Source organism: Streptomyces sp. bgisy100, assembly GCF_057709105.1.
The window spans coordinates 57,672-99,435 of record NZ_JBYITE010000025.1; the positions used below are offsets into that span (position 1 = coordinate 57,672).

Sequence of the window (41,764 nt, forward strand, 5' to 3'; positions counted from 1 at the left end):
GGGTCCTGGCCCGGCTGCAGTGGGTCCAGTCCGTGGCGGACGCCTGCCGGGCGCTCACGGCGGGCGGGCCGCACTGCGTCCTGCTGGATCTCCATCTGCCCGACGCCCAGGGGCTCGGCGGTCTCGCCCGGGTCCTCCAGGCGGCTCCCCGGACCCCCGTGGTGGTGCTGACCGGGCTGGCCGAGGAGGGCGCGGGACTGGCGGCGGTGACCGCCGGGGCCCAGGACTACCTGGTCAAGGGGCGGGTGGAACCCGATCTGTTCGGGCGGACGCTCCGCTACTCGATCCAGCGCAAGCAGGCCGAGCAGGCGGCGGCCGCCCTCCAGGCCGAACGGCTCCGGGCACAGGAGAACGCCCGGCTGGAACGCGGCCTGCTGCCCTCGCCGCTGCTGGACACCTCCGATGTGGAGGTGGTCACCCGCTACCGGCCCGGCCGGGCGCAGGCCTTGCTCGGCGGTGACTTCTACGACGTGGTGGAGTCGGGGGACGGCGTCGTCCACACCGTCATAGGCGACGTCTCCGGCCACGGGCCGGACGAGGCCGCGCTCGGGGTCTGCCTGCGCATCGCCTGGCGCACCCTGGTACTCACCGGCGTCACCGGCCCCGACCTGCTGCGCCAGCTGGAACGCATCCTGACCGCCGAGCGGTCCGGCCCGGAGCTGTTCGCCACGGTGAGCACGCTCGCCCTGGAGCCGGACCGGCGCCGGGTCCGGGTGCTGCGCGCGGGCCACCCCGGACTGCTGCTCCGCAGCATGTCGGGGCCGCGCGGCTCCGAGCCGGTGATCGACCTCGTGGAGCCCGAGTGCGGGCCGGCGCTGGGGCTGATCCCTGGGCAGGCCGACTGGCAGGAGGAGGAACTCCGGCTGCCGGGGCAGGGCGCGCTGATGCTGTTCACCGACGGGCTGTTCGAGGGCCGTACCTCCGCGACCGGCTCGGCCCGGCTCGGTGAGGACGGGCTGACCGCTCTGGCCCGCACCCATGCCCATCTGCCCGGACCCCGTTTCGTCGACGCCGTGATCTCCGGCGTCGAGACGATCGCCGCCCCCGGCGGCGGCCTCGCGGACGATGTCGCCGTCGTGCACCTCGAATGGAACGAGACCTGATGACCGAGCAGGAACCGGCTCCCGCGGGCCCCGCCGCCCGCGCCCCGAGGGTCCGCTTCCACCAGCGGCTCACAGTGCAGTCCTGGATCCACGTCCTGATAGCGGCGATGGCCGTGCTGGTGCTGACCTGCGCGGGCGTCGGCGCGGCGCTGCTGAACCGGACCGGCGAGGCCACCGACCGGCTGGTCGACCGGATCTCCCCGGCCCGGGCGTCCACCCTCCGTCTGCAGACCGCGCTGGTGGACCAGGAGACCGGCGTCCGCGGCTATCTGCTCAGCCGGGACCCGCAATTCCTGCTGCCGTACGAGCGCGGCCGGGCGACGGAACGGACCGCGGTCCGCCGGATCGAGTCGCTGGTGGGCGACGACCCCCGGCTGGCCCGGGACCTCCACGGGGTCCTCGCGGCGGCCCGCGACTGGCGCCGTGACCAGGCCGAGCCGCTGATCGCGGCGGTCCGCGGGGACGAGAAGCCGGACCGTGACCGGATCGAGCGGAGCAAGCGGTCCTTCGACCGCGTCCGCGTCCGGTTCAGCGAGCAGAACCGCCATCTGGACGAGCTGCGCGCGGAGACCCGCGCCCAGGTCGAGCGGTCCGAAGCGGTGCGCGACGGCGCGCTGGCCGCCATGCTCGCCGTGTTCCTGCTCTCCGGGGTGGCGCTGGCCGTGCTGATGAACATCGCCGTCGCCGGGCCGCTGGGCGCGCTGCGCACCGCCTCCCGCCGGGTGTCCGCCGGCGACTTCGAGCACCGCATCCCCGCGCACGGGCCCCGGGACATCCACGAGGTGGGCCAGGTCGTCGAGGAGATGCGCCAGCGGATCGTCGCGGAGCTCGCCACCTCCCGCACCCAGCAGGACCTGCTGGAGCAGCAGGCCGCGGACCTGGACGCGCAGACGATGGAGCTGCGCCGGTCCAACGCCGAGCTGGAGCAGTTCGCCTACGTCGCCTCGCACGATCTCCAGGAGCCGCTCCGCAAGGTCGCCTCGTTCTGCCAGCTGATCGACAAGCGCTACGGCGACCAGCTGGACGAGCGGGGCACGCAGTACATCGCCTTCGCCGTGGACGGCGCCAAGCGGATGCAGGTGCTCATCAACGACCTGCTCACCTTCTCCCGGGTGGGCCGGCTGAACGACGCCGACGAGGAGGTCGACCTCGGCAGGACCCTGGACAAGGCGCTGGCCAACCTGGGCGCCTCGGTCGAGGAGTCGGGCGCCGAGGTCGAGCGGCCGGCGGAGCTCCCGCGGATCACCGGCGACCCGATGCTGCTGGCCATGCTGTGGCAGAACCTCGTGGGCAACGCCCTCAAGTTCCGCGACCCGGACCGCCCGCCGGTGGTGCGGATCAGCTGCGGGAGCGGGGCGGAGTCCGACTGGCGGTTCACCGTCGAGGACAACGGGATCGGCATCCCTGAGGAGTTCGCGGACAAGGTGTTCGTGATCTTCCAGCGGCTGCACGGCCGGGACACCTACGGTGGCACCGGCATCGGCCTGGCGCTCTGCAAGAAGATCGTCGAGCACCACGGGGGACGCATCTGGGTCGACACCGGCCGGGACGTGGGGACGCGGATCTGCTTCACCCTGCCCGGCCTCGCCTCCGCGCCGTCCGGGGACACTGGAGGGGACTCCACCGCCGTCGCCGTCCCGGCCGGCCCGAACGCCCTGGAAGGAACCGCATGACCGCTGCCCACCCCATCGAGGTCCTCCTCGTCGAGGACGACCCCGGCGACGAGCTGATGACCCGCGAGGCCTTCGAGGACAACAAGATCGGCAACACGCTGCACGTGGTGCGCGACGGTCTGGAGGCCCTGGACTTCCTCTACCGGCGCGGCGAGTACGCCGACGCCCCGAGCCCCGATCTGATCCTGCTCGACCTCAACCTGCCGAAGTACGACGGCCGGCAGGTGCTGGAGCGCATCAAGTCCGACGACGACCTCAGCCACATCCCGGTGGTCGTGCTCACCACCTCGTCGGCCGAGGAGGACATCCTGCGCAGCTACAAGCTCCACGCCAACGCGTATGTCACCAAGCCGGTCGACCTCGACCAGTTCATCGCCGCCATCCGGCAGATCGACGCGTTCTTCGTCACCGTCGTGAAGCTGCCCAACCGCTGAGCGTGGCCCCGGACGCCGGGGCATGGCAGAGGGCTGCGGTGATCTCACCCGGAGCGGCTGAGCGATGCAGGGATCCGGCCCGGACCGGCACAGCGGTCCGGGCTCACAGCGGCGGAGAGATGCGGGTCGGCAGGAGCGCACAGCAGTGGGGCCACCGGCTGTTCCGGTGGCCCCACTGCCCTTCCCGTCCGGCGCGTCGTCAGGGGGTACGGCCCGCCGGACCCCACCTCACCAGCGGTACCACCGGCCCCTGCGGCCGCCCGCGCCGGCGGCGGGCCGGATGACGAATCCCAGCAGCCAGACCGCCAGCACGATGACGGCGATCCACCACAGGGCCTTGAGCGCGAATCCGGCGCCGAAGAGGACCAGGGCGAGGAGCAGTACGAGGAGCAGGGGGACCATCTTCATCAACCTCCGAGCAGCCGGTGCATCGTTCTCCGAGCAGCCGTGTGCCCTCGATGGTTGCCGCCATGCAAAAGTTTCCCCGGGTTGGTTCCGGCGGTGCCCGCGGGGCGGGAGGGGCTGGTTCCCGCTTGCGGGGCCTGACGTTCGCGCAGGTGGCGGAGAGCGTGGATGGCGGGGAGTGGCCGGCGGCGGCAAATTCCTCCGGATCGTGGAGTGTGGCCCTCCGGGGGGCGGGCAGGGGCAATGGTGTCGTACGACAACAGTTGCTATGCGGGAGAGACTGATGAACACCATGGCCTTGAACGCGCCCACCGGCACCGCCCCCGACGCACGCGACGCATTCGACATGGACGGGGCCGGCGCGGCCGGACCGCCGACGGCGGCCCCCGACGTCGGACTGCCCCTGGTCACCGACCCCACCAAGGTGGCACCGCAGGACGCCCGCGCGATGTCGAAGCTGTTCTTCGACCGGCTCACGGTGCTGGAGGAGGGGACGCACGAGTACCAGTACGCCCGCAACACCCTGATCGAGCTCAATCTGTCGCTGGTCCGCTTCGCCGCTTCCCGGTTCCGCAACCGGGCGGAGCCGATGGAGGACATCGTGCAGGTCGGCACGATCGGGCTGATCAAGGCCATCGACCGGTTCGATCTGAGCCGCGAGGTCGAGTTCACCTCCTTCGCCGTGCCGTACATCGTGGGGGAGATCAAGCGGTTCTTCCGGGACACCTCCTGGGCCGTGCACGTCCCCCGCCGCCTCCAGGAATTCCGTCTGGACCTGGCCAAGGCCGTCGACGACCTGTCGAGCCGGATGGGCCGCTCCCCGACGACCGAGGAGCTGGCCGAGCACATGGGGCTCACCGCCGAGGAGGTCGTCGAGGGGCAGATCGCCAGCAACGGCTACGTCGCCGGATCCCTGGACATCCCCGGCGGCGCCGAGGAGGGCAGCGGCAACGACACCCCGCTGGCCGACCGTATCGGCGACACCGACCCCGCCCTGGAGAACGTGGAGAACTTCCACGCCCTCCAGCCGCTGCTCGAACAGCTGGACGGCCGGGAGCGGAAGATCCTGGAGCTGCGCTTCGGCCGGGAGATGACCCAGTCCGACATCGGGGCCGAGCTCGGCATCTCCCAGATGCACGTCTCCCGCCTGCTGAGCCGGACCCTGGACTCGCTGCGCTCCCGGATGCTCGTCGAGGAGTAGGACGCCGGCCCGGCGGTGGCGGCGTTCCGTGGCCGGGTCCCCGCGCCGGGCCGGGCCGGGCCGGACGCCGCGGCCCGGCGCACGGCGGTGAAGGGGCCTGTTCCGGATCCTCCTCCTACGATGGCAAGCGCACGGGCGGACGACGACGTGCCGGCGGCTCGCACGCCGACGCCCGGATGGTTTCCATCCCTGGAGAAGCAGGACGATGTGGACAGAATCGCCGCAGCCGAGCGTGCGCTGCGCACCGCCGCCCCCCACACGCTGATCGACGTGACGGCCGCGGCGCTCCAGGAGAGGTACGGCGCCACCGGCGTGGCCCTCCGGCTCGCCGACTACGGCCTCACCACCCTGCAGGCCGTGGAGCGCAAGCCGTTCCACGCCGAACCGGTCTCCGTCCACGACAGCCCGCAGGGCCGCGCCTTCGGGGCCCAGGAGCCGTTCGTCACCGCGGAGGAGACGGCCGGGACGCGGACAGTGCATCTCCCGGTCACCATCCGCGGCGACCGGCTGGGAGTGCTCTCGGTGTCCCTGCCCGGGGAGACCGATGTCCACCCGCTGCTGCCGGAGCTGCGGCACCTCTGCGAGGCCCTCGGCCACGAGATCCTCGTCGCCGACCGCGACACCGACCTCTACCTGCTCGCGCGCCGCGCCACCCGGCTCACCCTCGCCGAGATGCAGTGGCAAATGCTGCCCGGCCACTCCTGCGCCCGCCCCGAGTTCTCCCTCGGCGCCCACCTGGAACCCGCGTACGCGATCTTCGGTGACAACTTCGACTGGTCCGCCTCCGCCGATGTGCTGACCCTCACCGTCACCAACGGCATGGGCGAGGGCAGCGAGGCCGCCCTGCTGACCAACGTCGCCGTCAACGCGCTGCGCAACGCCCGCCGGGCGGGTCTCGGCATCGCCGACCAGGCCGCACTGGCCGACCAGGCGCTGTACGGGCACTACCGGGGTGCCGTCCACGTGTCGGTGCTGCTGCTGGCCTTCGACCTCGCCACCGGCGAGGTGCAGGTGGTGGACGCCGGGTCGCCGCGGCTGTGGCGGCTGCGGGACGGCGTGGTCACCGGTCTGACCTTCGAGCCCCAGCTCCCGCTCGGCATGTTCGGGGACAGTCACTACACCGTGGAGCGCTTCCGGGTGACCACCGGCGACCGCCTCCTGTTCGGCAGCGACGGCGTCTATGACACCCTGTCCGCCACCGGGGAACACTACGGCGACCGGGCCCTGGCACGGTCCCTCATCTCCAGCCGGCTGCTGCCCCCGCCGCAGGTGCCCCGGGCGGTGCTGCGCGACCTCGCCACCTACCGCTCGGAGACCCCGCTGGAGGACGACGCCCTCGTCGTCTGCCTCGACTGGTACGGACGCGACGGCGAATGACGGCCTGCCGGGCCTCGGATGGCGTGGGCCCGCGCGGCGGACAGGGCACCTACGGCAGGCAGGGCGCCCATGAGGCGGACGAACGTGAGGACACGAGCATGGACATCATCGGCAACCGCCGAACGGGACGCACCGTGCCCAGTGACCCGACCGCCGGCGCCACGCCGTCCCCCGTCGGCCTGCCCCGCTACGAGGACTGCCTGACCGCGCTGCGCCGCACCCCGGCGGCGGTGTGGAACGAGGACGCGACCGACTGGGCCGCCGCGCTCACCTACTACGCGGTGCTCGCGGTCTTCCCCACGCTGCTCGTCACCGTCTCGGTGATCGGCGCGACGGACAGCGCGGCGACCGAGAACCTGATCCGGAGCGTCGCCGGCCTCGTCCCGGCCGAGTCCCGGTCCGTCATCCGCGGCACCCTGGAGGGCATGGCGGCGCAGAGCTCCGCCGCCTGGCTGCTGATCGTCGTCGGCACGATCGGCGCGCTGTGGTCCGCCTCCAGCTATCTGGCGGTGTTCCGGCGGGCGCTGCACGCGATGCACGGTGTGGAGGACCAGCGCCCGGTGTGGCGGCGGGCGCCGCGCATCGTGCTCACCGCCCTGCTCCTGCTGGCCCTGCTGGTCTCCAGCGTGCTGGTGCTGGTCCTGACCGGGGAGGCCGCCCGCCCGCTCGGCGCCTTCCTGGGCCTGGACAGCGTGGCGGTCGCGGCGGCGTGGAACGCCCTGCAGTGGCCGATGCTGCTGTGCCTGGTGGCGGTACTCGTCCTGGTGCTGTTCCGTACCGGCCCGGCCGAGACCCGCGGCGTACGGCGCCGCGCCCTGGGCGGCGCACTCGCCGTGGTGCTGTGGCTGATCGCCTCCGCGGGCTTCACCCTCTACACCTCGAACGTCGGCACCTACAGCCGGCTGTACGGCTCCCTCGCCGGGATCGTGATCTTCCTGGTGTGGCTGTGGGTCTCCCACCTGGCCCTGCTCACCGGTGCCCAGTTCAACGCGGAACTGGCCAAACTCCACCGGCGGTGAGGGGCGGCGCGCCGGCCTCCCGCTCCCTGCTCGGCGAGCTCCGAGCGCACCGCGTTCGGCGTCCGCAGTGAACCGCCCGCCCGCAGTGAACCGCCCCGTACGCCACCGCGTCTGACCTCCCGAACGGCCCGCGGGGGCACGGGGAGACCCACTGACACGGGGAGATCCGCGGGGGCACGGGGAGACTCACTGGGGCTCAGGGGGACCCACTGGGACACGGGAGAGAGGAGACGCCGGTGCGCCGGAGCCCGACCAGAAGACGCCCGGTGGCGATCGGGATCGCGGGGGCGGCCGCCACGGTCCTCGCGCTCGTCACGTGGTACGTCGTCGACACGGTGCGAGAGGTGGACCAGGACCTCGACCACCGCATCGCCCGGAAGGTCCCGTGCACCGAAGGCATGCGCTTCGCCGGCCTCGAAGGCCTCCCTCCGGGCGCCCGCGACAGCCGGTGCCGGATGATGAGCGGCATCGACACGTTCTACGACGTCCGCTTCCGCATCCCCCGCGCCGATCTCACGGCGTGGCTGGAGCGGACCTACCCGGACGCGAAGCCGACCGCTGACGCCTGTCTCCAGCACAAGGCAGACGCCTGTGCCCAGTTCTCCCCGACGCCCGGGTCCGGCGCGGAGGCCCACGTCATCGACCTGAACGTCACCTACGAGAGCGGCAACAGCGCCTCGGTGCGCTTCGCACCCTTCACGACGTGAGACGCGGCGGGGCGTCAACGATGCGCGGGCCTTTCCGACCGGCACGGAGTCCGGGACGGGTGGTCAGATCTTGGCGACCCGGGCGCCGTGCCCGCACTTCACAGTCGAGGAGCCGCTCAACTCGCTTGCTATTCCGCAGGGCCTCGGGAAGTGGCCGGGCCCCGACCTCCGCCCGATTCATCGAAACAGCAGGTCAGAGCTCTGACGGCCGGCGGTGCGGCCGCTCCTCGTCACAGCGTTCGAAGGTCGGCCATGCCAAAGGCTCGTCCCAGACGCGGTGCGCCATGGCGGCCAGGTGAATACCCTCGCGGATGATCTCTGCCTCGGGAATTCCGCGGCGCCGCGCTGCCTCCTTGATGAGGGCGAGGTCCTCAGGGTCGGCGTACACATTGGTGCGCTTCATGGACATGTACCAACCCTGGCGCACGTACTGCCCCGGCGCTACGGAGACGCCTACTACTCCCTCGGCATGCTCTTCGGCGCGGGCGCGTTCCGGGCCCGCCGTGGCCGCAAGACGGGCGGGCCCGCCGTACCGCTCCGGATCAGCAGACCCGGAGCGGGCTCGCTGGAGGCCAAGCTCGCTCAGGCCGTTCCGGGCGACCACCTTGTCGACCTGCGCGCCGCGCGGACCGCCACCGCCGAGGTACGGGACTGGCTGGGCGAGCAGCACCTGCATCGCAGCTTCGGCGCCAACGTGCCACGCTTCACCTACCGACTGCACCACCCCCCGACAGTGCCCGCCGAGGACTACGACGGCCTCGCCTACGTCGATACCTCCACCTGTTCCCGCCCCCTGCCGTGAGCGGACGCCGCGCCGGACGGCAATGGCGCCCGCCTGTCGGTCAGTATGCTTCGCGCCCCGCACCTTTACGACGACGCTTCGCACCAAACGAGCGGAACGGAGATGGCTGCGGGATCAGCGGAGGCGTCCGAGGTGGATCACGCTGATCCGGACCTGCTGGTCGCTGATCTCGTACATCACGCGGTAGGCGCCGACGTGGATGCGCAGCAGGTCGGCGCTGCCGAACGCGCCCCGGGGCCGGGGGTCGTGGGCGAGGCGGTCGACGGCGGTGAACACGTGCCGCACTCCGTCGGGATCGTCCTTGGCTAACCGCTCCGCCTGGGCAAGAGCCTCGGGCTCCCAGATGACCTCGTAGCTCACGCCTCGTCCCCGCCGAAGACCCGGCGGTACGCCTCGGCGTGTCCGATGCCGGCGTTCTCGCCGCCGGCCTGGCGGGCGCGGTAGGCGGCCAGGGCGCGCAGTTCCTGGAGCTCCAGGGCGTCGGCGGGGCTGACCAGTATGGCGACGGTCTGTCCGTGGTCGGTGATGGCGACCGGTTCACGGGTGGCGCTGACCTCGCGCGCGATGGCACCGAGCTGGGCCCGGGCCTGCACGATCGAGTACGTGGTCTCCGTCATGCACACCACCTTACGGAAGTGTGCACCCTTTGCCTCTCAGTTTGCGGCGATTTCCTGCCGCACAGTGCACCCTGCGGATATCCTGACGGGCGCAGACCTTGGATGGCGGCCCTCGTATCCCGGGGGCACGCCGCAGAGCCGGGGTTCAGACCTCGACCGAAGGCCGCCCGGGATCCCGGGCGGCCTTCGTGTCTGCCGACCCTCCGACGAACCTTCCGGCGGAATCGGCGGAACGTCGTGTTGAGAACGCGCTGGTCAGGGCCTCTTCCCTCAGCACTCGATGACGTTCACCGCGAGCCCGCCCCGCGCCGTCTCCTTGTACTTGACCTTCATGTCCGCGCCCGTGTCCTTCATGGTCTTGATGACCTTGTCGAGGGAGACGTGGTGCCGGCCGTCGCCGCGCAGCGCCATCCGGGCCGCCGTGACGGCCTTGACCGCCGCCATGCCGTTCCGCTCGATGCACGGGATCTGCACCAGACCGCCCACCGGGTCGCAGGTCAGGCCGAGGTTGTGCTCCATGCCGATCTCGGCGGCGTTCTCCACCTGCTCGGTGCTGCCGCCCATGACCTCCGCCAGGCCGCCGGCCGCCATCGAGCAGGCCGAGCCGACCTCGCCCTGGCAGCCGACCTCGGCGCCGGAGATGGAGGCGTTCTCCTTGAAGAGCATGCCGATGGCGCCCGCGGCGAGGAGGAAGCGGATGATGCCCTCCTCGTCGGCGCCCGGCACGAAGTTCGCGTAGTAGTGCAGCACCGCGGGGATGATGCCGGCCGCGCCGTTGGTGGGGGCGGTGACGACCCGGCCGCCGGCCGCGTTCTCCTCGTTCACGGCCATCGCGTAGAGGGTGATCCACTCCATGGCACGGGCCGTGGCGTCGCCCTCGGCGCGCAGCTGGCGGGCGGAGTTCGCCGCCCGGCGGCGGACCTTCAGGCCGCCCGGCAGGATGCCCTCCCGCGTCATGCCGCGGGTCACGCACGCCTGCATGACCTGCCAGATCTCCAGCAGGCCCGCCCGGATCTCCTCCTCGGTGCGCCAGGCCTTCTCGTTCTCCAGCATCACCGCCGAGATCGACAGACCGGTCTCCTGGGAGATCCGCAGCAGCTCGTCACCGGTGCGGAACGGGTACTTCAGCACCGTGTCGTCGAGCTTGATCCGGTCCTCGCCGACGGCGTCCTCGTCGACGACGAAGCCGCCGCCCACCGAGTAGTACGTCTTCTCCAGCAGCGGTGCGCCGGACTCGTCGTAGGCGGAGAGGGTCATGCCGTTGGCGTGGTACGGCAGGGAGCGGCGGCGGTGCAGGACGAGCTGCGAGGACTCGTCGAAGTCGATCTCGTGCGCCTCGCCGATCTCGGCGCCGAGCAGGCGCAGCCGCTTGGTGCCGCGTATGCGCTCGACCTCGTCGTCGGCGCTCTCGACGTCGACGGTGCGGGGGGAGTGGCCCTCCAGGCCGAGCAGCACGGCCTTGGGGGTGCCGTGGCCGTGGCCGGTGGCGCCGAGCGAGCCGAACAGCTCGGCCCGGACGGAGGCGGTCTGCGCGAGGAGGCCGTCCCTCTTCAGACGCCCGACGAAGATGCGGGCCGCGCGCATGGGGCCGACCGTGTGGGAACTGGACGGGCCGATGCCGATGGAGAAAAGGTCGAAGACGGAGATGGCCACGGTGGCGGACTCCCTTGTCTGTGCTCGTGGTACTGGCGGTGCGGGGCGGGGCACCCGCGTGCAGGACGCGGGTGCCCCGCCTCCGGCCGATTACTTCTTCAGGCCGGGGTAGAGCGGGTGCTTCTCGGCCAGGGCCGTGACCCGGGCCTTCAGTGCGTCCGCGTCGTAGGACGGCTTCAGCGCCTCGGCGATGACGTCCGCGACCTCGGCGAAGTCCTCCGCCGTGAAGCCGCGGGTGGCCAGCGCGGGGGTGCCGATCCGCAGGCCCGAGGTGACCATCGGGGGCCGGGGGTCGTTCGGGATGGCGTTGCGGTTGACGGTGATGCCCACCTCGTGGAGGCGGTCCTCCGCCTGCTGCCCGTCCAGCTCGGAGTTGCGCAGATCCACCAGGACGAGGTGGACGTCGGTGCCGCCGGACAGCACCGAGACACCGGCCTCGGTGACGTCGTCCTTGGTCAGGCGCTCGGCGAGGATCCGGGAGCCCTCCAGCGTGCGCTGCTGGCGCTCCTTGAAGTCCTCGGAGGCCGCGACCTTGAAGGACACCGCCTTCGCCGCGATGACGTGCTCCAGCGGGCCGCCCTGCTGACCGGGGAAGACCGCGGAGTTGATCTTCTTGGCGAGGTCGGCGGTGCACAGGATCACGCCGCCGCGGGGGCCGCCCAGCGTCTTGTGGGTGGTGGTGGTCACGACGTGGGCGTGCGGCACCGGGCTCGGGTGCAGCCCCGCGGCCACCAGGCCCGCGAAGTGCGCCATGTCGACCATCAGGTACGCGCCGACCTCGTCGGCGATCCGCCGGAACGCCGCGAAGTCCAGCTGCCGCGGGTAGGCGGACCAGCCCGCGACGATCAGCTTCGGCCGGTGCTCCTTGGCGAGGCGCTCGACCTCGTCCATGTCGACCAGGTTGGTCTTCTCGTCGACGTGGTAGGCGGCCACGTTGTAGAGCTTGCCGGAGAAGTTGATCTTCATGCCGTGGGTCAGGTGCCCGCCGTGGGCGAGGTTCAGACCCAGGATGGTGTCACCGGGGGAGAGCAGGGCGAACATCGCCGCGGCGTTCGCCTGGGCGCCGGAATGCGGCTGGACGTTCGCGTGCTCGGCCCCGAAGAGCTCCTTGATGCGGTCGATCGCGAGCTGTTCGATCACATCGACGTGCTCACAGCCGCCGTAGTAACGGCGGCCCGGGTAGCCCTCGGCGTACTTGTTGGTCAGCACCGAGCCCTGCGCCTCGAGGACCGCGACCGGAGCGAAGTTCTCCGAGGCGATCATCTCGAGCGTGGACTGCTGGCGGTCGAGTTCGGCGTCGACGGCGGCGGCGACGTCCGGGTCGAGCTCGTGCAGGGACTGGTTGAGAAGCGACATCAGGATCCCAATCGGGCGACGGGTGGGCGGATCAGTTGCCGGTGAAGGCGGTGTACTCGTCGGCGGAGAGCAGGTCCGCCGGCTCGTCACCGACCCTCACCTTGAACAGCCAGCCGCCCTCGAAGGGGGCGGAGTTCACCAGCGCGGGGTCGTCCACGACGTCCTGGTTGATCTCGGTGACCTCGCCGGTGACCGGGGAGTACAGATCGCTGACCGACTTGGTCGACTCCAGCTCACCGCAGGACTCGCCCGCGGTGACGGTGTCGCCGGCCTCCGGGAGCTGGACGTAGACGACGTCACCGAGCGCGTCGGCGGCGTGCGAGGTGATGCCCACGGTCGACACACCGTCCTCGGCGACGGTGAGCCACTCGTGCTCCTTGCTGTAGCGCAGCTGCTGGGGGTTGCTCATGACCTGATTCTCCTGGATGAGGGGGCGTGCTGTGGTGCCGGGTCTTGACAGATGGGACGGCGGTGACGAGAGATTCCCGACAACCGGTCGGCGGTGGGTGACCGGCCGGTGACGGTGCCCGTCGGGAGCGCGGACAGGCCGCGACGTCGGCGCGCCGCCGGCGCAGACGTCAGCGCTGCCGCTTGTAGAACGGCAGGGCGACGACCTCGTACGGCTCGTGGCTGCCGCGGATGTCCACCGCGACCCCCTCGGTGCCGGGCGCGGCGTACTCGGCGTCCACATAGGCGATGGCGACGGGCTTGCCCAGGGTGGGCGAGGGGGCGCCCGAGGTGACCTCGCCGATCACGGTGCCGGAGCCGGCGGCCACCACCGGGTACCCGGCGCGCGGCACCCGGCGGCCCTCGGCGATCAGGCCGACCAGCTTGCGCGGCGGGGCCTCCTCGGCCCGCTTCGCCGCGGCCTCAAGGGCCTCACGGCCCACGAAGCGGCCGTCGTTGGTGGTCTTCTCGAACTTCACGACCCGGCCCAGCCCCGCGTCGAACGGGGTGGTGTCCGTGGTCAGCTCGTGCCCGTACAGCGGCATGCCCGCCTCCAGGCGCAGGGTGTCCCGGCAGGACAGGCCGCACGGCACCAGGCCCGCGTCCTTGCCCGCCTCCGTCAGCGCCTGCCACAGCGCCTCGGCGTCACCGGGCGCCACGAACAGCTCGAAGCCGTCCTCGCCGGTGTAGCCGGTCCGGGCGATCAGCGCGGACACGCCGGCCACGGTGCCGGGCAGACCGGCGTAGTACTTCAGCCCGTCCAGGTCGGCGTCGGTCAGCGACTTCAGGATGCCGGGGGACTCCGGGCCCTGGACGGCCAGCAGGGCGTACGCCTCCCGGTCGTCCCGCACCGCGGCCCCCTCGAAGCCGGCCGCGCGCTCGGTCAGCGCGTCCAGTACGACCTGCGCGTTCGAGGCGTTGGCGACGACCATGAACTCCTCGTCGGCCAGCCGGTAGACGATCAGGTCGTCGAGGATGCCGCCCCGGTCGTCGCAGATCATGGTGTAGCGGGCGCGGCCGGGAGCGAGCGCGGAGAGATTGCCGACCAGGGAGTAGTCCAGCAGCGCCCCGGCCTCCGGGCCGGTCAGGGTGATCTCACCCATGTGGGAGAGGTCGAAGAGTCCGGCGCGGGTCCGCACCGCCAGGTGCTCGTCGCGCTCACTGCCGTAGCGCAGCGGCATGTCCCAGCCGGCGAAGTCGGTCATGGTGGCGCCGAGCCCGCGGTGCAGCGCATCGAGGGCGGTACGGCGTGATGCATCGGTCATGTTCAGGCTCCCAAGCAAGGGTGGCGAGGCTCTGTCGACAACAACACAGCCTCCCCATCTGTCATCGGAACCTGAGAGGTTCGCCACGACCCGGCAGGCGGGTCACAGCTTGCACCTTGGGTGGGACCGCTCCACGGCGGCCCGCTTTTCAGATGTGCCTCGCCTGCGCGGTACGGGGCCTGAGAGATTCAAGGGAGGACTTGCTCCTTCGGCGCTCCGGCGCCCGGCACACTGCCGGTCCGGAGACTCTCCCGCGCGGGTTACAAGCGGCCGGTATGGAGTTTGCGCGCACATCATTGCACGCCTGTGACACTTTCGGACCCTGCGGGCGGGGGATAAGGCGGTTGTATGGCATTACCTTTTCTTGAAACTCTGCGGCAGCCGCAGTGACCGGACCTGGGAGGACGATCACGGTGCAGAGCCACGGAACGTTTGCGACAGCCTCGGGGGTCGGGCTCGGCGCGGTGCCCCACCAGACGGGCCCGGCCGCCCCGGCCGCCCCGGGCGTCGTCCGCCCCGGCCGCCTGGCCGGCACCACGGAGCTGCGCGGGCGCCCGGCCGCCGCGCTGCGCTACCCCGCCGGGGACGTGCTCGTCGTCTCCGGCCTGCCCGGCAGCGGCAAGAGCACCCTGATCCGGCGGGCGGCCGGCGCCCCGGAGCACGCAGGGGCCCGGGTCCACCGGGTGGACTCGCAGGACACCCGGGACCGCTGGGAGCGCAGGATGCCCGCGCTGCTCCCGTACGCCGTCTACCGCCCCCTCGTCCGCCTGGCGCACTACGCCGGGCTGCGCCGCGCGCTGCGCTCCGGCGACAGCGTCGTGGTGCACGACTGCGGCAGCCTCGCCTGGGTGCGCCGCTGGCTGGCCCGCGACGCGCGCCGGCGCGGCCGCTCCCTGCACCTGGCGCTGCTCGACGTGGAGCCGCGGGTCGCCCTGGAGGGGCAGGCCTCGCGCGGGCGCGGGGTCTCCGGGTACGCCTTCGCCCGGCACCGGCGCGCCGTGGGGCGGCTGGTGCGGGAGCTGGAGGCCGGGCGGCTGCCGGACGGCTGCGCCTCGGCCGTCCTGCTGGACCGCCGGGCCGCGACCACGCTCTCCGGCATCGGGTTCGACTGACCGGCGCCGACGCTTCCGCAGCGGTCCCGGACGGTTCCGGAGCGGTCCCGGACGCTTCCGGAGCGCCCCCGTCCGGAGGATCCGGCCGCCCGCGGCGGGCGGGACGGCGCCAAATGGCGGAAAGGTCCGGCGCGTCCTGGAGGGTCCCGACAGAAATCCGGTCACCCCAGGGGAGCTCCCGGGGCCCGCAACCGCTAGGGTTCCTGTGCAGTTCGGACGAGACGTGGTGGGGCCCGATGAGCATGACGGAGCAGCACAGCTATACCTCGCTTCCCGACGGGGCGACCCCGGGCGGCGGATTCCCCGGCAATGCACTCGAAGAGGCGCTCGCCGCCTCCGTGGGCGTGGCCGGCGCCGGGCCCCGGCTGGTCGAGGCGCTCGGCCGCAGCCATGTCTGGGTGCCGCTGCCCAACGGCGGCAGCCGGGAGAGCCGGGACCTGGACCTGCCCACCGTCGAGATCGACGGCGCCGCGTACGTCCCGGTGTTCAGCTCCGAGCAGCAGTTCCTCCAGGTCGTCGGCTCGCACGTCTCGTTCACCGTCGCGCCGGCCCGGGAGTTCGCCCGCGGCCTCCCGCCGCAGCTCGGCATCGCCGTCAACCCGGGCGGGGCCGTCGGGGTTCCGCTGCCGCCCGCCGCCGTCGCCGAGCTCTGCCGCACCGGCCGGACCGAGCTCGACGGGCCCGCCTCGGGCGGCCGGGTGCGGCTCTTCGAGCCCGACTGGCAGGACGAACCCGTCGACTTCCTCGCCGCCGCCGCGGGCGAGTTCGCCGTCACCGGGCTGGTCCGCACCGCCCGCCGCGCCCTCGCCAGCGTCGAGGGCGACGCGCCCGCGCTGTTCGTCGGCGTCGAACTCGTCCGCTGCGAACCGGAGGACCGGACCGTGGTGATGGAGGCCCTGGGGCGTGCGCTGGGCGCGGTTCCGGTGCCCTGGCCGGTGCAATTGGTACTCCTGGACGTCGCGAACGACCCCGTGGGGCACTGGATGCTGGAGCGCGTGCGCCCCTTCCACACCGCGGAGCGCTGAACGCGACCCGGGTGTACCCCCGGTGGTGCACCGGGACGGGCCACCGTCGGCCCGTAAGCTGGTTGGATGACCGGGCGGGAGCGGGACTGCCCCGCACAGTGCCGACAGGCCGGAAGAAGGGGCGGAGTCAGGTGAGCGCGGGAGCCAGCGCAGCGGCGGCCGGAGCCGTCGAGCAGATGCTGCGGCAGGTGACGCCCGGGCGGTACGACGCCTATGAGGCCCTGCTGCGCGCCCTTGCCGAGGAGCAGGTCTGGATGCTGCTCTGGCACGGCCGGCCCGGATCACCGGACGCCCAGTACGGGAACATGGAGGTCGGCGGGCTGGGTTACGCCCCCTGCGTCACCTCCGCCCAGGAGCTGGCGGCCAGCGGCTGGAACCGTGCCCACGAGGTCGTCACCGGCTGGGAGATCGCGTCGGCCCTCTACCCCGAGCGCTGGGGCCTGTGGCTCAACCCGCACGCCCCGGGCGGCGGCGTCGGCATTCCCTGGGCGGATCTCCGCCGGATCGCCGGCGGACTGGACCGGCTGCCCGCCGGGCCGCTGCGGCTGTCCGAACCGACCATCGAGATCCCGCAGTTCTACGCGCTGCTCACGCAGAACGCGCACCGCACCCCCGCCGTCCGGGCGCTGCGCCGCGCCTGGGTGCAGCCCGCGCTCGGCGCGCCGTACCTGGCGATCGGCCTGGAGCTGTACGACACGGGCCCGCAGGCGGTGGACTCCGTGCGGGTGATGATGCAGCAGTCGATCGGGGCCGTCCCGGACGGGCTGCCGGTGTCGACGGTCGCGATGTCCGACGAGTACGACCCGGTGGCGATGTGGCTGCGGGCGAACGCCCGGCCGTTCTTCGACCGGGACGCCTACGGCGCCGCGGCGGCGCCGCCCACCGGGCCCGCCCCCGGCTACGGTTACCCGCCCGCGCCCGCCGGCGGTGCCCCGGAGGCACAGGGCTGGCAGGGGCCGGCACCCCGGGCGTACTGACCGCACCGGGCGGGCGGACCCGGACCCGGATCCGCCCGATCCGATCCGCGCCGGCGCGGGCGCGTCCGCCTGGTCCGCGCCTGCCCGATCCGCGCCTGCCCGGCCTGCCGTTGCCCGGTCGGCGTCCGCCTGAGCTCTGTCCGCCTGACCTGCGTCCACTCGGCCCGTGCCGCCTGACCGCTGTCCGCCCGGCCCGTGCCCGCCGGTACCGGCGCACTGATCGCTGCCCGTCGGTACCCGGCGGAACCGACCTCCGTCCGCCGTCCGAACCCCCCCCGCCGTCCGAACCGTCCGCCGGTGCCGGCTGCGCCGCCGTCCCGGAGTTCCCCGTCCCGGAGTTCCCGAGCCGGAGTTCCCGAGCCGGAGTTCCCGAGCCGGAGTTCGCCGAACCGGGAGCTCCCCGTCCCGGAGCTCCCCGAACCGGCGGCAGGGCTCCGCGACCTGGCGCATTCTGTACGGTCCGGCACGCATAACAGCCCCTCCACACCTCCCCGGAATCCCCCGGACGGCATCGTTCCGCCCGCCCGCCGGCTGCTCCGGGGATGGCATGACGTGCAGCAACTTCGCGTCATATCAAGGGATATGGCCAGGTTTTGGTTCCGCTCTTGCTGTTCTGTTGTTCGGATAACGGAGGACGCCTGGTCACATCACAGTTGCGCATCCATTGCCGGGGAAGTCTGGCGGGGCCTCAGACCGCGATGAAGACTCCCGGCAACGACGCGGCGTCGGCCCTCTGGGACCGCTCCGGAACGTTTTCGTACCACTCGTTCAGCTCGCACCACTGATGTGATCAAGCCGCTCCGGCGGCGGGCGTGGGCCGTTTCATGCGGCCGAGAGGGGTTCCCCAGACGATGACCGCACCACCGCACGACACGAGTGCCGTTGAGACCGCGGCCGTCGACGTCGCCGCCGATGTTCCGGTCGCGGCGATCCAGGGACGCTCCCCGTGGCGCATCGCCTGGATCCGGCTGAAACGGGACAAGCTGGCGCTGGCCGGCGGCGTCGTCGTGCTCCTCCTGATCCTGGTCGCGGTGTTCGCGCCGCTCATCGTCGGTCTGCTGGGCCATCCGCCGGACGAGTTCCACGAGGAGAAGATCGACCCGCTGTTCGGCACCCCGTACGGCTCCTGGGGCGGCATCAGCGGCGACTTCCTCTTCGGCGTCGAGCCGGTGAACGGCCGGGACGTGTTCTCCCGGGTGGTCTACGGAGCGCGGATCTCGCTCCTCGTCGCCTTCCTGGCCGCGATGGTCGCGGTCGCCCTCGGCACCGTCTTCGGCGTGGTCGCCGGCTACTTCGGCGGCTGGGTCGACGCGGTGATCAGCCGGGTCATGGACGTGCTGCTCGCCTTCCCGCAGCTCCTCTTCATCATCGCGCTGGTCTCGGTGCTGCCCAACGAGATCCTCGGCGTCTCCGGCAGCGGCGTGCGCATCGGCGCGCTGGTCGTGGTGATCGGCTTCTTCGGCTGGCCGTACGTCGGGCGCATCGTCCGCGGCCAGACCCTCTCGCTGCGGGAGCGGGAGTACGTCGAGGCCGCTCGGAGCCTGGGCGCCGGGCAGATCTACATCCTCTTCCGGGAGCTGCTCCCCAACCTGGTGGCCCCGATCACCGTCTACACGACGCTGATGATCCCCACCAACGTGCTCACCGAGGCCGCGCTCAGCTTCCTCGGTGCGGGCGTCAAGCCGCCCACCTCCTCGTGGGGGCAGATGCTCGACAAGGCGGTGGACACCTATGAGTCGGACCCCACGTTCATGGTGATCCCCGGTCTGGCGATCTTCATCACGGTGCTGGCGTTCAACCTCTTCGGCGACGGCGTGCGGGACGCGCTGGACCCGAAGGGCTCCCGTTGAGCCCACCGGCACCGACCGCAACGACCCAGCTCAGAACCGCCCCTGCCGATCCGTCGGGCGGCCATTCCACAACAGTCGTCGCCCGGTGGGCCGCGACCATCACGGAGGTTGCTAGATCGTGAGAACGAACCACGCTTCGAGACGCAGACTGGCCGCCGGCTCAGCCCTCGTCGTCGCCGCCCTGCTGGGCACCGCCGCATGCGGCGGCGGAGGAAAGGACGACGACGGGAAGGGAGGTGCCCCCGGGTTCAACGCCGCCGTCGGCAACATCGCCAACGCGTCGGCGAAGAAGGGGGGCACCCTCAAATTCATCGGCACCCAGGACGCCGACTCCTGGGACCCGCAGCGCGGCTACTACGGCTTCATGTGGGACTTCGCGCGGTTCTACACGCGTCAGCTCATCTCCTTCAAGACCGCGCCGGGCAAGGCCAGCACCGAGCTGGTGCCGGACATGGCCACCGACACCGGCAAGGTCTCCCCGGACGGCAAGACCTACACCTTCACCCTGCGCTCCGACGTGACCTGGGAGGACGGCAAGCCCGTCACCTCGCAGGACATCAAGTACGGCATCGAGCGCATCTGGGCGCAGGACAAGATCTCCGGCGGCCCGATCTACCTTCAGCAGGTCCTCGACCCGAAGAAGGAGTACGCGGGCCCGTACAAGGACAAGAGCAAGGACAAGCTGGGCCTGAAGTCCATCGAGACCCCGGACGAGAAGACGATCGTCTTCAAGCTGCCGAAGGCCAACGGTGACTTCCTCCAGATGCTGGCGATGCCCTCGGCGACGCCGGTGCGGCAGGACAAGGACACCGTGGAGAAGTACGGCCTGAAGCCGTTCTCCAACGGTCCCTACAAGTTCGACTCCTACACCCCCAACAAGGGGATCGCGCTCTCCCGGAATGCCGAGTGGAAGAAGAGCTCGGACCCGATCCGCAAGGCGCTGCCGGACAAGATCACGGTCAAGCTCACCACCAACGCCGACGACATGGACAACCGGCTGATCGAGGGCGACTACGACCTCGACATCAACGCCACCGGTGTCGGCGCGGCCGGCCGCCAGAAGGCCCTGCGGCAGCACAAGGAGAACCTGGACAACCCGCAGACCGGCTTCATCCGGTACGCGGTGTTCCCGCAGACGGTCAAGCCGTTCGACAACGTCCACTGCCGCAAGGCGGTCATCTACGGCTCCGACCACAAGTCGCTGCAGAACGCCCGTGGCGGCCCGATGGCGGGCGGCGACATCGCCACCAACATGCTGCCGCCGGCGATCAAGGGTTCCGACCCGAAGTACGACCCCTACGGCGTGCTCAAGAACAAGGGCGCCGCGGACCTCGCGAAGGCCAAGGCCGAGCTCAAGGCCTGCGGTAAGCCGAACGGCTTCAAGACCACCATCGCGGTCCGCAACAACAAGCAGCAGGAGATCGACACCGCGCAGTCGATGCAGGCGTCGCTGAAGAAGATCGGCATCGAGGCCGACGTCGACCAGTACGACGGCGCCCAGACCTCCGGCATCATCGGCGCACCGAAGAACGTCGACAAGAAGAACTACGGCATCATCATCATGGGCTGGGGCGCCGACTTCCCGTCCGGCCAGGGCTTCTCCCAGCCGCTGGTGGACGGCCGGTTCATCCTCGACAGCGGCAACAACAACTTCTCGATGCTGAAGGACCCGTCGATCGAGAAGCTCTTCGACAAGGGCCTCGCCGAGACGGACCCCGACAAGGCGGCCGACTACTACCGGCAGATCAACGAGAAGGTCTCCGAGCACGCGGTGTACCTGCCGTTCACCTTCGAGAAGAACATCATCTGGCGCAGCTCGCGGCTGACCAACGTGTACACGGCCGACTCGTACAACGGCCGTTACGACTACGCCTCGCTCGGCGTCAAGTGATCACCCGTACGCTTCCCACGGCGCATCGCCGCTAGGCACGAAGGGCAGGTGATGGCCGCGCGCGGCGGCTCGGGGGACCTCTGCGGAGGTCTCCCGAGCCGCCTGCCGGGCCGACTGCAGTGCTCGCATACCTCATCAGGCGGCTGGCCGCCGTTGTCTTGATGCTGCTCGTGGTCACGCTGGTGACGTTCGGCATCTTCTTCATGATCCCGAAGCTGACGGGCAGCGACCCTGCCGCGATGTTCATCGGGAAGCAGGCGGACCCCGCGGCGATCGAGGGCGTCCGGCAGAAGCTCGGCCTGGGTGATCCGATCCTCGTCCAGTTCTGGGAGTTCGTCCGCGGCATCTTCCTCGGCCGCGACTACGTGGGCGGGGGCTCCTCCATCCACTGCTCGGCGCCCTGTTTCGGCTACTCGTTCCGCAATGAGCAGGCCATCTGGCCGGTCCTCCTCGACCGCCTGCCGGTCACCCTCTCGCTGGCCGCGGGCGCCTGTGTCCTGTGGCTGCTCGGCGGCGTGACCACCGGCATCGTCTCCGCGCTCAAGCGGGGTTCGCTGCTGGACCGTTCGGCCATGAGCATCGCCCTCGCCGGCGTCTCCCTGCCGATCTACTTCACCGGTCTGCTGTCCCTGGCGATCTTCAGCTACCAGCTCGGCTGGGTCGAGGGCGAGTACGTGGAGTTCGCCGAGAGCCCGGGCGGCTGGTTCGGCGGGCTCGTCCTCCCCTGGGTGACCCTCGCCTTCCTGTACGCGGCGATGTACGCCCGGCTCACCCGGGCCACCATGCTCGAGATCCTGGGCGAGGACTACATCCGTACCGCCCGCGCCAAGGGCCTGCGGGAGCCGGTCGTCATCGGCAAGCACGCGCTGCGCTCCACCATGACGCCGATCCTCACGATCCTCGGCATGGACCTGGGCGCGCTCGTCGGCGGCGCGATCCTGACGGAGACCACCTTCAACCTGCCCGGTCTCGGCCAGGCCGCGGTGAAGGCGATCGGCGACCGGGACCTGCCGCTGATCCTCGGCGTGACGCTCATCGCGGCGGCGGCCGTGGTCGTGGCCAACCTCGTCGTGGACCTCCTGTACTCCGTGATCGACCCCCGAGTGAGGCTCTCGTGACGGATCTGACCAAGTCCGGCGCCGTCGGCGAGCCGGTCGCCACCGCCTCTCCCGCCGCGGAGGCCTTCCTGGACGTGCGGGATCTGCGGATCCACTTCCCGACCGAGGACGGTCTGGTGAAGTCCGTGGACGGGCTCTCCTTCCAGCTCGAGAAGGGGAAGACGCTCGGCATCGTCGGCGAGTCCGGCTCCGGCAAGTCCGTGACCTCGCTGGGGATCATGGGCCTGCACAAGGTGGGCCAGTACGGCCGGGGGCGGGCGCAGATCTCCGGGGAGATCCGGCTGGACGGGAAGGAACTGCTGTCGGCCGACCCGGAGGAGGTGCGCCGGCTCCGCGGCCGGGAGATGGCGATGATCTTCCAGGACCCGCTGTCCGCGCTGCACCCCTACTACACGATCGGCGCGCAGATCGTGGAGGCCTACCGGGTCCACCACGACGTGGACAAGAAGACCGCCCGCCGGCGCGCGGTCGAGCTGCTGGACCGGGTCGGCATCCCCGAGCCCAAGGCCCGGGTGGACAGCTATCCGCACGAGTTCTCCGGCGGGATGCGGCAGCGCGCGATGATCGCGATGGCGCTGGTCAACAACCCGGAACTGCTCATCGCGGACGAGCCCACCACCGCCCTCGACGTCACCGTCCAGGCGCAGATCCTCGACCTCATCCGGGATCTGCAGAAGGAGTTCGGCTCCGCGGTCATCATCATCACCCACGACCTGGGCGTCGTCGCCGAACTGGCCGACGACATCCTGGTGATGTACGGCGGCCGCTGCGTGGAGCGGGGCCCGGCGGAGAAGGTCTTCTACGAACCGCAGCACCCCTACACCTGGGGTCTGCTGGGCTCCATGCCGCGGATCGACCGGGAGCAGACCGAGCGGCTCATCCCCGTCCAGGGCTCCCCGCCCAGCCTGATCAACGTGCCCAGCGGCTGCGCCTTCCACCCGCGCTGCCCGTACGCGGACGTGCCGGCCGGGGGCGTCAGCCGCACCGAGCGCCCCGAGCTCCGCGAGGTGGCGGGCGGGCACCACGCGGCCTGCCACATGACGCAGGAGGACCGGACCCGGATCTGGACCGAAGAGATTGCCCCGAAGCTGTGAGCAAGGCAAAGGACGCCGAGATGACGATTCCGGAGCAGGCCGCCGCATCTCCTGAGCCGCTGCTCAAGGTGTCCGGGCTGGTCAAGCACTTCCCGATCAAAAAGGGACTGCTGCAGCGCCAGGTCGGAGCAGTGCAGGCCGTGGACGGACTCGACTTCGCCGTACGGCCGGGGGAGACCCTGGGCGTGGTGGGCGAGTCGGGCTGCGGGAAGTCGACGATGGGCCGGCTGATCACGCGGCTGCTCGAACCGACCGCGGGGAGGATCGAGTTCGAGGGCAAGGACATCACGCATCTGGGCACCACCGGGATGCGGCCGATGCGCCGCGACGTCCAGATGATCTTCCAGGACCCCTACTCGTCGCTGAACCCGCGGCACACGGTGGGCTCCATCATCGGGGCGCCCTTCCGGCTCCAGGGCGTGGATCCCGACGGCGGGGTGAAGAAGACGGTGCAGGGACTGCTGGAGCTGGTCGGCCTCAGCCCCGAGCACTACAACCGCTATCCGCACGAGTTCTCCGGCGGCCAGCGCCAGCGCATCGGCATCGCCCGCGCGCTCGCCCTCAAGCCGAAGCTCGTCGTCGCGGACGAGCCGGTCTCCGCGCTGGACGTGTCGATCCAGGCGCAGGTCGTCAACCTGCTGGACGACCTCCAGCAGGAGCTGGGCCTCACCTATGTGATCATCGCGCACGACCTGTCGGTCATCCGGCACGTCTCCGACCGCATCGCGGTGATGTACCTCGGCAAGATCGTGGAGCTCGCCGACCGCACCTCGCTGTACGAGACGCCCATGCACCCCTACACCCGGGCGCTGATGTCCGCGGTGCCGGTGCCCGACCCCCGGCGGCGCACCGAGCGCAACCGCATCCTGCTCAAGGGCGACGTCCCCTCGCCCATCGCGCCGCCGTCCGGCTGCCGCTTCCACACCCGCTGCTGGAAGGCGACCGAGCTCTGCTCGACGCAGGAGCCGCCGCTGGTCCAGCTGCGGACGGGCCACCAGGTGGCCTGCCACCACCCGGAGAACGCCCCCGACCAGGCACCGGCCGACACCCCGCTGGAGGGCGCCGCGGACGCGATCGGCCTCAGCACGGCCGCCGCCGGCGCGGACGCCGACGGGGACACCACGGGCTCCGTGCGCGGGAAGAACGTGAGCAAGGAGACCGGCACGGAGTAATGGCCCCGGGGCGGACCGGCGGCATGATGACCGGGTGCTCCTCACCGATCTGTACACCCCTTCCGTCCAGCACTCCCTGGACCTCGTCGGGATCTTCGTCTTCGCGATCTCCGGTGCGCTGCTCGCCGTGCGCAAGAACTTCGACGTGTTCGGTATCGCGGTGCTCGCCGAGGCGACGGCGCTGGGCGGAGGGGTGGTGCGTGATCTGATCATCGGTGCCGTCCCGCCCGCGGCCTTCACCGATCTGGGCTACTTCCTGATGCCGCTGGTCGCGGCGACCTGCGTCTTCTTCCTCCACCCCCAGGTGGAGCGGATCAACGGCGCGGTGCTGGTCTTCGACGCCGCGGGCCTCGGACTGTTCTGCGTGGCGGGCACCACCAAGGCCCACGAGTACGGGCTCGGGCTCACCCAGTCCGCCGTCCTCGGCCTGGTGACCGCGGCCGGCGGCGGTGTGCTCCGCGACGTGCTCGCCAACGAGGTGCCCTCCCTGCTGCGCTGGGACCGCGACCTCTACGCGGTGCCCTGCGTCGTGGGCGCCACGATCACCGCCCTGCTCATCCACTTCGACGCGCTGAACGCGCTGAGCAGCGCGAGCGCGGCGGTCATCGCGTTCCTGATCCGGATCCTCGCCATGCGCTTCGGCTGGCGTGCGCCCCGCGCCTGGCACCGGCGTTCCTCGGCGGTGGAAGAGGCCTGACCCGGGCCGTGGTCGGTGCCCTCAACGGTCTCCGGCCTCCCCCGCCGCGGGCAGGTGACGGGCTCACGGACCGGCCCGCGGGCGCCGGATCCCGGGGCTCCGCTGTGATGTTCAAGACAATACTACCCGCCGGTAACTTCTGGGTGTTACCGTGCAGCGCATGGCACAGGCAGCAGCTCAGGCAACCATCGGCAGCAGCGAGTTCGACCGCGATACGGCTGTCGTGCAGCGCGCCCCCGGCGTCTACGACGCCCGGCTGTCCGAGGGCTGGACGATCATCCAGGCGGTCAACGGTGGCTACCTGCTCGCCGTTCTCGGCCGCGCCCTCGGTGAGGCGCTGCCGCACCCGGACCCGTTCACCATCACCGCGCACTACCTGACGGCCTCCACCCCGGGCCCGGCCGAGATCCGCACCGAGACCGTACGGACCGGCCGCACCATGTCCACCGGCACCGCCACCCTGGTGCAGCGGGCCGAGGACGGTTCGGACGTCGAACGCATCCGCGTCACCGCCCACTACGGCGACCTCGGTGCCCTCACCGACGAGGTCCGCACCACCGCGAAGCCCCCGGCCATGCCCCCGTACGAGCAGTGCCTCGGCGCGAACGACGGGCCCGGGGCCAGTGTCATCCCCGGCAGCAGCGCCATCACCGACCGTCTCGACCTGCGGCTGGATCCGGCCACCGCGGGGTGGGCGGTCGGCTCCCCGTCCGGCAACGGCGACATGCGGGCCTGGTTCGGTCTCGCCGACGGCCGCGACCACGACCCGCTCTCGCTGCTGCTCGCCGTGGACGCGCTGCCGCCCACCGCCTTCGAACTCGGCGTCCTCGGCTGGGTCCCCACCGTCGAACTCACCGTGCACGTCCGCTGCCGGCCCGCGCCCGGCCCGCTGCGCGTGGCGATCAGCACCCGCAACCTGGCCGGCGGCTTCCTGGAGGAGGACGCCGAGGTCTGGGACAGCGAGGACCGCCTGGTGGCCCAGTCGCGGCAGCTGGCGCGGGTGCTCCAGGTCTGAGGGGCGGGGGGCGTGGCCCTTTGCGGTGGCGTCGGCCAGGGATGCGCCGGGTACGGTCGCGCCCGGTACGGATGTGCCGGGCGGGTGCCCGGTACGGGTGTGCTGCCGGGGGCCAGTGCCCACCGCGCGAGTGCGCACGGCGCCGGTGCGGACGGAAGCGCTCCGCCGGGCCCCTCCCGGCCGGTCGTCCGCCCGCCGGTCATGAGCCGGTACGCGCCTTAACCCCGCCCCGCCGCGGCTCGTAGAATCGGGGGCACCATGGCCTACCTCGACCACGCCGCCACCACCCCGATGCTCCCGGAGGCGGTGCAGGCGATGACCGCCCGGCTCGCCGTCACGGGCAACGCCTCCTCCCTGCACGCGGCGGGGCGCAGAGCCCGCCGCGCCGTCGAGGAGTCCCGGGAACACCTCGCCGCCGCGCTCGGCGCGCGCCCCAGCGAAGTGGTGTTCACCGCGGGCGGCACGGAGTCCGACAACCTGGCCGTGAAGGGCCTCTACTGGTCCCGCCGGGCCGCCGACCCGGCCCGGATCCGCGTCCTGGCCAGCCCCGTCGAACACCACGCGGTGCTGGACGCCGTCGACTGGCTGGCCGAGCACGAGGGCGCGCGCGTCGAGTACCTGCCGGTCGACGGCTACGGCCGGGTCCACCCCGACGCGCTCCGCGACGCCATCGCGCGCGACCCCTCCGACGTCGCCCTGGTGACCGTCATGTGGGCGAACAACGAGATCGGCACCGTCCAGCCGGTCCGGGAACTCGCCGCGGTGGCCGCCGAGTCCGGCATCCCGATGCACGCCGACGCGGTTCAGGCGTTCGGTCAGCTGCCCCTCGACTTCGCCGCTTCCGGCCTCGCCGCCATGACGGTTTCCGGCCACAAGATCGGCGGCCCGTACGGCATCGGCGCCCTGCTGCTCGGCCGGTCCCACGCCCCCGTACCGCTGCTGCACGGCGGCGGCCAGGAGCGCCAGGTGCGGTCCGGCACCCTCGACGTGCCCTCCGTCGCCGGGTTCGCCGCCGCCGCCCGGCACGCCGCCGAGCACCAGCCCGTCTTCGCCCGGGAGATCGGCGCGCTGCGCGACAAGCTGATCGCCTCGGTCCTGGCCGCCGCCCCCGACGCGATCCTGGGCGGCGACCCCGACCCGGACGGCCGGCTCCCCGCCAACGCGCACTTCTCCTTCCCCGGCTGCGAGGGCGACTCCCTGCTGCTGCTCCTGGACGCCCAGGGCATCGAGTGCTCCACCGGCTCCGCCTGCACCGCGGGCGTCGCCCAGCCCAGCCATGTGCTGCTCGCCACCGGCAGCGACCCGGACCTGGCCCGGGGCACGCTGCGCTTCTCCCTCGGGCACACCTCGACGGAGGCCGACATCGACGAGCTGGCGGCGGCGATCGGCCCGGCGGTGGAACGGGCCCGGAACGCCGGCCTGAGCTGAGGGCGCCCGGGCCGCCGGGGCTGCTGGAGCCGCCGGGCCGCCGGGTGCCGCCGGAGCCGCTCGAGCCACCGGGAGCCACCGGGAGTCGATGGAACCACCAGAACCACCGGAACCACCGGAACCACCGGGGCCGCAGTCATCGGAGCCACCGGAAGCGCCCGGGACGGCCGGCCCGGGCAGGGGGCAGTCAGGGGCGGGCCTCAGCCCCTCAGGCCCGCCGCACCAGCCGCAGATAGCGGTCCCAGTCCCAGTGCGGACCGGGACAGGTGTGGTCGGTGCCCGGCACCTCCACATGCCCCACGATGTGCTCGCGGTCCTTCGGGATGCCGTACCGCTCGCAGATCCCCGCGGTCAGCTTCGCCGACGAGCGGTACATGACATCGGTGAAGAACTCCGGCCGGTCCACCCAGCCCTCGTGCTCGATCCCGATGCTCCGCTCGTTGTACGCGCGGTTGCCCGCGTGGAACGCCACGTCCAGCTCGCGGATCATCTGCGCCACATGGCCGTCCTTCGAGCGCACCACGTAGTGCGCGGCGGCGCGGTGGCCGGGGTCCTTGAAGACCTTCAGAGTGAGCGGATAGGTGGCCTGCGGGACATGGATCACCACCCGGTCGATTCTGTAGTCGGCCGGCCGGTCGGCCCGCCGCCAGTTCGCGTCGGACGCCGGTATCCACTCGGCGCCGCGGTGATCGAGCTCACCCGGTCTGCGCGGCTTGTCGTTCCCCGGGAGCCGCCACCACAGCCGGGACAGCGAGTCCGACGCCAGGTACCCCGCCGTGCCCAGGACGGCCGCACCGCCTCCGACCAGCACCGCACGCCGGCCGACCACCCCTCGGGACCGCTCTTCCATCCCGCCCCTGCCTTCCCGGCGGCCCTCCCGGCCACCGGTTCGACAACGGCTGCGGACACTCGTCCGGTTCCCCTTACCCTGGTAGAGCTATGAACGACTTTCCCGGTGCTCCCTCCGGCCCCCGCGACGGCGGCCGCCTCCGTGTCCTCGCCGCCATGTCCGGCGGTGTCGACTCCGCGGTGGCCGCCGCCCGCGCCGCCGAGGCCGGCCACGACGTCACCGGCGTCCACCTCGCCCTCTCCGCCAACCCGAAATCCTTCCGGACCGGGGCCCGCGGCTGCTGCACGATCGAGGACTCCCACGACGCCCGCCGGGCCGCCGACGTCATCGGCATCCCCTTCTACGTCTGGGATCTCGCCGAGCGCTTCCGCCAGGACGTCGTCGAGGACTTCGTCAACGAGTACGCGGCCGGCCGGACCCCCAACCCCTGCCTGCGCTGCAACGAGAAGATCAAGTTCGCCGCGCTGCTCGACAAGGCGCTGGCGCTGGGCTTCGACGCGGTGTGCACGGGCCACTACGCGACCGTCGTCATGACCGAGGACGGCTCCCGCGAGCTGCACCGGGCCTCCGACATGGCCAAGGACCAGTCCTACGTCCTCGGCGTGCTCGACGAGAAGCAGCTCGCCCACGCCCTCTTCCCGCTCGGCGACACCCTCACCACCAAGGACGAGATCCGCGCCGAGGCCGAGCGCCGCGGCTTGGCCGTCGCGAAGAAGCCGGACAGCCACGACATCTGCTTCATCGCGGACGGCGACACCCAGGGCTTCCTGGCGAAGCACCTCGGTACCTCCGAGGGCGACATCGTCGACGAGGACGGCACCCGGCTCGGCAGCCACAGCGGCGCCTACGGCTTCACCATCGGCCAGCGCAAGGGCCTGCGCCTCGGCGTCCCGGCCGCCGACGGCAAGCCGCGCTACGTCCTGGACATCTCCCCGGTGGACAACACCGTCACCGTCGGCCCCTCCGACGCCCTCGACGTGAACGGCCTGACCGCGATCCGGCCCCGCTGGTGCGGCACCGCCCCCACCGGCCCCGGCCGCTACACGGCGCAGCTCCGCGCCCACGGCGGCGAGACCGAGGTGACGGCCGAGCCGGTCGACGGGGAGCTGCGGGTCACCTTCGCCGAGCCGGTCCGAGGGGTGGCCCCGGGCCAGGCGATCGTGCTGTACGACGGCACGCGCGTGGTCGGCTCGGCGACGATCGCCACGACCGAGCGGGCGAAGGCGACGGCGGGCTGAGGCTCGGCCGGGCCGCTGCCCGCCCGACCGCTGCCGTCTGTCTCACGAATCCCTTTCCGGAGCCCGGGAGTCTGGTTGTGGGGATATCGGTGGGTTATCGGTGATGCTGTCAAGGACCGCGTTATTCCGTCGCAACAGAGATCAACGAGCCTTATTCTTCTGCGTGTTGTGGAACCGGCGCAGACCCACGGGGGGTGAAGGCCGGGGCCACAGAAAACGGGAGGAACAACAAGTGAAGAAGGCTCTCAAGGGCCTGAGCGTCGGCTCGGTCGCGCTCGCCTGCGTGCTGATGTCCGGAACCGAGGCCCTGGCGGCCGAGGGGCACGGCGCCCGCTACGGCGGCTGCCGCAACTACATCAAGGTCTGGCGCAGCGGCGGCAAGGTCGTCGCGCAGGGGAAGATGGTCTGCAACCAGCGGGTCAGCATCATGCGCCCGAGCGCTGCGCTCTCCTCGTACAAGAACGGCGACTTCAAGGACTACACGGGCGGTGGCCTGAACGGCTGCCACCGCGCGAAGAAGTGCTACTCCAAGAAGGTCTCGCTGAAGGCCCACAAGGGCTGGAAGTACCGCGGCACCAACATCGGCACGGCGTCCCTCTCCGGGCCGAACCAGGGTGACATGGTGTGGCCCAAGCGGACCCACGCCAATGTCTGGTACAAGGTCCGCTGACCTGCGCCGACTCGCACCGCTGACGGGCGGCGGGCGGCCGGCGGACTGCCGCCGGTGACCTGACCACCCGGCGCGCCGGGTGACGCGGAGCTTCCGCCTGCACCTCATGTGGCTGCCGTCCCCTTCGGGGCGGCAGCCACATGGCGTTCCACAGCCCTGCCCGGCCGCCGGTCAACGCCTGCGGCGCAGCCCGGCGCAGCACACCACCGCAGCGGTCAGCCCGAAGAGCCCCGCCGTGAACCACGCGTCCTCCGACGTGTGCGAGGCACCGGGCCGGTCCGGAAGGCGCGGCGCCAGCATCCCGAAGGGGTCCTGACGGAGCGTCACACGGTCCGGGCGCTCGAAGGAATCGGAGCAGTTCTCCTGCTCGCTCAGCTCGTACATCGTGTGATTGCCGCCGGTCTCCACCACGGTGCAGTGCGCATGTTCGCCCCGCCACTCCACCCCCGTGACGACCACCGGGGAACGGACCCCGAATTTTTCCATGTACAGCCCGTAGAGCCCGGTCCCCGCGCAGAGCCCGAGGACGACGCCCAGGATGGCGACGAGCAGGGCAGCCCACTTGCGGTGCCAGACCCCGCTGACCAGCACGACGGCGGTGACGAAGGTCGCCAGGGCGACCACTGCGCCGCAGAGATTGGTCGCCGGATGCGGGAACACGCCGAGCACGGAGGCGGTGGCGAACCCGGCCGGCACGAGGAGAGCCCACACCAGTGAGTTGAGGAGACTCGGGGGAGCGTCCGGGATGTCAACGGCCTTCTCCGGCGCGGAGGATGACACGGTCCCTGCTGGTCGCACCCCGGTTTCCCTCTCGGTCGTGTTCGGGTCGAAATCCAGCATGCACGACGGGACGCGAGCGGCAGCGTGCGGGGGGACGGGAACCAGCCGTACACATGCGGTGCTTGAGGGAGCGTCATGCGCAAGAACAGCGTGCGAAAGGCCCCGCTGGGAGGGCGCTGCTCCTCGGGCGGGGCCTGTGGCGCGGTTCCGGGCCGGATCAGTCGGCCGATGTTTCCCGTGCTCGGGAGGCGTAGTCGACGAAGGCCGACCAGGCGTCGGGGGTGAACGTCAGGGCGGGGCCGGTGCGGTTCTTGGAGTCCCGTACGTGCACGGCCCCGGGGCACGTGGCGACCTCCACGCACTCACCGCCTTCGCTGCCGCTGTGGCCGGATGTGCGCCACTCGACGGCGACCTCGATGCAGTCACCGCCGTCGCTGCCGCTGTAGCTGCTCTTGAACCAGGTGAGGCGGGCCGAACTACGCGGTGTGCGTTCGGTGTTCATGATCCTCCTGCCAGCGAGCGCTCGATGTGCTCCATCGACTCCTCCGGAAAGAGGGCCTGTGAACGGATGATCGCATAGCGGTGCGTTGCGACACTGACTTCTTCGGGCCTGGATAGGAAGTAGCTGCCGCGCTGCCCCTCAACGTAGGCGATGGTCCGGTGGTCAGGAGTCTCCAGTAGCGTCATCGGGCCATCGAGGCCTGCATGGGTCTCTCTGCTGTCCGGCATGATCTGTAGCACGGCATGCGGCATCGCGGCGCAAGTGAGCAGGTGACGCAGCTGCCCCTCTCGCACTGCCTTGCCGCCGATCGCCTTCCGTAGCACCGACTCCTCCAGAACGAATGTCAGCCGGGGTGCGGGTCTGCGCGCCAGCATCTTCTGTCGAGCCAACCGGGCCTGAACCGCACGTTCGATCTCCTCCTCGTCCAAGGCAGGGCACCGTGAACGGAACACCGCCCTGGCGTAGTCCTCACTCTGGAGCAGCCCCTTGATGACATGGGTGTCGTAGGCATGCAGCGCCAGCGCCTCCGCCTCCAGCTGCACGTACTCCTGCGCCCAGTGCGGGTGGTCCTCCCGTTCCATGTGCGGGGCCAGCACCGCCAGCATGCCGTTCGCGCCCAGTGCCTCGTCCACGCGCTCGATGTAGGCCGGCTGCGGGGAACGTTCGCCGCGTTCCACCATCGCGATCAACGAGTCGGAGTAGGTAATGCGTTGCGCAAGTTCCTTTTGCGTCAAACCGCGACGCTCTCTGAGGAATCGTGACTGGATTCCGAAGATGTGAAGGCTGGGCGGTGGTTGATCCTGTCGGGTCATGGGGACTTCCTCGCTGACGCAGGTCGTACCGGATTGCACCAACCACACAACAGGCCCGTATCGCCGCACCTGTTGTGCGATGTCGTTGACCACGCTAGGGACGCGGCGAAAACGTTGTCGGCATGACCGAGAACGACCCCACGTTTCAGCGACCCGCCCCCGGGTACGGCCCCGCGTCGGCCCCTCCTGCCGTCCCCACCTCTGCTCCTTCCCTGGCCGGTGGCCTGCGGCTGCTGCCCTGGCCCACTCCGGACGGCAGGCCGTGTTATCTCTCCTCCGACGGAAACGGCCGGGTGGCCGAACTCGCGGACCATGTCGAGGAAATGCAGCTGAGGACCGGAGAAGAAATCCTCGGCCACGCCCGGAGGATGCTCGCGGACCACACCGTGCCGACCCGAGAGTTTCGCTTCCTTTCCGCCCGGCTCGCGGAGGCTCTGCACGATGCTCTCCGCATCTCAGAAAGTCGCGGCATGCGTATCCAGCAGGGTGAGATTACCGGCGGAAACACCTCCCGTGAAAATGTGCGCGGAATGCATGGCTGAGCATTCGGAGTGGGATTTTCGCAGGTGAGGGCCGTGGTGTGAGTGCGGCGCCACGGCAGGGCGACCGATGGTGCAAGACCCTGGACTTTGCCCGTGGTTGGGCGTCAGGATGGGGTAAGTCATCGCTTGACAGCGTCCTGCCGGTGCCCCAAGGATGGCGGCGCCTACGGGTTCAGTTGTCGTTCCTGTCCAACAGTCTGTGACGAGAAGCCCACATGACATCCGGCTGTCTTTTTTGTAACTCCTCGAATCCCGAGGGTGAGTGTCAGAACTGCGGGAGTATTGACGGGCTGTCTAATTCCTCGGCGAAGTCGTCCGCAACGGTTTCCGTTGTGCCGGGAAACTCACCGGTCTTCCTGCCGGGCGCCCGAATCCCCCTGGATCCGACGGTGGTTGCCGCCTTCGACGAAAGATCCGGCAGTGCGGAAGGGGCGGAGCGGAACGCCGCCTCCGAGCCGGCCGCCACCCCGCCCCCGGTCGGCTGGGCGAGGCGGGCCGCGCGGTGGGGACTATCCGCGCTCCGCCCCGGACGGCGGCAGGACGGGCAGCGTGACCCGCGGCCCGGCGAACGCTCCGACCAGTTCTCGGACCGCCTGGTGGGGGCAGGCCCCGCCGTCATGATCTGCATCAGCATCGCCGTGCTCTCGGTGCTGGTCGTCCTCTCCGTGTCCGAGCCCCCCTCGACGGAGGAGGAGCCGGTCGCGGCGTGGCCGCGCAAGGCGGCACCGCCCTCGTTCGGCAACGGCGCCGTCCCGACCGCCGAGGAGAGCCCCTCCGAGCGGCCCGACGACAAGAAGAAGCCGTCGAAGTCGGCCGAGCCCACGCCGTCGCCCACCCCGAAGCCCACCCGGCACAAGAAGCCCGGGTCCGGCGTCACCTCCGCCCCGCCGCGCACGGAGCGCCCCGCCCTCGCCTATCTGAACGCGGCGTCCAGCCACTGCCTGGACCTCCGGTACGGATACCGCGCCCCCGGCACCCAGCTGCAGATCTACAACTGCCACGGGTCGGAGAACCAGCAGTTCACCTACACGGAGGCGGGTGAGTTCCGGGTCTTCGAAGACCTCTGCATGACCTCCACCAACGGCGCGTCGCGCGGCGCCCCGGTGGTGGCCGATCCCTGCGACGGCGGCTCCGCACAGCAGTGGCACACCGAGGCCGACGGCACGGTGCGGCAGGCGGGCCTCTGCCTCGACGTCCTCAACCAAGGTCGGGACCCGGAGACCCCCGTCCAGCTGTGGGACTGCTCGAGCGCTGAGAACCAGCGCTGGCTGCCGACCGTCCTCCGTCAGGGGCAGATCTACTGACGGCCGGAACGACGGGTACGGTTCCGGCCGCACGGACCTAGGGTGAGGGCCATGAACATCTGCGTCTTCTGTTCGGCGGAGAACCTCGACGAGCGGTACACCCGCCCCGCCCGCGAGTTCGCGCGGCTCATGGGGAAGGGCGGGCACACCCTGGTGTGGGGCGGCTCGGATTCCGGGCTCATGAAGGTCATGGCCGACGGGGTGGAGGCCGCGGGCGGGCGGCTGGCCGGCGTCTCCGTGGAGTTCCTGTCGCACCTGGCGCGGAACGGCGTCGACGAGATGGTGGTCACCAAGGACCTCGCCGAGCGCAAGGCCGAGCTCCTCGCCCGCGCCGACGCAGTCGTGGTCATGGTGGGCGGCATGGGCACGCTCGACGAGGCCACCGAGATCCTGGAACTGAAGAAGCACGGGCTGCACGACAAGCCGGTGGTGCTGCTCAACGCCGCCGGGTTCTACGACGGGCTGAAGCAGCAGTTCCAGCGGATGGACGCGGAGGGCTTCCTGCCGCGCCCCCTCTCCGAGCTGGTCTTCTTCGCCGAGGACGGCGCGGAGACGATCGCCCGCCTGGAGGAGACCGTCGGCTCGGGGTGAGACGGGCGGCGGACCCGCGGTGAGGCAAGCTGGGGGCATGACTGCACATCTGATCACCGGCGCCGGGTCCGGCATCGGCGCCGCCGTCGTCGACCGGCTGGCCGAACGGGGCGACGAGCTGTGGCTGCTGGCGCGCGACGCGGGCCGGGCCAAGGAGCTGGAGAGCCGGTTCCCCGGCGCCCGCACGGTCGTCGGAGACCTCGCGACCCCGGAGAAGCTCTCCTGGGCGCTCAGCCACCAGGCCCTTCCCGACCGGCTCGACTCACTGGTGCACAGCGCGGGCGTGGTGGACCTCGGCAGCGTCGCCGACCTCACCCCGAAGACCTGGAACGCGCAGCTCGCCGCCAACCTGGTCGCCCCCGCCGAGCTGACCCGGCTGCTGCTGCCCCAACTCCGGGCCGCGCGCGGCCAGGTGGTGTTCGTGAACTCCGGCGCGGGGCTGCGCACCAACCCCCAGTGGGGTGCCTACGCCGCCAGCAAGCACGGCCTCAAGGCGCTGGCCGACGCCCTGCGCGCCGAGGAGCACGACAACGGCGTGCGCGTCACCTCCGTCTACCCCGGCCGGACCTCCACCCCCATGCAGGCCAAGGTCCACCAGCAGGAGGGCAAGGAGTACGACGAGGCGCGCTGGATGGACCCGGCGTCGGTGGCCCGGACGGTGCTGACCGCACTGGACCTGCCGCGGGACGCGGAGATCACCGACCTGTCGGTGCGCCCGGGCGCCTGACAGGAGCTGACCTGACCTGAGCTGACCTGACCTGAGCTGAGCTGAGCTGATCGGACCGGGCGGACCGGGCCCGACCGGCGCGTTGTGGCGGGGCCCGGCCCGGATCCGACCGGACTGGGCGCCGGGCCGCACGCAGGGCCCGGTACCGCCCCGGACCCCGCCGCCCGACGGGACACGTCCGCCCCGCCGCCCGTCCCGCCCCACGGGACGCGTCCGCCGCAGGCCGCCCGGCCCGCCCGGCAGGTGATCACGGCCGCTCGGCCGGGGAATTCCCGGGGCGGCCGTTCCCGTACGCTTCCCGACGTGAGTACGGAGACCAAGTTCGCACTGCCCGCCGGCTCGGCCACCGGGGTCGGCTCCATGCCCGGGACGGACGCGCGGGAGGCCGCGAGGACCGTCACCGGATCCCTGGAGGCCCTCCCGTATCTGCCGGAACTGCCCGCGCGCGGCCCCGGCGCCGACATGACCGGCCGCACCGCCGGGCTGCTGGTCGAGATGTACGCGCGGGTGGAGCCCAGCGGCTGGCGGTTCGGCGACCGGCCCGGCCGCGACACCCGGCGCGCCTGGGCGTGGCTGCGTGAGGACCTGGACGCCCTGGAGGAGTTCACCCAGGGCTACGAGGGGCCCCTCAAGGTGCAGGCGGTCGGCCCGTGGACGCTGGCCACCGCTCTGGAGCTGAAGAACGGCGAGGCCGCCCTCGCCGATCCGGGCGCCTGCCGTGACCTGGCCGGATCCCTGGCCGAGGGGCTGCGGGCGCACCTCGCGGAGGTCCGCCGCCGGGTGCCCGGCGCCGAGGTGGTGCTGCAGCTCGACGAGCCGTCGCTGATCTCCGTGCTGCGCGGCAGCGTCAAGTCGGCCAGCGGCTACCGCACGCACCGGGCCGTGGACCGCGCCGTCGTCGAGGGAGCGCTCCGCGACGTCCTGGCCGCCGCCGGCGGCAGCCCCACCGTGGTCCACTCGTGCGCCCCCGGCGTGCCCTTCGCGCTGCTGCGGCGGGCCGGTGCGGCGGGCATCTCGTTCGACGCCGGCCTGCTCACCGAGCGTGACGACGAGTCGATCGGGGAGGCGGCGGAGGCCGGTACCAAGCTGTTCGCCGGAGTCGTCCCCGGGACCGACGCGGCATTGTCCGACCCTGCCGGTAGCGTCATGGGTGTCAGGACGCTGTGGCGCAGGCTGGGGCTGTCACCGGCGACTCTTCCCGAGTCCGTGGTGGTCACCCCGTCGTGCGGTCTGGCGGGCGCCTCACCGGCGTACGCCCGGGCCGCGCTCGCCCACTGCGTCCGGGCGGCGAGATCACTCGCAGACAACCCTGAGTGACGGCACTCGCGGACTACGGGAGGACGAGACGGTGGCTGGCGAACAGGCGGCAGTGCCCGCGGAGATCCGGGATCAGCACCAGCAGCTGGCGGAGCAGGTCGAGGAGCACCGCTTCCGGTACTACGTGAAGGACGCCCCGGTCGTCAGCGACGCGGAGTTCGACCGGCTGCTGCGGTCCCTGGAGGCCCTGGAGGAGCAGTACTCGGAGCTGCGCACCCCGGACTCGCCCACCCAGAAGGTCGCGGGCGCGTACGAGACCGAGTTCACCGCCGTCGACCACCGCGAGCGGATGCTCAGCCTGGACAACGCCTTCGACGACGAGGAGCTGGCGGGCTGGGCCGACCGGATCGCCCGCGAACTGAGCGGCACGGAGCACCACTTCCTGTGCGAGCTGAAGGTGGACGGGCTCGCCGTCAACCTCACCTACGAGCACGGCCGGCTGACCCGCGCCGCCACCCGCGGCGACGGGCGCACCGGTGAGGACATCACGCCCAACGTCCGCACCATCGCCGACATCCCGGAGCGGCTCAGCGGGGAGCGCATCCCGGCCCTCGTGGAGATCCGGGGCGAGGTGTTCTTCCCCATGGAGGGCTTCCTCGAGCTGAACGCGCGCCTGGTGGAGGCGGGCAAGCCGCCGTTCGCCAACCCGCGCAACGCCGCCGCCGGTTCGCTGCGCCAGAAGGACCCCAAGGTCACCGCCACCCGGCCGCTGCACATGGTGGTGCACGGCATCGGCGCCCGGGAGGGCTTCGACATCGCCCGCCTCTCCGAGGCGTACGGCCTGCTGCGCGAGTGGGGCCTGCCGACCTCCCGGCACAACAAGGTCGTGACCTCCCTCGACGCCGTCCGGAAGTTCATCGACTCCTACTCCGGCGAGGCCCGGCACTCCGTCGAGCACGAGATCGACGGCGTGGTCGTCAAGCTGGACGAGATCCCGCTCCAGGGCCGGCTGGGCTCCACCTCGCGGGCACCGCGCTGGGCCATCGCCTGGAAGTACCCGCCGGAGGAGGTCAACACCAAGCTGGTGGACATCCGGGTGGGCGTGGGGCGCACCGGCCGGGTCACCCCGTACGCGGTGGTGGAGCCGGTGACGGTGGCCGGCTCCGAGGTCGAGTTCGCCACCCTGCACAACCAGGACGTGGTCAAGGCCAAGGGCGTGCTGATCGGCGACACCGTCGTACTGCGCAAGGCGGGCGACGTCATCCCCGAGATCCTCGGCCCGGTCGTGGATCTGCGGGACGGCAGCGAGCGGGAGTTCGCCATGCCCGCCGCCTGCCCCGACTGCGGCACGGCGCTGCGCCCCATGAAGGAGGGCGACGTCGACCTGCGCTGCCCCAACGCCCGTTCCTGCCCGGCCCAGTTGCGGGAGCGCGTCTTCTATCTCGCCGGCCGCAAGTGCCTGGACATCGAGAACTTCGGCTATGTGGTGGCCTCGGCGCTGACCCAGCCGCTGGAGCCCGCCGAGCCGCCGCTGCGGGACGAGGGGGACCTCTTCGACCTGACCGTGGAGAAGCTGCTGCCCATCCGCTCCTATGTGCTGGACCCGGACTCGGGGCTGCCCAAGCGGGACCCGAAGACGGGTGAGGAGAAGGTCGTCACCCTCTTCGCCAACCAGGACGGCGAGCCGCGGAAGAACACCCTCGCCATGCTGGAGCACATCGAGGCGGCCAAGCAGCGCCCGCTGGCCCGGATCATCACCGGGCTGTCCATCCGGCACGTCGGACCGGTGGCGGCGGAGGCGCTGGCCAGGGAGTTCGGCTCGGTGGACCGGATCGCCCGGGCCGACGAGGAGGAGCTCGCCGCGGTCGAGGGCGTGGGGCCGACCATCGCCGCGTCGGTGAAGCAGTGGTTCGCCGAGGAGTGGCACCGGGAGATCATCGAGAAGTGGCGGGCCGCCGGTGTCCGGCTGGAGGAGGAGGGCGGCGAGGAGCGCGGCCCCCGCCCGCTCGACGGCCTCACCGTCGTCGTCACCGGCACCCTGGAGTCGTTCACCAGAGATGGCGCGAAAGAGGCGTTGCAGAGCCGTGGCGCCAAGGTGACCGGTTCCGTTTCCAAGAAGACCAGCTTCGTTGTCGTAGGTGACAACCCCGGATCGAAGTACGACAAGGCAATCCAGTTGAAGGTGCCGGTCCTCAATGACGAGGGCTTTTCCGTGCTGCTCGAACAAGGCCCCGACGCGGCGCGGGAGACGGCCGAGGTGTCACCCGAATAGCCGTCGGGCATCACCCGTTCGGTGCATATCAGATGCATCCGGTTGCCCCGGCCGCATTCGGGCAACCGCTGCGGATCGCTGCCCCTTCCAGCCTTGTCCCGCCTACTGTTGAGGTGTGCGCCTGCCGTGCACGGCTGCGTGGTGGGACCTCAGACGTGGTGGCATCGGAAGGAGATGCCACCGACGTGGCGTTGGCACCGCCGGCTGTGAGAGGGACGGGAATGAAACCGACCGAGAGCGCCGAACCGGTGTCACGGCTGCGCCGGTTCACCGCACCGGTGAGGATGTCGGTCGCCGCAACGGTCGTGGCCGGGCTCGCCCTGGCCACCGGCGTCGCCCGGGTGCTCGCCGAGGGGCATGCGCTCTTTCCGGGCGGCGTCGTCGGCTGGTCGCTGGCGCTGCTCACCGGCGTCATCGTCGGCCACCTGGTCGCTCTCGGCCGGGACCGCTGGTGGGGCGGCACCGGCTCCGGCGCCGCCCTCACCCTCGCCGTGCTGCTGCTCTACGGCTGGCTGGCCGCCGTGCTGGTCAGCCTGGCCGTCGTGGTCCTGGTCAGCGCCGCGCGCCGGCACCGCTGGCGGCAGGGCGTGCTGCACGGGGCGGCGGACATCCTCGGCCTCGGCGTGGCCGGCCTGGTCCTCGCCGCGTTCGGCACCGTCCCCACGGTGGAGCAGCCCTGGCGGCCGGGCACCTGGACCCTTCTGGTACTGCCCGAGGTGGTGCTGGCGGCCCTCGGCTACCTCGTCGTGACCCGGGTGCTGCTCTGGTACTGCACGGCCCCGAACGCCGGCCGGCTGCCCACCGTCGCCCGAACGGCCCTGGCCCGCCAGGGACTCGTCGCGGTTGCGCTGCTGGGCATCGCCCCCCTCGTCTGCGTGGTGGCCACCACCATGCCCTCGGTGCTCCCGCTGTTCGCGGTGCCGCTGGTCGCCCTGGACTCCACCCTGTGGATCGCCCGCGCCCGCGCCGAGGAACAGCTCCGCGACCCGCTCACCGGGCTGCCGAACCGTCAGTGGTTGCTGGAGAGCGCCTGGGCCGCCCTGGACGACGCGGAACGGCTCGGCACCCGCTCCGCCCTGGTACTGATCGACCTCGACCGGTTCAGATCGGTCAACGACACCCTCGGTCACCTGGCGGGGGACCGGCTGCTGCTCCAGATCGCCGAGCGGCTCCGGGCCGCCCTGCCGCACACCGCGGGGCCCGCCCGCCTCGGCGGCGACGAGTTCGCCGTCCTGCTGCCCACCGTCGACTCCACGACCAGCGCCCAGCAGGTGGCCCGCCAGCTCGTCGCCGAACTCGGCTCGCCGCTGAACCTCGACGGCCTGACCCTCGTCCTGGAGGCCAGCGCCGGCGTCGCCGTCTTCCCCGACCACGCCCTGGACGCCGAGGGCCTGCTCCGCCGCGCCGACGTGGCGATGTACCAGGCCAAGCGGGACCGCAGCGGCGTCGAGGTCTACGAGGCGAAGCGCGACGGCAACACCCCCGACCGCCTCGGTCTCCTCGGCGACCTGCGGCGGGCCCTCGACGCGGGCGAGGTGGAACTGCACTACCAGCCCAAGGTCGGCTTCGACGGCCGGGTGAACGGCCTGGAGGCGCTGGTCCGCTGGGTGCACCCGGAGCGCGGCCGGGTCAGCCCGGACGAGTTCATCGCCATCGCCGAGTCCTCCGGCCTGATGCCGCACCTCACCGAATACGTCCTGGAGACCGCCCTCGGCCAGGTCGCCCGGTGGCGGGCGGCCGGCATCGAGGTGCCGGTGGCGGTGAACGTCTCCCCGCGCGACGTGCACAGCCCCGGCTTCGCCGGCGCGGTCGCCGCCCGGCTGGCCCGGCACGGCGTTCCGCCCTCCGCCCTCCAGCTGGAGATCACGGAACACGTCCTGCTGGAGGACCCGCAGCGCGCGGCCGACGCCCTGGCCGGCCTCACCGGGCACGGGGTCAAGATGTCCCTCGACGATTTCGGCACCGGCTATTCCTCGCTGGTCCACCTGCGGCGCCTGCCGGTCAGCGAGCTCAAGATCGACCGCTCGTTCGTGGCCCGGCTCGCGGTGGACAACGAGGACGCCGAGATCGTCCGTTGCACCATCGACCTCGCGCACTCCCTCGGACTGCTGGTCGTCGCGGAGGGCGTCGAGGACGACGAGACCTGGGAACGGCTCCGCGACCTCGGCTGCGACGCCGTCCAGGGCTGGCTGGTCGCCGCGGCCATGCCACCGGACGAGACCACCGCGTGGCTCCGGCTCCGCAGCAAACACGGCTGGCGCCGCCCCACCCCCGCTCTGGACCCCCCGCCCCGCCCCGCCCTCACCACCGCCCCGCCCCCCGAACCCCAGCACCACACCCCCGAGGAATCCCCCCGCCCCTCGAGCCAACCGGTGAACTGAACCCCGGCAAACGGACGCCCCCCACCCAGAGTCGAACGCAGCACCTCAGGTGGGCCCGCATTTGCCGACCCAGCGGACGAGACCCGTGCCACGCCAGAGCCGCTCCGGAAGCAAGCCCCTCGGACGGCCGGGCGATCACAGAGACGCCCACGACGGGACCGGTCCGAAGATCAGCGAGCAGAGCGGGTCGAACGCAGGGGCGCGGCCGCAGGGCAAGGCGAACAAGGAGACGCAGTGCCGCCGGGCCGGTCTGGGCACATGACGGCAGCGGGGGCCGCAGGGCCGGGCGAACGCAAGGGAGTAGGGACGCGGTGCCACCGGCCCGGTCCGGACATGAGGGCAGCGGGGGGCCGCAGGGCTGGGTGAGCGCAAGGGGGTGGGGGCGCAGGGGTGGGGGGTT

The 41,764-nt window shown here is 71.6% G+C and carries 39 protein-coding genes, 1 pseudogene and 1 riboswitch (1 of these 41 running past the window's edge); of the genes and pseudogenes, 28 read left to right on the top strand and 12 right to left on the bottom strand.

Translation table 11 applies throughout. The features are described from left to right. The 3 genes in view from AC3EQ1_RS18175 to AC3EQ1_RS18185 are tightly spaced (each overlapping or abutting the next) and all read left to right on the top strand, a layout consistent with a single transcriptional unit that may run on beyond the window. Positions 1–1,103 carry the 3' portion of a PP2C family protein-serine/threonine phosphatase gene (locus tag AC3EQ1_RS18175; RefSeq protein ID WP_432095359.1) on the top strand. Its footprint begins 139 nt before the window's first position, so the window shows 1,103 of its 1,242 coding nt (coding positions 140–1,242); its start codon lies off the left edge, out of view; the stop codon is at positions 1,101–1,103. Further along, positions 1,103–2,776, top strand: coding sequence for a sensor histidine kinase (locus tag AC3EQ1_RS18180; RefSeq protein ID WP_432095360.1), 1,674 nt, complete (start codon positions 1,103–1,105; stop codon positions 2,774–2,776). Before AC3EQ1_RS18175 ends, AC3EQ1_RS18180 begins: the two co-directional genes overlap by 1 nt. Then, positions 2,773–3,210, top strand: a complete 438-nt coding sequence (locus tag AC3EQ1_RS18185) for a response regulator (protein ID WP_432095361.1) — start codon at positions 2,773–2,775, stop codon at positions 3,208–3,210. The genes AC3EQ1_RS18180 and AC3EQ1_RS18185 overlap by 4 nt, the downstream gene beginning before the upstream one ends. A gap of 228 nt (positions 3,211–3,438) precedes the next feature. On the opposite strand, the gene AC3EQ1_RS18190 is transcribed toward AC3EQ1_RS18185, so the two are convergent. Further along, positions 3,439–3,612 carry a hydrophobic protein gene (locus tag AC3EQ1_RS18190; RefSeq protein WP_351514823.1) on the bottom strand — a complete coding sequence of 58 codons (174 nt, stop codon included), beginning with the start codon at positions 3,610–3,612 and terminating at the stop codon, positions 3,439–3,441. Between the two features lie 286 nt (positions 3,613–3,898). Here AC3EQ1_RS18190 and AC3EQ1_RS18195 point away from each other — a divergent pair, with 286 nt between their 5' ends. The 4 genes from AC3EQ1_RS18195 (at position 3,899) to AC3EQ1_RS18210 (ending at position 7,919) form a co-directional block, all read left to right on the top strand. Then, on the top strand, positions 3,899–4,816 hold the full coding sequence (locus tag AC3EQ1_RS18195) for an RNA polymerase sigma factor SigF (protein ID WP_432095362.1): 918 nt from the start codon (positions 3,899–3,901) through the stop codon (positions 4,814–4,816). 207 nt (positions 4,817–5,023) lie between these two features. Next, complete coding sequence (locus AC3EQ1_RS18200; RefSeq protein ID WP_432095363.1) at positions 5,024–6,193, top strand: PP2C family protein-serine/threonine phosphatase; 1,170 nt, start codon at positions 5,024–5,026, stop codon at positions 6,191–6,193. Positions 6,194–6,291: 98 nt separating this feature from the next. Further along, the gene (locus tag AC3EQ1_RS18205) at positions 6,292–7,212 is read left to right on the top strand and encodes a YihY/virulence factor BrkB family protein (protein ID WP_432095364.1); all 921 of its coding nucleotides are present in this window, start codon (positions 6,292–6,294) and stop codon (positions 7,210–7,212) included. A 266-nt stretch (positions 7,213–7,478) separates the two neighbouring features. Beyond that, positions 7,479–7,919, top strand: coding sequence for a hypothetical protein (locus tag AC3EQ1_RS18210; protein ID WP_432095365.1), 441 nt, complete (start codon positions 7,479–7,481; stop codon positions 7,917–7,919). Positions 7,920–8,157: 238 nt separating this feature from the next. Here AC3EQ1_RS18210 and AC3EQ1_RS18215 read toward each other — a convergent pair. Further along, positions 8,158–8,328, bottom strand: a pseudogene (locus tag AC3EQ1_RS18215) (ribbon-helix-helix domain-containing protein); the annotation flags it as partial. Between the two features lie 21 nt (positions 8,329–8,349). On the opposite strand from AC3EQ1_RS18215, the gene AC3EQ1_RS18220 reads away from it, so the two are divergent. After that, positions 8,350–8,721: an erythromycin esterase family protein gene (locus AC3EQ1_RS18220; RefSeq protein WP_432095394.1), complete on the top strand. Its 372-nt coding sequence runs from the start codon at positions 8,350–8,352 to the stop codon at positions 8,719–8,721. Positions 8,722–8,835: 114 nt separating this feature from the next. On the opposite strand, the gene AC3EQ1_RS18225 is transcribed toward AC3EQ1_RS18220, so the two are convergent. The 6 genes from AC3EQ1_RS18225 to gcvT form a co-directional block, all read right to left on the bottom strand. Beyond that, on the bottom strand, positions 8,836–9,081 hold the full coding sequence (locus AC3EQ1_RS18225; RefSeq protein WP_432095366.1) for a type II toxin-antitoxin system RelE family toxin: 246 nt from the start codon (positions 9,079–9,081) through the stop codon (positions 8,836–8,838). After that, a complete protein-coding gene (locus tag AC3EQ1_RS18230) occupies positions 9,078–9,338 on the bottom strand; it encodes a type II toxin-antitoxin system Phd/YefM family antitoxin (RefSeq protein ID WP_432095367.1) in 261 nt (86 codons plus the stop codon). The genes AC3EQ1_RS18225 and AC3EQ1_RS18230 overlap by 4 nt, the downstream gene beginning before the upstream one ends. Before the next feature lie 270 nt (positions 9,339–9,608). Continuing rightward, positions 9,609–10,991 (bottom strand): L-serine ammonia-lyase, encoded by a 1,383-nt coding sequence (locus AC3EQ1_RS18235; protein ID WP_432095368.1) that lies wholly within the window; start codon positions 10,989–10,991, stop codon positions 9,609–9,611. A 90-nt stretch (positions 10,992–11,081) separates the two neighbouring features. Further along, entirely contained in the window at positions 11,082–12,347 is a 1,266-nt protein-coding gene (gene glyA / locus AC3EQ1_RS18240) for a serine hydroxymethyltransferase (RefSeq protein ID WP_432095369.1), read from the bottom strand. 31 nt (positions 12,348–12,378) lie between these two features. Then, positions 12,379–12,756: a glycine cleavage system protein GcvH gene (gene gcvH, locus AC3EQ1_RS18245; protein ID WP_432095370.1), complete on the bottom strand. Its 378-nt coding sequence runs from the start codon at positions 12,754–12,756 to the stop codon at positions 12,379–12,381. Positions 12,757–12,925: 169 nt separating this feature from the next. Beyond that, a complete protein-coding gene (gene gcvT, locus AC3EQ1_RS18250) occupies positions 12,926–14,059 on the bottom strand; it encodes a glycine cleavage system aminomethyltransferase GcvT (protein WP_432095371.1) in 1,134 nt (377 codons plus the stop codon). A gap of 158 nt (positions 14,060–14,217) precedes the next feature. Continuing rightward, positions 14,218–14,323, bottom strand: a riboswitch (glycine riboswitch). 143 nt (positions 14,324–14,466) lie between these two features. Between gcvT and AC3EQ1_RS18255 the strand changes: the two genes are divergently transcribed. From AC3EQ1_RS18255 to AC3EQ1_RS18305, 11 genes are all read left to right on the top strand, one after another. Further along, positions 14,467–15,171 (top strand): AAA family ATPase, encoded by a 705-nt coding sequence (locus AC3EQ1_RS18255; protein ID WP_432095395.1) that lies wholly within the window; start codon positions 14,467–14,469, stop codon positions 15,169–15,171. A gap of 242 nt (positions 15,172–15,413) precedes the next feature. Continuing rightward, complete coding sequence (locus tag AC3EQ1_RS18260) at positions 15,414–16,196, top strand: enhanced serine sensitivity protein SseB (protein WP_432095396.1); 783 nt, start codon at positions 15,414–15,416, stop codon at positions 16,194–16,196. Positions 16,197–16,372: 176 nt separating this feature from the next. Further along, positions 16,373–17,173 (top strand): enhanced serine sensitivity protein SseB C-terminal domain-containing protein, encoded by an 801-nt coding sequence (locus AC3EQ1_RS18265; protein ID WP_432095397.1) that lies wholly within the window; start codon positions 16,373–16,375, stop codon positions 17,171–17,173. A gap of 851 nt (positions 17,174–18,024) precedes the next feature. Next, positions 18,025–19,023 (top strand): ABC transporter permease, encoded by a 999-nt coding sequence (locus AC3EQ1_RS18270; RefSeq protein ID WP_432095372.1) that lies wholly within the window; start codon positions 18,025–18,027, stop codon positions 19,021–19,023. Between the two features lie 118 nt (positions 19,024–19,141). Next, entirely contained in the window at positions 19,142–20,914 is a 1,773-nt protein-coding gene (locus AC3EQ1_RS18275; RefSeq protein ID WP_488187158.1) for an ABC transporter substrate-binding protein, read from the top strand. Positions 20,915–21,033: 119 nt separating this feature from the next. Continuing rightward, positions 21,034–22,032, top strand: coding sequence for an ABC transporter permease (locus AC3EQ1_RS18280; protein WP_432095373.1), 999 nt, complete (start codon positions 21,034–21,036; stop codon positions 22,030–22,032). Further along, positions 22,029–23,126 carry an ABC transporter ATP-binding protein gene (locus AC3EQ1_RS18285; protein WP_432095374.1) on the top strand — a complete coding sequence of 366 codons (1,098 nt, stop codon included), beginning with the start codon at positions 22,029–22,031 and terminating at the stop codon, positions 23,124–23,126. Before AC3EQ1_RS18280 ends, AC3EQ1_RS18285 begins: the two co-directional genes overlap by 4 nt. Before the next feature lie 20 nt (positions 23,127–23,146). Next, positions 23,147–24,298, top strand: coding sequence for an ABC transporter ATP-binding protein (locus AC3EQ1_RS18290; protein WP_432095375.1), 1,152 nt, complete (start codon positions 23,147–23,149; stop codon positions 24,296–24,298). Between the two features lie 34 nt (positions 24,299–24,332). Next, a complete protein-coding gene (locus AC3EQ1_RS18295; protein ID WP_432095376.1) occupies positions 24,333–24,995 on the top strand; it encodes a trimeric intracellular cation channel family protein in 663 nt (220 codons plus the stop codon). Between the two features lie 160 nt (positions 24,996–25,155). Further along, on the top strand, positions 25,156–26,010 hold the full coding sequence (locus tag AC3EQ1_RS18300) for a thioesterase family protein (protein WP_432095377.1): 855 nt from the start codon (positions 25,156–25,158) through the stop codon (positions 26,008–26,010). Between the two features lie 258 nt (positions 26,011–26,268). Beyond that, a complete protein-coding gene (locus tag AC3EQ1_RS18305; RefSeq protein ID WP_432095378.1) occupies positions 26,269–27,438 on the top strand; it encodes a cysteine desulfurase family protein in 1,170 nt (389 codons plus the stop codon). Between the two features lie 208 nt (positions 27,439–27,646). Here the strand turns inward: AC3EQ1_RS18305 and AC3EQ1_RS18310 are convergent, their stop codons facing one another. Beyond that, positions 27,647–28,288 (bottom strand): N-acetylmuramoyl-L-alanine amidase, encoded by a 642-nt coding sequence (locus AC3EQ1_RS18310; protein WP_432095379.1) that lies wholly within the window; start codon positions 28,286–28,288, stop codon positions 27,647–27,649. 89 nt (positions 28,289–28,377) lie between these two features. On the opposite strand from AC3EQ1_RS18310, the gene mnmA reads away from it, so the two are divergent. Beyond that, complete coding sequence (gene mnmA / locus AC3EQ1_RS18315) at positions 28,378–29,526, top strand: tRNA 2-thiouridine(34) synthase MnmA (RefSeq protein WP_432095380.1); 1,149 nt, start codon at positions 28,378–28,380, stop codon at positions 29,524–29,526. Between the two features lie 232 nt (positions 29,527–29,758). Then, positions 29,759–30,196 (top strand): hypothetical protein, encoded by a 438-nt coding sequence (locus tag AC3EQ1_RS18320; RefSeq protein WP_432095381.1) that lies wholly within the window; start codon positions 29,759–29,761, stop codon positions 30,194–30,196. A gap of 171 nt (positions 30,197–30,367) precedes the next feature. Here the strand turns inward: AC3EQ1_RS18320 and AC3EQ1_RS18325 are convergent, their stop codons facing one another. The 3 genes from AC3EQ1_RS18325 to AC3EQ1_RS18335 all read right to left on the bottom strand — a co-directional run bounded on the left by AC3EQ1_RS18325 (position 30,368) and on the right by AC3EQ1_RS18335 (position 32,290). Continuing rightward, the gene (locus AC3EQ1_RS18325) at positions 30,368–30,976 is read right to left on the bottom strand and encodes a hypothetical protein (protein ID WP_432095382.1); all 609 of its coding nucleotides are present in this window, start codon (positions 30,974–30,976) and stop codon (positions 30,368–30,370) included. Positions 30,977–31,193: 217 nt separating this feature from the next. After that, positions 31,194–31,478: a DUF397 domain-containing protein gene (locus AC3EQ1_RS18330; protein ID WP_432095383.1), complete on the bottom strand. Its 285-nt coding sequence runs from the start codon at positions 31,476–31,478 to the stop codon at positions 31,194–31,196. Then, positions 31,475–32,290 (bottom strand): helix-turn-helix domain-containing protein, encoded by an 816-nt coding sequence (locus tag AC3EQ1_RS18335; protein WP_432095384.1) that lies wholly within the window; start codon positions 32,288–32,290, stop codon positions 31,475–31,477. Before AC3EQ1_RS18335 ends, AC3EQ1_RS18330 begins: the two co-directional genes overlap by 4 nt. Before the next feature lie 122 nt (positions 32,291–32,412). Here AC3EQ1_RS18335 and AC3EQ1_RS18340 point away from each other — a divergent pair, with 122 nt between their 5' ends. The 7 genes from AC3EQ1_RS18340 to AC3EQ1_RS18370 all read left to right on the top strand — a co-directional run bounded on the left by AC3EQ1_RS18340 (position 32,413) and on the right by AC3EQ1_RS18370 (position 41,364). After that, complete coding sequence (locus tag AC3EQ1_RS18340; protein WP_432095385.1) at positions 32,413–32,832, top strand: hypothetical protein; 420 nt, start codon at positions 32,413–32,415, stop codon at positions 32,830–32,832. Positions 32,833–33,164: 332 nt separating this feature from the next. Further along, positions 33,165–34,136 carry an RICIN domain-containing protein gene (locus tag AC3EQ1_RS18345; protein ID WP_432095386.1) on the top strand — a complete coding sequence of 324 codons (972 nt, stop codon included), beginning with the start codon at positions 33,165–33,167 and terminating at the stop codon, positions 34,134–34,136. 51 nt (positions 34,137–34,187) lie between these two features. Beyond that, positions 34,188–34,727, top strand: a complete 540-nt coding sequence (locus AC3EQ1_RS18350; RefSeq protein WP_432095387.1) for an LOG family protein — start codon at positions 34,188–34,190, stop codon at positions 34,725–34,727. A 37-nt stretch (positions 34,728–34,764) separates the two neighbouring features. Then, positions 34,765–35,454: an SDR family oxidoreductase gene (locus AC3EQ1_RS18355; protein ID WP_432095388.1), complete on the top strand. Its 690-nt coding sequence runs from the start codon at positions 34,765–34,767 to the stop codon at positions 35,452–35,454. A 303-nt stretch (positions 35,455–35,757) separates the two neighbouring features. After that, on the top strand, positions 35,758–36,771 hold the full coding sequence (locus AC3EQ1_RS18360) for a methionine synthase (protein WP_432095389.1): 1,014 nt from the start codon (positions 35,758–35,760) through the stop codon (positions 36,769–36,771). A gap of 31 nt (positions 36,772–36,802) precedes the next feature. Beyond that, complete coding sequence (gene ligA / locus AC3EQ1_RS18365) at positions 36,803–38,983, top strand: NAD-dependent DNA ligase LigA (protein ID WP_432095390.1); 2,181 nt, start codon at positions 36,803–36,805, stop codon at positions 38,981–38,983. Between the two features lie 221 nt (positions 38,984–39,204). Then, on the top strand, positions 39,205–41,364 hold the full coding sequence (locus AC3EQ1_RS18370; protein ID WP_432095391.1) for a putative bifunctional diguanylate cyclase/phosphodiesterase: 2,160 nt from the start codon (positions 39,205–39,207) through the stop codon (positions 41,362–41,364). Positions 41,365–41,764: the final 400 nt, after the last annotated feature.

Coding starts and splice junctions, on each gene's coding strand:
- gcvH (WP_432095370.1), bottom strand. CDS start 12,756: ATGAGCAACCCCCAGCAGCTGCGCTACAGCAAGGAGCACGAGTGGCTC.
- AC3EQ1_RS18180 (WP_432095360.1), top strand. CDS start 1,103: ATGACCGAGCAGGAACCGGCTCCCGCGGGCCCCGCCGCCCGCGCCCCG.
- AC3EQ1_RS18195 (WP_432095362.1), top strand. CDS start 3,899: ATGAACACCATGGCCTTGAACGCGCCCACCGGCACCGCCCCCGACGCA.
- AC3EQ1_RS18265 (WP_432095397.1), top strand. CDS start 16,373: ATGCTGCGGCAGGTGACGCCCGGGCGGTACGACGCCTATGAGGCCCTG.
- AC3EQ1_RS18230 (WP_432095367.1), bottom strand. CDS start 9,338: ATGACGGAGACCACGTACTCGATCGTGCAGGCCCGGGCCCAGCTCGGT.
- AC3EQ1_RS18260 (WP_432095396.1), top strand. CDS start 15,414: ATGACGGAGCAGCACAGCTATACCTCGCTTCCCGACGGGGCGACCCCG.
- glyA (WP_432095369.1), bottom strand. CDS start 12,347: ATGTCGCTTCTCAACCAGTCCCTGCACGAGCTCGACCCGGACGTCGCC.
- AC3EQ1_RS18305 (WP_432095378.1), top strand. CDS start 26,269: ATGGCCTACCTCGACCACGCCGCCACCACCCCGATGCTCCCGGAGGCG.
- mnmA (WP_432095380.1), top strand. CDS start 28,378: ATGAACGACTTTCCCGGTGCTCCCTCCGGCCCCCGCGACGGCGGCCGC.
- AC3EQ1_RS18340 (WP_432095385.1), top strand. CDS start 32,413: ATGACCGAGAACGACCCCACGTTTCAGCGACCCGCCCCCGGGTACGGC.
- AC3EQ1_RS18310 (WP_432095379.1), bottom strand. CDS start 28,288: ATGGAAGAGCGGTCCCGAGGGGTGGTCGGCCGGCGTGCGGTGCTGGTC.
- AC3EQ1_RS18355 (WP_432095388.1), top strand. CDS start 34,765: ATGACTGCACATCTGATCACCGGCGCCGGGTCCGGCATCGGCGCCGCC.
- AC3EQ1_RS18290 (WP_432095375.1), top strand. CDS start 23,147: ATGACGATTCCGGAGCAGGCCGCCGCATCTCCTGAGCCGCTGCTCAAG.
- AC3EQ1_RS18190 (WP_351514823.1), bottom strand. CDS start 3,612: ATGGTCCCCCTGCTCCTCGTACTGCTCCTCGCCCTGGTCCTCTTCGGC.
- AC3EQ1_RS18330 (WP_432095383.1), bottom strand. CDS start 31,478: ATGAACACCGAACGCACACCGCGTAGTTCGGCCCGCCTCACCTGGTTC.
- AC3EQ1_RS18185 (WP_432095361.1), top strand. CDS start 2,773: ATGACCGCTGCCCACCCCATCGAGGTCCTCCTCGTCGAGGACGACCCC.
- AC3EQ1_RS18300 (WP_432095377.1), top strand. CDS start 25,156: ATGGCACAGGCAGCAGCTCAGGCAACCATCGGCAGCAGCGAGTTCGAC.
- AC3EQ1_RS18350 (WP_432095387.1), top strand. CDS start 34,188: ATGAACATCTGCGTCTTCTGTTCGGCGGAGAACCTCGACGAGCGGTAC.
- AC3EQ1_RS18335 (WP_432095384.1), bottom strand. CDS start 32,290: ATGACCCGACAGGATCAACCACCGCCCAGCCTTCACATCTTCGGAATC.
- AC3EQ1_RS18270 (WP_432095372.1), top strand. CDS start 18,025: ATGACCGCACCACCGCACGACACGAGTGCCGTTGAGACCGCGGCCGTC.
- gcvT (WP_432095371.1), bottom strand. CDS start 14,059: ATGACCGATGCATCACGCCGTACCGCCCTCGATGCGCTGCACCGCGGG.
- AC3EQ1_RS18205 (WP_432095364.1), top strand. CDS start 6,292: ATGGACATCATCGGCAACCGCCGAACGGGACGCACCGTGCCCAGTGAC.
- AC3EQ1_RS18370 (WP_432095391.1), top strand. CDS start 39,205: ATGAAACCGACCGAGAGCGCCGAACCGGTGTCACGGCTGCGCCGGTTC.